Origin of the sequence: Paraburkholderia lebeckiae, assembly GCF_050436325.1 — a bacterium.
In the GTDB taxonomy this organism is placed as follows: Bacteria; Pseudomonadota; Gammaproteobacteria; order Burkholderiales; family Burkholderiaceae; genus Paraburkholderia; species Paraburkholderia tuberum.
Genome location: NZ_JBNDLZ010000003.1, coordinates 2,015,451 through 2,072,688 on the forward strand (window position 1 = coordinate 2,015,451; position 57,238 = coordinate 2,072,688).

At 63.2% G+C, this 57,238-nt stretch carries 50 protein-coding genes, 3 tRNA genes and 3 pseudogenes (1 of these 56 running past the window's edge); 28 read left to right on the plus strand and 28 right to left on the minus strand.

From position 1 onward, the window contains the following. Both OKW44_RS27180 and OKW44_RS27185 read left to right on the plus strand, forming a co-directional pair. Positions 1-293: the end of an ISAs1 family transposase gene (locus OKW44_RS27180; protein WP_280783730.1), read on the plus strand. Its footprint begins 841 nt before the window's first position; 293 of the gene's 1,134 nt are visible here — the last part of the coding sequence; its start codon lies beyond the left edge, outside the window; the stop codon is at positions 291-293. 13 nt (positions 294-306) lie between these two features. Continuing rightward, positions 307-717 (plus strand): annotated as a pseudogene (locus OKW44_RS27185) (Rossmann-fold NAD(P)-binding domain-containing protein); the annotation flags it as partial. Between the two features lie 93 nt (positions 718-810). On the opposite strand, the gene OKW44_RS27190 reads toward OKW44_RS27185, so the two are convergent. Further along, the gene (locus OKW44_RS27190) at positions 811-1,095 is read right to left on the minus strand and encodes a DUF1488 family protein (RefSeq protein WP_013089272.1); all 285 of its coding nucleotides are present in this window, start codon (positions 1,093-1,095) and stop codon (positions 811-813) included. A gap of 198 nt (positions 1,096-1,293) precedes the next feature. Next, positions 1,294-1,581, minus strand: coding sequence for a hypothetical protein (locus OKW44_RS27195; protein ID WP_018418218.1), 288 nt, complete (start codon positions 1,579-1,581; stop codon positions 1,294-1,296). A gap of 273 nt (positions 1,582-1,854) precedes the next feature. On the opposite strand from OKW44_RS27195, the gene OKW44_RS27200 reads away from it, so the two are divergent. Then, positions 1,855-2,046 carry a hypothetical protein gene (locus OKW44_RS27200; RefSeq protein WP_018418219.1) on the plus strand — a complete coding sequence of 64 codons (192 nt, stop codon included), beginning with the start codon at positions 1,855-1,857 and terminating at the stop codon, positions 2,044-2,046. 83 nt (positions 2,047-2,129) lie between these two features. Then, positions 2,130-2,519 carry a hypothetical protein gene (locus tag OKW44_RS27205; protein ID WP_018418220.1) on the plus strand — a complete coding sequence of 130 codons (390 nt, stop codon included), beginning with the start codon at positions 2,130-2,132 and terminating at the stop codon, positions 2,517-2,519. 46 nt (positions 2,520-2,565) lie between these two features. On the opposite strand, the gene OKW44_RS27210 is transcribed toward OKW44_RS27205, so the two are convergent. Continuing rightward, complete coding sequence (locus OKW44_RS27210; RefSeq protein ID WP_018418221.1) at positions 2,566-2,904, minus strand: DMT family transporter; 339 nt, start codon at positions 2,902-2,904, stop codon at positions 2,566-2,568. A 4-nt stretch (positions 2,905-2,908) separates the two neighbouring features. Next, positions 2,909-3,406, minus strand: a complete 498-nt coding sequence (locus OKW44_RS27215) for a heme-degrading domain-containing protein (RefSeq protein ID WP_018418222.1) — start codon at positions 3,404-3,406, stop codon at positions 2,909-2,911. Positions 3,407-3,629: 223 nt separating this feature from the next. On the opposite strand from OKW44_RS27215, the gene OKW44_RS27220 reads away from it, so the two are divergent. From OKW44_RS27220 to OKW44_RS27250, 7 genes are all read left to right on the plus strand, one after another. Beyond that, positions 3,630-3,706, plus strand: a tRNA-Met gene (locus OKW44_RS27220). Positions 3,707-4,064: 358 nt separating this feature from the next. Beyond that, positions 4,065-4,610, plus strand: coding sequence for an NUDIX hydrolase (locus OKW44_RS27225; protein WP_018418223.1), 546 nt, complete (start codon positions 4,065-4,067; stop codon positions 4,608-4,610). Positions 4,611-4,619: 9 nt separating this feature from the next. Then, a complete protein-coding gene (aat, locus tag OKW44_RS27230; protein WP_018418224.1) occupies positions 4,620-5,357 on the plus strand; it encodes a leucyl/phenylalanyl-tRNA--protein transferase in 738 nt (245 codons plus the stop codon). A 101-nt stretch (positions 5,358-5,458) separates the two neighbouring features. Beyond that, positions 5,459-6,316 (plus strand): arginyltransferase, encoded by an 858-nt coding sequence (locus OKW44_RS27235; RefSeq protein ID WP_018418225.1) that lies wholly within the window; start codon positions 5,459-5,461, stop codon positions 6,314-6,316. Positions 6,317-6,442: 126 nt separating this feature from the next. Further along, positions 6,443-7,465 carry a quinone-dependent dihydroorotate dehydrogenase gene (locus tag OKW44_RS27240; protein WP_026225420.1) on the plus strand — a complete coding sequence of 341 codons (1,023 nt, stop codon included), beginning with the start codon at positions 6,443-6,445 and terminating at the stop codon, positions 7,463-7,465. A gap of 108 nt (positions 7,466-7,573) precedes the next feature. Further along, the gene (locus tag OKW44_RS27245; protein ID WP_018418227.1) at positions 7,574-8,368 is read left to right on the plus strand and encodes a cystine ABC transporter substrate-binding protein; all 795 of its coding nucleotides are present in this window, start codon (positions 7,574-7,576) and stop codon (positions 8,366-8,368) included. Between the two features lie 195 nt (positions 8,369-8,563). Further along, positions 8,564-9,223 carry an amino acid ABC transporter permease gene (locus tag OKW44_RS27250; protein WP_018418228.1) on the plus strand — a complete coding sequence of 220 codons (660 nt, stop codon included), beginning with the start codon at positions 8,564-8,566 and terminating at the stop codon, positions 9,221-9,223. A 34-nt stretch (positions 9,224-9,257) separates the two neighbouring features. On the opposite strand, the gene OKW44_RS27255 is transcribed toward OKW44_RS27250, so the two are convergent. The 5 genes and pseudogenes from OKW44_RS27255 to OKW44_RS27275 form a co-directional block, all read right to left on the minus strand. Next, a complete protein-coding gene (locus OKW44_RS27255; protein WP_018418229.1) occupies positions 9,258-10,304 on the minus strand; it encodes a Gfo/Idh/MocA family protein in 1,047 nt (348 codons plus the stop codon). 183 nt (positions 10,305-10,487) lie between these two features. Beyond that, positions 10,488-11,207: a FadR/GntR family transcriptional regulator gene (locus OKW44_RS27260; RefSeq protein WP_018418230.1), complete on the minus strand. Its 720-nt coding sequence runs from the start codon at positions 11,205-11,207 to the stop codon at positions 10,488-10,490. Positions 11,208-11,438: 231 nt separating this feature from the next. After that, positions 11,439-11,705, minus strand: a pseudogene (locus tag OKW44_RS27265) (flavin reductase); the annotation flags it as partial. Positions 11,706-11,754: 49 nt separating this feature from the next. Continuing rightward, positions 11,755-12,951, minus strand: coding sequence for a mannose-1-phosphate guanylyltransferase (locus tag OKW44_RS27270; protein ID WP_018418232.1), 1,197 nt, complete (start codon positions 12,949-12,951; stop codon positions 11,755-11,757). Between the two features lie 138 nt (positions 12,952-13,089). Beyond that, positions 13,090-14,952 (minus strand): alpha/beta hydrolase family protein, encoded by a 1,863-nt coding sequence (locus OKW44_RS27275; protein WP_018418233.1) that lies wholly within the window; start codon positions 14,950-14,952, stop codon positions 13,090-13,092. A gap of 470 nt (positions 14,953-15,422) precedes the next feature. On the opposite strand from OKW44_RS27275, the gene OKW44_RS27280 reads away from it, so the two are divergent. Further along, positions 15,423-16,892 carry an oligosaccharide flippase family protein gene (locus OKW44_RS27280; protein WP_018418234.1) on the plus strand — a complete coding sequence of 490 codons (1,470 nt, stop codon included), beginning with the start codon at positions 15,423-15,425 and terminating at the stop codon, positions 16,890-16,892. A gap of 98 nt (positions 16,893-16,990) precedes the next feature. On the opposite strand, the gene OKW44_RS27285 is transcribed toward OKW44_RS27280, so the two are convergent. Further along, complete coding sequence (locus OKW44_RS27285) at positions 16,991-17,524, minus strand: GNAT family N-acetyltransferase (protein WP_018418235.1); 534 nt, start codon at positions 17,522-17,524, stop codon at positions 16,991-16,993. Between the two features lie 369 nt (positions 17,525-17,893). On the opposite strand from OKW44_RS27285, the gene OKW44_RS27290 reads away from it, so the two are divergent. Genes OKW44_RS27290 through OKW44_RS27310 form a run of 5 tightly spaced genes read left to right on the plus strand, consistent with a single transcriptional unit; the run spans position 17,894 to position 24,293 of the window. After that, positions 17,894-18,145, plus strand: coding sequence for an acyl carrier protein (locus OKW44_RS27290; protein ID WP_026225422.1), 252 nt, complete (start codon positions 17,894-17,896; stop codon positions 18,143-18,145). Next, positions 18,142-19,449, plus strand: a complete 1,308-nt coding sequence (locus OKW44_RS27295) for an acyl-CoA dehydrogenase family protein (RefSeq protein WP_018418237.1) — start codon at positions 18,142-18,144, stop codon at positions 19,447-19,449. The genes OKW44_RS27290 and OKW44_RS27295 overlap by 4 nt, the downstream gene beginning before the upstream one ends. Then, entirely contained in the window at positions 19,450-20,517 is a 1,068-nt protein-coding gene (locus tag OKW44_RS27300; RefSeq protein ID WP_018418238.1) for an amino acid--[acyl-carrier-protein] ligase, read from the plus strand. After that, complete coding sequence (locus OKW44_RS27305; RefSeq protein ID WP_018418239.1) at positions 20,514-21,587, plus strand: DUF1839 family protein; 1,074 nt, start codon at positions 20,514-20,516, stop codon at positions 21,585-21,587. Before OKW44_RS27300 ends, OKW44_RS27305 begins: the two co-directional genes overlap by 4 nt. A gap of 57 nt (positions 21,588-21,644) precedes the next feature. Further along, entirely contained in the window at positions 21,645-24,293 is a 2,649-nt protein-coding gene (locus tag OKW44_RS27310; RefSeq protein ID WP_429411927.1) for a glycosyl hydrolase 2 galactose-binding domain-containing protein, read from the plus strand. A 164-nt stretch (positions 24,294-24,457) separates the two neighbouring features. On the opposite strand, the gene OKW44_RS27315 is transcribed toward OKW44_RS27310, so the two are convergent. Then, entirely contained in the window at positions 24,458-24,598 is a 141-nt protein-coding gene (locus OKW44_RS27315; RefSeq protein ID WP_162633895.1) for a hypothetical protein, read from the minus strand. Between the two features lie 324 nt (positions 24,599-24,922). Between OKW44_RS27315 and OKW44_RS27320 the strand changes: the two genes are divergently transcribed. Then, the gene (locus OKW44_RS27320) at positions 24,923-25,657 is read left to right on the plus strand and encodes a Crp/Fnr family transcriptional regulator (RefSeq protein ID WP_026225424.1); all 735 of its coding nucleotides are present in this window, start codon (positions 24,923-24,925) and stop codon (positions 25,655-25,657) included. 36 nt (positions 25,658-25,693) lie between these two features. Beyond that, the gene (locus tag OKW44_RS27325; protein ID WP_018418242.1) at positions 25,694-27,079 is read left to right on the plus strand and encodes an undecaprenyl-phosphate glucose phosphotransferase; all 1,386 of its coding nucleotides are present in this window, start codon (positions 25,694-25,696) and stop codon (positions 27,077-27,079) included. A gap of 272 nt (positions 27,080-27,351) precedes the next feature. Here OKW44_RS27325 and OKW44_RS27330 read toward each other — a convergent pair whose 3' ends face one another. Then, the gene (locus OKW44_RS27330; RefSeq protein ID WP_026225425.1) at positions 27,352-27,774 is read right to left on the minus strand and encodes a helix-turn-helix domain-containing protein; all 423 of its coding nucleotides are present in this window, start codon (positions 27,772-27,774) and stop codon (positions 27,352-27,354) included. 493 nt (positions 27,775-28,267) lie between these two features. Then, a complete protein-coding gene (locus OKW44_RS27335) occupies positions 28,268-29,497 on the minus strand; it encodes a glycosyltransferase family 4 protein (RefSeq protein ID WP_018418244.1) in 1,230 nt (409 codons plus the stop codon). A 388-nt stretch (positions 29,498-29,885) separates the two neighbouring features. On the opposite strand from OKW44_RS27335, the gene OKW44_RS27340 reads away from it, so the two are divergent. Continuing rightward, positions 29,886-30,104, plus strand: a complete 219-nt coding sequence (locus OKW44_RS27340; protein ID WP_018418245.1) for a hypothetical protein — start codon at positions 29,886-29,888, stop codon at positions 30,102-30,104. Between the two features lie 49 nt (positions 30,105-30,153). Here OKW44_RS27340 and rpiA read toward each other — a convergent pair whose 3' ends face one another. The 3 genes from rpiA to rnr form a co-directional block, all read right to left on the minus strand. After that, entirely contained in the window at positions 30,154-30,849 is a 696-nt protein-coding gene (rpiA, locus tag OKW44_RS27345; RefSeq protein WP_018418246.1) for a ribose-5-phosphate isomerase RpiA, read from the minus strand. Between the two features lie 251 nt (positions 30,850-31,100). Then, positions 31,101-31,844: a 23S rRNA (guanosine(2251)-2'-O)-methyltransferase RlmB gene (rlmB, locus tag OKW44_RS27350; RefSeq protein WP_026225426.1), complete on the minus strand. Its 744-nt coding sequence runs from the start codon at positions 31,842-31,844 to the stop codon at positions 31,101-31,103. Between the two features lie 132 nt (positions 31,845-31,976). Then, a complete protein-coding gene (rnr, locus tag OKW44_RS27355; RefSeq protein WP_018418249.1) occupies positions 31,977-34,460 on the minus strand; it encodes a ribonuclease R in 2,484 nt (827 codons plus the stop codon). Positions 34,461-34,874: 414 nt separating this feature from the next. Between rnr and OKW44_RS27360 the strand changes: the two genes are divergently transcribed. From OKW44_RS27360 to OKW44_RS27370, 3 genes and pseudogenes are all read left to right on the plus strand, one after another. Continuing rightward, positions 34,875-34,961 (plus strand) — tRNA-Leu (locus tag OKW44_RS27360). A 223-nt stretch (positions 34,962-35,184) separates the two neighbouring features. Beyond that, positions 35,185-35,271 (plus strand) — tRNA-Leu (locus OKW44_RS27365). A gap of 96 nt (positions 35,272-35,367) precedes the next feature. Continuing rightward, positions 35,368-35,745 (plus strand): annotated as a pseudogene (locus tag OKW44_RS27370) (transposase); the annotation flags it as partial. A gap of 87 nt (positions 35,746-35,832) precedes the next feature. Here the strand turns inward: OKW44_RS27370 and OKW44_RS27375 are convergent. The 11 genes from OKW44_RS27375 to OKW44_RS27425 form a co-directional block, all read right to left on the minus strand. Continuing rightward, positions 35,833-36,288 carry a hypothetical protein gene (locus OKW44_RS27375; RefSeq protein WP_018418251.1) on the minus strand — a complete coding sequence of 152 codons (456 nt, stop codon included), beginning with the start codon at positions 36,286-36,288 and terminating at the stop codon, positions 35,833-35,835. Between the two features lie 6 nt (positions 36,289-36,294). After that, the gene (locus OKW44_RS27380) at positions 36,295-36,735 is read right to left on the minus strand and encodes an OmpA family protein (protein WP_239498993.1); all 441 of its coding nucleotides are present in this window, start codon (positions 36,733-36,735) and stop codon (positions 36,295-36,297) included. A 59-nt stretch (positions 36,736-36,794) separates the two neighbouring features. After that, entirely contained in the window at positions 36,795-37,418 is a 624-nt protein-coding gene (gene tssJ, locus OKW44_RS27385) for a type VI secretion system lipoprotein TssJ (protein WP_113061875.1), read from the minus strand. Positions 37,419-37,461: 43 nt separating this feature from the next. Then, positions 37,462-38,571 carry a type VI secretion system baseplate subunit TssG gene (tssG, locus tag OKW44_RS27390; RefSeq protein ID WP_018418254.1) on the minus strand — a complete coding sequence of 370 codons (1,110 nt, stop codon included), beginning with the start codon at positions 38,569-38,571 and terminating at the stop codon, positions 37,462-37,464. 11 nt (positions 38,572-38,582) lie between these two features. Beyond that, positions 38,583-40,382: a type VI secretion system baseplate subunit TssF gene (gene tssF / locus OKW44_RS27395; protein ID WP_018418255.1), complete on the minus strand. Its 1,800-nt coding sequence runs from the start codon at positions 40,380-40,382 to the stop codon at positions 38,583-38,585. A 68-nt stretch (positions 40,383-40,450) separates the two neighbouring features. Continuing rightward, positions 40,451-44,047, minus strand: a complete 3,597-nt coding sequence (locus OKW44_RS27400; RefSeq protein ID WP_018418256.1) for an ImcF-related family protein — start codon at positions 44,045-44,047, stop codon at positions 40,451-40,453. Next, complete coding sequence (locus tag OKW44_RS27405; RefSeq protein ID WP_018418257.1) at positions 44,044-45,201, minus strand: KPHS_23130 family T6SS system protein; 1,158 nt, start codon at positions 45,199-45,201, stop codon at positions 44,044-44,046. The genes OKW44_RS27400 and OKW44_RS27405 overlap by 4 nt, the downstream gene beginning before the upstream one ends. A gap of 187 nt (positions 45,202-45,388) precedes the next feature. Then, entirely contained in the window at positions 45,389-45,928 is a 540-nt protein-coding gene (locus tag OKW44_RS27410; RefSeq protein ID WP_035470095.1) for a hypothetical protein, read from the minus strand. A gap of 66 nt (positions 45,929-45,994) precedes the next feature. Further along, the gene (locus OKW44_RS27415) at positions 45,995-46,525 is read right to left on the minus strand and encodes a hypothetical protein (RefSeq protein WP_018418259.1); all 531 of its coding nucleotides are present in this window, start codon (positions 46,523-46,525) and stop codon (positions 45,995-45,997) included. 6 nt (positions 46,526-46,531) lie between these two features. Then, positions 46,532-49,435 carry a hypothetical protein gene (locus OKW44_RS27420; protein WP_026225428.1) on the minus strand — a complete coding sequence of 968 codons (2,904 nt, stop codon included), beginning with the start codon at positions 49,433-49,435 and terminating at the stop codon, positions 46,532-46,534. 16 nt (positions 49,436-49,451) lie between these two features. Continuing rightward, positions 49,452-51,776 (minus strand): type VI secretion system Vgr family protein, encoded by a 2,325-nt coding sequence (locus tag OKW44_RS27425; RefSeq protein ID WP_280783753.1) that lies wholly within the window; start codon positions 51,774-51,776, stop codon positions 49,452-49,454. Between the two features lie 255 nt (positions 51,777-52,031). Here OKW44_RS27425 and tssC point away from each other — a divergent pair, with 255 nt between their 5' ends. The 5 genes from tssC to OKW44_RS27450 are packed head-to-tail and all read left to right on the plus strand — an operon-like array spanning position 52,032 to position 56,268. Further along, entirely contained in the window at positions 52,032-53,435 is a 1,404-nt protein-coding gene (tssC, locus tag OKW44_RS27430; RefSeq protein WP_018418262.1) for a type VI secretion system contractile sheath large subunit, read from the plus strand. A gap of 43 nt (positions 53,436-53,478) precedes the next feature. Continuing rightward, the gene (tssK, locus tag OKW44_RS27435) at positions 53,479-54,825 is read left to right on the plus strand and encodes a type VI secretion system baseplate subunit TssK (RefSeq protein WP_084753969.1); all 1,347 of its coding nucleotides are present in this window, start codon (positions 53,479-53,481) and stop codon (positions 54,823-54,825) included. Beyond that, entirely contained in the window at positions 54,822-55,511 is a 690-nt protein-coding gene (locus OKW44_RS27440) for a DotU/TssL family secretion system protein (protein WP_018418264.1), read from the plus strand. The genes tssK and OKW44_RS27440 overlap by 4 nt, the downstream gene beginning before the upstream one ends. 8 nt (positions 55,512-55,519) lie before the next feature. Continuing rightward, positions 55,520-55,951, plus strand: a complete 432-nt coding sequence (gene tssE, locus OKW44_RS27445; protein WP_026225430.1) for a type VI secretion system baseplate subunit TssE — start codon at positions 55,520-55,522, stop codon at positions 55,949-55,951. A gap of 38 nt (positions 55,952-55,989) precedes the next feature. Further along, positions 55,990-56,268: a PAAR domain-containing protein gene (locus OKW44_RS27450; RefSeq protein WP_018418266.1), complete on the plus strand. Its 279-nt coding sequence runs from the start codon at positions 55,990-55,992 to the stop codon at positions 56,266-56,268. A 130-nt stretch (positions 56,269-56,398) separates the two neighbouring features. Here OKW44_RS27450 and OKW44_RS27455 read toward each other — a convergent pair whose 3' ends face one another. Then, positions 56,399-57,061: a zinc-ribbon domain-containing protein gene (locus OKW44_RS27455; RefSeq protein WP_018418267.1), complete on the minus strand. Its 663-nt coding sequence runs from the start codon at positions 57,059-57,061 to the stop codon at positions 56,399-56,401. Between the last annotated feature and the right edge of the window lie 177 nt (positions 57,062-57,238).

A 57,238-nucleotide genomic window follows, 5' to 3' on the forward strand; every position in this document is an offset into this window, starting at 1 on the left:
GGCGGTACTACGTGAACAGCCTGCCTGCTGACCTGAAACGGATCAACGAGGCGGTGCGCGCCCACTGGGCCATCGAAAACAGCATGCATTGGGTGTTCGATGTTGCCTTTGGCGAGGATCAATGTCGTGCCCGGGTGGACAATGCGGCGCAAAACTTCGCGATCTTGCGCCGCATCGTGTCGAATCTACTGCGCGCTGACAAAGCCACCAAGGTCGGCATAAAGAACAAGCGGCTCAAGGCCGGATTCGATGAACACTATCGGGCTCGAGTGCTTGGAATGCAGGTCTTTTGATGCAATTGCCCTGGCGCAGGTGCTCGGTCCCGTTGACGTACCGCACGAATTCATCTATCTGCCGGATGTCGGTCCCGTGGTCGAACGACTCACGCGCACGCACGAAGCTTACGGCCGCTGGTGGCATCTCGCGGGCGCCGGCACGATCACGCAGCGCGAGGTGGCTCGCGAGGCCTACGCGCTCGCGGGCTCCGGGCCGAAGCTGATGGTGGCCGGCAAGGGCATGCTGCGTGTGCTCGGGCTATTCAATCCGCTGATGCGCGAGTTGGTCGAGATGAACTATCTGATGACCGAGCCGGTCGTGCTCGATGATTCGGCGCTGGCGACGTTGATCGGGACGCTCAGGAAGACGCCATATCAGGAAGGGATCAGGCGGTGTTTCGAAGCGGCGCGCGAGGTAATGCCGGCACGCGACGTGAATTAGCGGCAAGGCGTTGGCGATGCGTAGGTGAAGTGAAAACCACAGAGATGGACCTGCACCCGGCCTCTGGCGCCGACGGTCCGTCGGCAGGTCCGCTTAGCCTGCCATCTGCCCCGGCGGAAAGTGGCCACTCTTGAGCAGCACGGGTGTGCCGTTACTGATCTGCAGATGCTCACGCGCAACGGCCTCGATGCGCGGCCGGCCCGCATCGAACGCGCGCAGCCAGCCGTCGAGGTCCTCGCTGTAAGCGCCGAAATGATCCTCGAGCGCTTCCACCGAGATCGCGCACGGCACCGGCTCACCGTCCACCAGCGCGGAAAACACGACGGTCAGGTTGGAGTCGCGGTAAGCAGGCGCGTCTTCGGGAAAACGGATCTCCATGGTCGCCTCGTCAGAAGTTGGCGGCGGGAACGTAGCTCGCGCGGAAGGCCGCTGCGCGCCGCCGATCCTCGCAAGTCCCGCTATGGTAACCGCGCCGCCGGATCACGGTCCAGCGCGCGCGGGCGCCTGATTCAGGGCATCGCGCGCTGCCTTGGCGAGCCCATCGGCGGGCTCTTTGCACGGAAATCGCCGACACGCTCACTGCCCATCCAGCAATCGGTCGACATACTCGCGGGCCGCCCGTTCGACGAACGCGAGCGCCTCTTCTTCACTGTCGAAGCGTTGCCGGTCGCCGAGCTCGAGCAGCGTTTCCATCCGGTGCGGATCGTCCGGGCCGAGCTCGGCGAGGCTGACCGTGCCGACGTAAGTACCGTCCGCTTTGGTGTGCGCGTCGCCCGACGTGCTCGACGTGCTGCCCCCTGGCACGAGGCGCGCGGCGGCGCTGATGTAATAGCCGCGATAAGGGCCACTGACCCGTTCAGCCATCTTCGTCCTCCTGTTGCGGTTGCAGAGCTGGCGCCAGTCGCAACGGCGCCGCCCTGATGCTTCAGCATGCGGCGCGCCGCTGCACTGGGTGTGTGCGGGCGGCCCGTCTCATAACGATAAGGCGCGTTGCAGCGCGATAAGTTCTGCTCGCGAGACGCGCCCCCGCGCCGCCGCACTTCAGCCGCGCGCGCTGGTCGAACGGTCCATATCGGCATGCTCCATGCTGTCGCACGGTACCTGTTACGACGCCATTTCGAGGCCAGCGAGCGCAATATGGGAAAATATTTTCTGCAGGATCAAGAACTGCCCGAGCCGGATGCGGCGAACCGCTGGTTCGAGTACGCCGAAAGTCACGGCATCGACATCCCGAAAGCGATCGGCATCTGGGAAGACGCAGCCACTGAAGAAGGCGTGGAAGCCCGTCGGCTCGTCAACGCGGCGGGCATCACCGTCGAAACAACCTGAGCCGTGGCGCACGCCCTCGCGCTCCACAGCGGCCGACCCCGGCCCGGCAGACCCCCTCTATCTGAATGAAAGGACACAATACGATGCAATTCACGACGCAACCGCGACGCGCCGGCCGATTCCACCGCCTCCGATCCAGCGCCGCGCTTGCCCTCGTGCGTCGCGCCTCGCTGTCGGCCGCCTTGCCCGCCGCGCTGCTGCTCGCCGCGGGACTGGGTGGCTGCGCGTCGTCGAACACGACCACGCTGATCAATCTGCCGAACGGCCAGAGCGGCTTCGCGGTCAACTGCAGCGGCGCCGACGCCGGCTCGAGCTGGGCCTCGTGCTACGTGCAAGCCGGTAAGGCCTGCGGCGCGACCGGCTACGACATCGTGTCGAAGGATAACGACGAAGGCGGCACCGCCGGCGGCAGCGTCACGAACGTCGCGTCGGCGAACGTGAAGGGCCGCTCGATGATCGTGCGCTGCAAGTAAGCCGATTTACGTGCCTGGCGGCAATCGCGGCGGCTGGCGCGGGCGCTCAATGCGCCTGCATCTTCGAGAAGAGATTCAACACCGCGACGCCAGCGACGATCAATCCCAGCCCGATGATCGCCGGCACGTCGGGTATCTGCCGGTACAGCACTAGCGCGACCAGCGTGATCAGCGCGATGCCCGCGCCGGACCAGATCGCGTAGACGATGCCAACGGGAATGCTTCGGAGCGTCAACGACAGGCAATAGAACGCGATGCCGTAGCCGAGCACGACGACCATCGACGGCAGCAGCCGTGAAAAGCCGTCCGAGGCCCGCATCGCGGAAGTCGCGATCACTTCGGCGACGATCGCGATCGCGAGCAGCGCATACGAGGGTACGCGCATCGCGTCAGCTTTTCGCGAGCGCGAGCTTGCCGTAGTCGTGACCGAGATGCGCGCACAGCGCTTCGACCACGAGTTCATGATCGGCGCGCTGCGGCAGACCGGACACCGTGATCGAACCGATCACGCCCGCCCCTTCCACCGCCAGCGGAAACGCGCCGCCGTGCGATGCGTACTCGGTGGCCGGCAGTCCGTGCTTGTCGGCGAGCGTCGCGCCCGCGAGCTGCATCTTCAGACCGATCGCGTACGAGCTACGACGAAATTGCGCGACGGTGTTGCCCTTGCGGCGCGCCCAGTCGACGTTGTCGGGCGTCGCGCCGTCGAGCAGGCTGAAGAACAGCGGCTGGCCGAACGTGCGCACGTCGATCGCAGCGGCAATGCCGCGCGCTTTCGCGACTTCGTGCAGATACGCGCCGACTTGCCACGCGCGGTCGGCATCGAAGCGGGGAAACACGAGTGTTTTTTCCTGAATGGCGATGACCTGCAGGTCGTGAGCGATATCCATGGGGTTCAGAACGGGTCGGAGGATCAGAGTCAAAGGGGCCGCCGTCGTGAAGATCCGGCGAGCCGCGTGGAGAATCTGAATTCTAGCGCAGCGTCCGCACACGGCTTTCCAGAGCCTTTCCGATAGGCGACGTCGCGCGGGCAGAGCGAAGCGCAGTGAAGCCAATTCTTACATGGCTATTGCGCTGGCCATCTGGCTGGTCTATAATCTTTTCTTCGACGGACGCGGGGTGGAGCAGTCTGGCAGCTCGTCGGGCTCATAACCCGAAGGTCGTAGGTTCAAATCCTACCCCCGCAACCAACCGAAATCATTGAAGGGTTACAACGCATTGGCGTGTAACCCTTTTTTGTTTTTGTGGCCTTGGTCTTACGATCCCCTTGACCGCTCCACCCTCAGGCGAAAAAAAGCGCGTCAACTGAATGACGCGCCAAGCTACGAGGCAATGTACAAGAGAGAAAAGATGACTGCGGTGGACGCGGGACTCCATCGCAACCATCAGGACCGATGCTATCAGCGCATCCAAAAATCGACTGTCAATCAATGTCAGACGCGACGGCGCTCGCCGCCTTGGACGTCGTCTCGCGCAGGCCCTGTCGGCGCCTCAGTAATCGCCCGCCCCGGTGATAAACTCCTATCACCCTTTCTCGTCCCCTTTCCAATGAAATTCTGTTCTGTCTGCGGCCACGGCGTCAGTCTGAGCATTCCGCCGGGCGACAATCGCGAGCGCTTCGTATGCGGCAGCTGCGGCACCGTGCATTATCAGAATCCGCGTAACGTGGTCGGCACCGTTCCCGTGTGGGACGATAAGGTGCTGCTGTGCCGTCGCGCGATCGAACCGCGCTACGGTTACTGGACGCTGCCCGCCGGCTTCATGGAAATGGGAGAAACGACGGCCGAAGCCGCCTCGCGCGAAACGCTCGAGGAAGCCGGCGCCCGCGTCGAGGTGCAGAATCTGTTTTCGCTGCTGAATGTGCCGCACGTGCATCAGGTGCATCTGTTCTACATGGCGCGGCTGCTCGATCTCGACGTCGTCGCCGGCGAGGAAAGCCTCGAAGTGAAGCTGTTTGACGAGCACGAGATTCCGTGGGACGAGATCGCGTTTCCGACCGTCGGCCAGACGCTGCGCTTTTTTTTCGCCGACCGCGCGGCCGGCAGTTTCGGCCTGCATACCGGCGACATCTTCCGCTCCCTGCGCGAAGGCTGAGCGGCGCGCATGGTTCCCTGGCTCGGAGCTGACGACCCGTTTCCGCCCGTCGAGCGCGCGCTCGGCGCCGCGAGCGGCGCGCCCGGTCTGCTGGCGGCAAGCGGCGATCTGCTGCCGTCGCGCCTCATCGACGCGTATCGGCGCGGCATCTTCCCGTGGTATTCGGACGGCCAGCCGGTGTTGTGGTGGAGCCCCGATCCGCGCATGATCCTGCGCCCCGCCGAGTTCAAGGTGTCGCCATCGCTGCGCAAGACGCTCAAGCGCGTGTTGCGCGACGACGCGTGGGAAATCCGCGTCGATCACGATTTCTCCGCCGTGATGCGCGCCTGCGCGCAGGCGCCGCGCCACGGTCAGCGCGGCACGTGGATCACCGCCGACGTCGTCGAAGCCTATTCGTCGCTGCACCGCCTGGGCGACGCGCACAGCATCGAAACCTGGCTCGAGGGCAAGCGTGTAGCGGGGTTGTATGGCGTGTCGCTCGGGCGGATGTTCTTCGGCGAATCGATGTATACCGACGTCACCGACGGCTCGAAAATGGCGCTGGCCGCGCTGGTCGGCCACTTGCGACGTCACGAAATAGAAATGATAGACTGCCAGCAGAATACGTCGCATCTGGCGTCGCTCGGCGGCCGCGAGATAGCGCGCAAGGCGTTCGTCGCGCATGTTCGCGCGTCTGTCGGCGCACCGGCCATCCCGTGGCGATTCGACAAGACCGCCCTGCTCGATATCCTTGCGCGCACGGTGTAGGAAAATCAGGCCGAATCCGGGTCCGGCGCCCATCGAATAGCGGCATCAACCGCCATGCGCGCCGGGTTTGCATTACCAGAGACGCTTCGAGAGCTGCCAACGTGACTCATCCCAACGAGCTGCCTCTTTCCCCACTTTCCGCGCTGCAATTTTATGCAACGGCGCCCTATCCCTGCAGTTACCTGGACGGCCGCATCGCGCGCTCGCAGGTCGCCACACCCAGTCACCTGATCAATTCGGACGTCTACACCGACCTCGTCAAGGCGGGCTTCCGGCGCTCGGGCGTGTTCACGTATCGCCCGTATTGCGACGGCTGCCGCGCGTGCGTGCCGGTGCGCGTGCCGGTCGAGCGTTTTCAACCGAACCGCACGCAGCGGCGTGTATGGAGAAAGCACGGCAACCTGATCGCGACCGTCGCGCCGCTGCACTACGACGAGGAGCATTACGCGCTGTATATGCGCTACCAGTCGGCGCGCCACGCGGGCGGCGGCATGGATCGCGACAGCCGCGACCAGTACGAGCAGTTCCTGCTGCAAAGCCGGATCAACTCGCGGCTCGTCGAGTTCCGCGAGCCGGCGCCGCTATGGCCTGATGGGCGGCCTGACGCGCTACCTGACGGGCGACCTAACGCGCGGGGCACGCTGCGCATGATCAGCATGATCGATATCCTCGGCGACGGGTTGTCGTCGGTGTACACGTTCTTCGAGCCGAGCCTGCCGCACGCGAGCTTCGGCACATACAACATCTTCTGGCAGATCGAGCAGGCGCGCAGCCTGAACCTGCCGTACGTGTATCTCGGCTACTGGATTCGCGAAAGCCCGAAAATGGCGTACAAGGCGAATTTCCGGCCGCTCGAAGGCTTGATCGACGGCGCGTGGCGCGTGCTCGATCCGGCCAGCATCGACCTGCCGCCGGTCGATTTCGCGATGCATGGACGACGCGGGCCGCTCAGGCCGTAGTCGAGGCGCCGTCCGCCGAGTCGTTGCCGGGTCCTGCTCGTCGCCGGCAACGCCCCACCAGTCTCATCAAAGCCCAAAGCCGGTAAAATAGCGGGTTCCCATTTTCCGGCCGTCCGGCTTCATCCCGTGCTCAGTTTCCTTTATCCGCTCGTTCGCGCCCAACTCTTTCGCATGGACGCGGAAGACGCTCACCATCTGACTTTGCGCATGCTCGGCGCCGCCGGTCGCACCGGTCTCGCCGGCGCGCTCGCGGCGCGCGTGCCGGATTCGCCGCGCACCGTGATGGGCCTGACGTTCCGAAACCCGGTCGGACTCGCGGCGGGTCTCGACAAAGACGGCGCGTGCATCGACGGTCTGGCGGCGCTCGGCTTCGGCTTCATCGAAGTGGGCACCGTGACGCCGCGCGCGCAGCCGGGCAATCCGCGTCCGCGCATGTTCCGGCTGCCGCAGGCGAACGCGGTAATCAACCGGATGGGCTTTAACAACGCCGGCGTCGACCAGTTCGTGAAGAACGTCCAGGCCGCGCGCTATCGCGGCATCCTCGGTCTTAATATCGGCAAGAACGCCGACACGCCGATCGAGCGCGCCGCTGAAGACTATCTGTACTGCCTCGAGCGCGTGTACCCGTTCGCGAGCTACGTGACGGTCAATATCTCGTCGCCGAATACGAAGAACCTGCGCCAGCTGCAGGGCGCCGACGAACTCGACGCGCTGCTCGCCGCGCTGAAGGACAAGCAGCAAAGACTCGCCGACCTGCACGGCAAGCTCGTGCCGCTCGCGCTGAAGATCGCGCCCGACCTCGACGACGAGCAGGTCAAGTCGATCGCCGACACCTTGCTGCGCCACAAATTCGAAGGCGTCATCGCGACCAACACCACGCTGTCGCGCACCGCCGTCGCCGGCATGCAGCATGCTGACGAAGCCGGCGGCCTGTCGGGCAAGCCGGTGTTCGACGCGTCGAACCAGGTGATCCGCAAGCTGCGCGCCGAAGTCGGCGAGGCGGTGCCGATCATCGGCGTCGGCGGCATTTTCTCGGGCGACGATGCGCGCGCGAAGCTCGCGGCCGGCGCGTCGTTGGTGCAGCTTTATACTGGTTTCATCTACCGAGGTCCGGCGCTCGTCGCCGAATGCGCGCAGGCGTTGCGCTAGGCATCCGCGCCGCCGCATATAGACATAAACAAACGGTATTTAGGTTGCGATAGGCTCGTTTGCTATGCTCTCGACCGTCAAAACGTCAGACGTACAAAAAGGAACACGATGAAATTTGGCCTGCTGAAAAAGCTCCTCGCCACCGCGCTGATCGGCGCGTCGCTGACCGCCATTACCGCGCACGCGGAAGACCTGCTCGACCAGGTCAAGCAGCGCGGCACGCTGCGCATCGGTCTCGAAGGGACCTTCCCGCCGTTCAACTCGAAAGCGCCGTCGGGCGAGCTGGTCGGCTATGACGTCGACATCGCCAAGGCGGTCGCGGCCAAACTCGGCGTGAAGCCCGAGTTCGTCACGACCGAGTGGAGCGGCATCATCGCCGGTCTGCAGGCGGGCAAGTTCGATGTGATCGTCAACCAGGTCGGCATCACCGACGCGCGCAAGCAGACGCTCGACTTCTCGCCGGCGTACACGTACTCGGCGGCGCAACTGATCCAGCGCAAGAACGACACGCGCCAGTTCACCTCGCTCGAAGACCTGAAGGGCAAGAAGCTCGGCGTCGGTCTCGGCACGAACTACATGGACATGGCGAAGGCAGTGCCGGGCATCGACGTGAAGACCTACCCGGGCGCACCCGAATACCTGCGTGATCTGGCCGCCGGCCGGCTCGACGCGGCGTTGAACGACCGTCTGATGCTCGCGTACCTGCTGAAGAACTCGAACCTGCCGCTGCGCACCGGCGCGAACGTCGGCCCGGGCAACCCGTCGGGCATTCCGTTCAGAAAGGGCAACCCGAAGTTCGCGCAGGCGATCGACGACGCGATGACCCAGCTCGAAGCGGACGGCACCTTCACAAAGATCTCGGACAAGTGGTTCGGCATCGACGTCAGCAAGCCGATCAAGTAACACGCGTGGAGTCGAACGAAGGGCGGCATCGATCACGATGCCGCCCTTCGCGCTTTTTGCGGCCCATGCGAGCTGCGGGAGCCGCGGGAGCCGAACCGCGCGCCGCGTATACCCCAAGCCGCATCGCGCGGCCCGCGCCTGAACGCGCGCCAAAGTTTATGATGTGCGCTTTGTGCGTCAATAAGAACACTGCCCATGTCCATCACATCCCTGCTGCTCCAATCGCTGCCGGTGCTCGCACAAGGCGCGCTGCTGACGATCAAGTTCGCGGTCCTGTCGATGATCTTCGGCCTGATCGGCGGCGCCGTGCTCGCGCTGATGGGCATCAGCCACAGCCGTCCGCTGAACTGGATCGCGCGCGTCTATGTGAGCGTGATGCGCGGCACGCCGCTGCTCGTGCAGATCTTCGTGATTTATTACGGTCTGCCGAGCTTCGGCATTTCGCTCGATCCGACGCCGGCCGGCGTGATCGCGCTGTCGGCGAACGTCGCCGCGTATCTGTCCGAGAGCATGCGCGGCGCGATTCTGGGCATCCACCAGGGCCAGTGGCTCGCCTCGTACAGCCTCGGGCTGTCGCGGCGTCAGACGCTGCGCTACGTGATCGCGCCGCAGGCGCTGCGCATCGCAGTCCCGAGTCTGTCGAACAGCCTGATCAGCCTGATCAAGGACACCTCGCTCGTGTCCGTCATCACGGTGACCGAGTTGCTGCGCAGCGCGCAGGAAATCATCGCGTCGACTTACCAGCCGCTGCCGCTTTATCTTGCGGCCGCGGCCGTGTACTGGGTGCTGTGTCAGGTGCTCGAGTGGGCGCAGCGCTGGTACGAGCGGCGGCTGTCGCTGCCGACGCGGCACTGAGCGCCGCCCACTCCCTTTCGTTGCCCCCAGCGGCTCATTCCCCGGCGAACTTGAGCCCCAACGCCGCGCGCGCCGCGTCGGCCATCGCGATCATCTGTCGCGACGTGTCGTGCGGCATCAGCGGACTCTCCAGCACACCCGCGCGAATCAGCTCGCAAAAGTGCGCGGTCTCGTAGTTCAAGCCGCCGCCTTCGAACGGTTCGTCGAGTTCGACGACGCGGCCATCCGCATAACGGATCGTCGCGCGCGACGGGTTCCACCACGGCTCGTGCAGCGTCACGTGACCGCCTTGGGCCATCAGCAGCGCATCGCCCTTGCCATGCAGATCGAGCCCGCAGAATAGTTGCGCGATGCCGCCGCGCTCGTGCTGGCTGTTCAGACTCGCGAACGTATCGACGCCGGTCGCGCCAAGCCGGCCGAAGGTCTGCACGTCGCGTGGCGCGCCGAGCCAGTCGACCGCGAGAAACATCTCGTAGATGCCGATATCGAGCAGCGCGCCGCCCGCATGCTCGAACGACAGCGACGGATGATCGGCCGGCACTGCCGGCACCGAGCAGCCCGCGCGCACGAGCCCGACCTCGCCGATCGGCTCGGCCGCGAGGCGCTCGCGCAACCTTCTGTAGAGCGGATAGAACGGCGGCTTCATCGCTTCCATGAAGAGCCGTTGCGAAGCGCGCGCGGAGTCGAGCACGCGCTCGAGCTGCGGACGATTGATACACGCGGGTTTCTCGCACAGCACGTGCAACCCGGCTTGCAACGCGGCGACCGCATAGTCGGCGTGACTGTCCTGCAGCGTCGCGATATAGAGCGCGTCGATGCCGCTCGCGAGCAGAGTGTCGAAACTGTCGCAGACGGCGCCGCCGAATTCATCGGCGAACGCCTGGGCCGGTTCCACGCGACGCGACCACAGCGCCGCGAGCCGCGTCCGCGGCACGAAAGCGAGCCCTTGCGCGAAGCGGCGCGCAATCCGGCCGGTGCCGACGATCGCCCAGCGGATCTCGCGCGATGAAGTGGTGTCCTGCGCGGCCCGATCGGTCGGTTGGGCGGTGGCTGCGTGCGGTGCCGCTGTCGTATCTGTCATCGTGTGTGCAAAGGTCCATGCGGTTCGGAGCAGCCGCTATTGTCACCGATGCCGCTTGCGAACGCGGCGAACCCGGCCAATCGAACCATGCGGAATCACTGCCGCGCACCGACCTTCGACACCCCACCCCGCCGCTCCCGCCGGACGTTCACAGATACGCTCAGCCCGCGCTCGCAATCACGCTCAAACCCGCGCTGGCGGCTCCGATGAAAACCGCCCGCCGATCTCCTCGGCCGCGTAATCGATCATCGCGAGCGCAGCGATCTCGGCCTCCTTCGGATCGCGCCGCTCGATCGCTTCGATGACGCGCTGATGCGATGCGATCGCACTCTCCCACAGCCCTTCCCGGTCGTGCACGATCGGATTGAGGGTCGACAGCGCGCCGCGAATGATCGCCGCCATCTGCTTAAAGAACTGGTTGCCGCTCGCGATCACGATGCGCGTATGGAACAGCTCGTCGGCTTCCTGATAGCCGGCCTCGCCCGGACGGATCATGCGAAACGCCTCGAACGCCTCGCGAATCGCCGCGACGTCCGCGGCACTGCCGCGCGCGGCCGCCTGCGCCGACGCGCGCGGTTCGATCAGGATGCGAAACTCGATCACGTCACGCAGAAACATCGGATCGGGCTTCGCGCGGAAACGCCAATTGACGACGTCCTCGTCGATCATGCGCCAGTCGCTCATCGGCCGGATGCGCGTGCCGATCTTCGGCCGCACGTCGAGCATGTCGCGCGCGAGCAGCATCGATAGCGCCTCGCGCATCACGGTGCGGCTCACATCGAATTCCTTCGACAGCACATCCTGCGGCGGCAGAATCGCGCCGTATTTCTCCTCGACGATGCCGCTGACGAGCCCGTCCATGACTTTGCTCACCAACGAGCGATCCTTGTTTGCGTGTTCCATGACATATCCCCGAAGCGGTGTTGACCCCGCGTGGCCTGTTGATGAAGGGCCCGTACGTATCTGTTATGCAAATAGGATCGTTTTTCGATACGTTGCAAGCTTCGAAACGGATGCGCCAGTGGGACACTTCCTGACAGGGTTATCCCTCTGAAGATTTGTTTCGTTCGTGTAACGCCGTCTGTTTCGCCAGGCACAAAGCTCGCTCGTCAAAGCGTGCCTGCGTTGTGGGGTTTAAATTGTGCGCATTCGCACGTTGGCGTGATGAAATTGTCTGATTTGCACGGACGTGGTCGGACGCCTGCGTATTCCGGCGAACATAGATGTCGTGCGAAGCGCAAGCGGCGCAGGTGGGTCCGCGGCGCGCGGACGCCGCATCACGCCGAGTCTTCGTTCGACGCGCTCGTCGAGCGAGAACACCAGCACCTCGCCGACGAACAGCGTATGGTCGCCGCACGGATGGCGGTCCACCACGCGCGCGGCGAAGCGCCCGAGCGCATGACGAAAGCGCCGCTCGTCGAATGACGGCGACGGCGCTTTATCGGCGGGCTTATCCGTCTGAGCTGCCGTGGCGCGCATGGGCGCTCCCGTGCTCGCGGCCATACCGATCGTCGAAGCGCACGATGTCGTCTTCGCCGGGATCGCCGCCCGAATGCCCCTCGATGATTTCCAGCGGCGTCTTGCCAGCATTTTCGAGCCGATGCCCGACGCCCGGCGGAATCAACGTCGACTGATTCTCCGACAGCAGGAAGCGCTCGTCGCCGTCCTTGCTCGACGCGTCCCACACCGAGTCCCTGGCGCCGGTGTCCGACCAGCCCGCGTCGAGCGGCACCGTCACGCCGACGAGACGCGCGTCGGTGCCCATGCGCTCCATCACCGCATAGTCGACTGAGTCGGACGGACAGGCGGCAAACGCGTCGCGCGCGAGATGCAGCACGCCGGCATCGTCGACGCTCGCGCCTGCGAATGCCTCCTTGCAGGCCGCCGCGATCAGCGGACGGCACAGGCCGATCGCGTCGAGCCACACCGACGCGCGCACCACGTACATACCACTGTTCCACCAGTACTCGCCCGACGCGAAGTAGCGCTCGGCCAGTTCGGCATCGGGCTTCTCGACGAAGCGCTCGATCGTCCGCGCGCCCCGGTTTCCCAAGGCCGCGGCGGTGCGGATATAGCTGTAGCCGGTCGCCGCGCGCTGCGGCGGCACGCCGAGCGTGACGATCGCGCCCCGCGAAGCATGCGCGAGCGCTTCATTGAGCGCCGCGCCGAACGCCGCTCGATCGGCGATCGGATGATCGGCGGGCAGCGCGACCAGGATCGGATCGTCGCCGGCCGCGGCCGACGCGCGCGCGGCGAGCGCCGCGACAGTCAGCGCCGGAGCGGTGTTGCGCGCCATCGGTTCGAGCAGTATGCGCACCGGCTTGCGGTACTGCTCGACACGCTCGAGCGTCGGCAGCCGCAGTTCCTCGCAGCAGACCACCAGCGGCACGGCGGGCGGCGTGGTGCGGGTCGCGTCGGGCGCGGCCGGGTCGAACGCGTCGTCGAGCCGGCGCAGCGTCGCTTCGAGCAGCGACTGGTCGCCCATCAGCCCGCTCCGCTGCTTCGGATTGCGTTCGCGCGACAGCGGCCACAGCCTCGTACCGGAGCCGCTCGCGAGAATCACCGGTTGCACGGTCAGTTCGCGCAGCGCGGCGGCGGTCCCAGCCTGAGGCGCGAGCGGATAACCTGGCTCTACTATTCGATTCATTTGCGATCCTGTCGAATCCAGATTCTGTTCACGGGCCGGCATGACGCCAGCAAGTGCCTCGTGGCCGCAAGCGCGTTCAGTCGTATGCGCGCGACACACACTGCGGCCTCGGCGGCCCTGTCTGTCCGCGCGTGCTCCCTATGCTTCTCCGAACGGACGCAACGCCCCCGCGGCGCGATGTTCATCGTGCTCCGGGTGCTGCCTGTGCAGCTCGCTGTCGAGCGCCGCGCTGTCGGGCTGACGCAGCTTCGTGAAGCCGCCGCGATAGACGTCCTCGACGTACGACATGATGTTTTCCTGCGCCACCGACGACAGGATCGCGTGATCGGTGTGCTTGCAGAAGGCCACGTGAATGCGCGTGAAGCGCGCGAGCCGCGCGCCGCGCACACCGAAGTAGCGCTCGAGCTCCTCGACGCCTTCGTCCAGCACACCGAACACCAGGTGCGTGTCGACGCCCCGTGCTTCGAGGTTCGCGAACAGATGCCGCTCGTCGCGCGCGCCGAATTCGAGGCCGCACAGTTGCTCGATCCGGTCGGCCAGCGTTTCGCCGGTCCGCGCGAGCTGGCGTACCACCAGCTCGCGCACGAGGCCCCAGCCGCCCGTCTCGCCCTTGAGCACACGCAGCCATTTGCCCGGCTGCTTCATCGAGCGCATGTAGTTGCGCGTCGAACCGAACGCGGACACCGGGATCATCGGCTTGCCGTGTTCGTCGCAGACGTTATGCCATCTGAACTTCTGCACGTTGACGATCACCGCGCCCACCACCGCCGCTTCGCGCGTCGCCGCATGCAGGCCGGTGTAGGCGCCCGAGCAGATGCCGAGCAGCATCGCGCCAGCATGACCGCGCGCGGCAAGCCAGCGCGATGCGCACGCGGCGTCGCCGATACTCGACTGAGAGTACAGCGCGTCGAGGCTCAACGTGTCGCACGACGGCATGCTGTCGCCGACACCACCCACGTCGATGCGCAGCGACGCGATCCCCTGGCGTGCGAGACGCCGCGCGAAATGCACGCCGAAACGCCCATTGCCGATCCGCGAGACCGCGCCGGTATTGAGCAGCAGCACCGCCGGCGCGCGCGCCGCCGCGGCGCCGTCGGGCCGGCAGTAGATGCCGAACACCTTGCCGTCGTTCAGCCACACCGGCGTCTCGTGCAGCCTCGGCGCGACATAGTGGCCGCCCGCTGGCTCCTCGCCTCGCTCGGGAACGCGCGCCACCGTTTGAGCCGTTCGCGCGCTCCCCGCCAGCAGCCAGTTCTCGATGGTCTCGAACGCGGCGTGCGGTATTTCGCTTTCGAGCGGTTCCATCATGAAGCGGCTGTATTCGTCGAACGGATGACGCTCGAGCTCGACGCCATGTTCGCTGTAATGCGCGGCGAGCGCACCGGCGCGCACCGGGTTGAGTGAATCGAGCAGCAGCACGCGCGCGGCCGGCCGCCTCGTCGCGCGATACAGATCCGCCGCGTGCAGGCTTTGCAGCGTGTCGCGATACATGCGGAAGCCATACGCTTCGACGAACTCGTCGGTATCGGGTTCGACCACGCAATCCATCGCGGCTGGATCGTTCAACCACTGCCGGTAATGCGCGCGCAATTCGCGCTGGTAAGTCTTGCCCGACAGCACCGGCGACATCAGCACGAGACCGTGCACATCGCCAAGTTCCTGCGCGGCAAGCGCGGCCAGCATGCCGCCGAGACGCAGACCGCACACGCTGACACGCTCGACGCCGGTCGCCTCGCGCAGCTGCGCGACCGCCTGCTTGACGCTGTCGATCCATGCGCGCCACAGGCCGCCGTCGGTCGGATCGCCGGCTGAATCGCCGGTCGCCGGGTAGTCGAAGCGCAGCACCGGCATGCCGCGCGCGGCGAGGTGCTCAGCGAGCCGGCGCATGCCGCGATACGTGCACAGCGTGTCGTAGCCAAACGGGGAACACATCACAACGCCATCCGGGCCGTTGGCTGGATGCAACCAGCCGAATTTGCCGTCGAAGACGATGGGTCTCACAGTCCGCTCCTTACTCTTCCTTTTCAAGTGATTACAACAAAGGTGCTCTCGCGCATATGTGCGTCGCGCCACATTGGTTTGGGCTCCGAATCGCGCTGCGCTGGCGTGTGTATCGATGAGCATGCTGTGCAGTGCAGCAGGCCCCGCGCATGGACCGACGTGCGGCGGATCGCGTCGGTCATGCGCTGTAGTCGATGCCCGCGACTGCGTGCAGCGTGCCGCGAGCATGACGTGATGGAGACGGCGCGGGCACGCTCAGGCGTGCTCCGCAGTGCGGTGCGCGCGGCCGGCTCGTGGCTAACCACCCCGCTACCCTATGACCTTTGCCATTTAACCCCTCCCGATCGCGGCTATCTGTACGGCCACCCACACAGTCACGCGGCGCCCGGGGGCAAGATGCAAGACCTGCGACGCGTTGATGCCGCCGCGTATGTCCGCGCGGCCCCTTCTCACCGGCCCGGCAATGGAACATGGAACGAAGCATCGTCAGGAACATCTTCATCAACTTTGTCGGCGCCGTCGCGCCGACCTTCGTTTCCCTCGTGACGGTGCCCATCTACATTCATCTGCTGGGCGCCGAGCGTTACGGGGTAGTCAATCTGGTATGGGCGCTGATCGGCTACTTCAGCGTCCTCGATCTGGGCACCAGTCTGGCGACCGAAAACCAGATCGCCAAGGCTCGCGCGGCCAGCGACGATTCGATCGAACCGATCTTCTGGAGTGCGTGGTTCATGAATCTCGGTACCGGCATCATCGGCGGCGCGCTGATCTATGCCGGAGCCATTGTCTACATCACCTACGGCGTGAAAATCGAGCCGACGTTCCAGCATGAAGTGTTGGCGAGCCTGCCGTGGATCGCGGTCGCCGTGCCGATCGCGAACGTGACCTGGGTGTTCGCGGGCGCGATTACCGGCGTCGAGTGCTTCACGAGCTACAACATCAACCAGACGCTCGGCACCGCGCTGTTCCAGCTGCTGCCGATCGCGGCGGTCCTCTGCTTTTCGCCGTCACTGGCGATCGCGATTCCAGCCGCCGTGATCGCGCGTTTCGTCGGCGGCCTGATGCTGGGCGTGGCCGCCATTCGCGCGCTCGGCATTCGCCGTATGCGGATGCCGCAATGGCGCTTGATGATCGGGCTGTTCCGCAACGGCCGCTGGCTGCTGATGTTTTCCGGCGCCAACATGATCGCGTCGACGCTCGACCGCGTGTTCATCGGCGGACTGCTCGGCGCGCGCTTCGTCACTTACTACGCGACGCCGCAAAACCTGATCAATCGATTGAACCTGCTGCCGCTCGCGATCGTGCGCACCCTGTTTCCGCGACTGTCGGCGGCGTCGCGCGAGGATGCGGATGCGCTCGCGCACAACGCGCTCGCCTTTCTCAATGGAGCATTTACGCCATGCATGATCATCGCGCTGTTCGCCCTGAAGCCGTTTTTGCTGCTGTGGCTCGGACCGCAGCTCGCCGCCGCGGCGCCGGTCGCGAGCGTGCTGATCCTCGGCGTGTGGCTGAGCGGCCAGTCGAGCATCCTCGGCAGCCTGTTGCAGGCGCAGACCCATCCCGGGGCAGTGGCGAGCGTCAGCTGGCTTCAGTTGCCGTTCTTTACCGGCGCGTTATGGTGCGGCATCCACTGGTTCGGCATCATGGGCGCGGCGGTCGTCGTCGTGCTGAAGGCGCTGCTCGATTACTCGGTGTTGCTCGCGTTCTCACGGCTGCATGCATGGACGATCGTGCGCAACTTGCTCGCGCATCTCGCGTTTCTGCTCGTCGCGCTCGCGCTCGCGGATTCGATCAGCGCGTTGCTGCTGGCGATGGTCGTCGCGCTCGCGTTGAGCGCGGCGAACTTCGGCATGTCGCTGCGCGGGTCGAGCGAGTTGCGCGACGTGCTTTACAGGCTCTGGCTGCGTTACGCGCCGTCATCCGGACGGGCACAAGGCTGAGCCCCGGCGCGCGCAATCAATGACGCCGGTCCACCGCTCGTTCACGGTCGGTGGACCTGGATGCCAAGGCTGAAAACACGTACCCAGCCAACGCGGCATCACAACAGTTCGAACGTATTGACGAACGATGCGCCGTCGCGCTCGCGGCGCCTCGGACCGAAGCGCGCCTGAGCGCCGCGCACCTGACGCGTGAGACCGATGAACGGCATACCGTGTTCGAGGTACGGTCCTGCCGTCTTGCGAAAGCCGAACTGCTCGTAGAACCCGCGCAAGCCAAGCGGTGCGCTCACGCGCGTGGCGCGGCCCGGCCAGCGTTGGGCGACCGCTTCGAGCACACGCTCGATCAGCATCTCGGCGGTGCCGTCGCTGCGCCGCAGCGGACTCGTCAGCACCTTGTCGATCGTCACTTCCGGATCTTCGGAATCGCCGGGCTGCACCCGCGCATAGGCGAGCACCGGCATCGGCCGCGCCATGTCTTCGACCGCGAACACATGCAAGGCCTGCTCGTCGCGACCGTCCGCGTCGAGGCACACATGCGACTGCTCGACGACGAATACCGCACTGCGCGCACGCAGCACGACATACAACTCACGTGCAGATAGCTGATCGAACTCCAGCGTTTTCCAGTTCATCACGCCCCCGGCTGTCAAAATTTTCGGCGGGTCCGGCGATGCCTGCCGGTGCGCGACGGCAGGCCGATCCATGACGGTCCCTCATCATCGACTACACGGTAACGTGCGCGAAAGATGTGCTTCCGTACGCCATCGCACTGACGCTCGGGGTTGACGAATCTTTAATACGAGGCAACGAAGCGCAGCCTTGCCACGTTCGCCCGGTATCGCAGATGGCTTCACGCAGGCCCGCCTGCAACACCGCACTGCACCATCGCGAACGCACGCCGCGGTCTTCGCTCCGCACGTAACTACACACGACAATCAGGTGCCGACGTCATTCGACCTCGGCACCCACCGGCAGACCTTTGACCATAAGGGGAGCACTGCATGAAGACTGCATTGAGACGCATCCTTTCTGAATCCGCACGCCTGGATGTCCCGGTGGAAAGCCTCGCCGACGACGCCGACCTCTATGCTGCCGGACTCTCATCGCTCGCGACCGTGCATCTGATGCTTGCCATGGAAGACGAATTCAACGTCGAAATTCCTGACCGTATGCTGACGCGCCGCCTGTTCTCGAGCATCGACTCGATGGCCGCCGCGATGACGGAGTTGCAGCGGGCCAAGGCGGCAGCATGAGTGCGCCGCTGCTGGGTCAGGCCGCCGCAGCGGCCTCCGGGGCGGCCTCGAACTCGACTACTGACGCACGGACCGGCGATGGCCAGGGCGCTGCCACCGGGGCGCTGACCGCGCTCGATACCGGTCCCGAATGGCGTGCTGCAGCGCATCGTTGCGCGGCGATCGCCTCGCAGTACGCGGACGCCGTGGACCGCGAGGCGCGCTTTCCGGTCGAGGCGTTCGACGCGCTCAAGGCCGAGCGTTTGCTGTCGGCGATGGTGCCGACCGCTTTCGGCGGCGCGGGCCTGTCGCTTGCCGATATCGGTGCGATCTGCGAAACGCTCGCGCAGGGCTGCGCATCGACCGCGATGATCTATGCGATGCATCAGATCCAGGTCGCGTGCATCGACTCTCATCGCGGCGCCTCCGCCTGGCAAGCGAGCCTGCTTGCACAACTGGCCGAGCAGCAATGGCTGCTCGCGTCGGCGACGTCGGAAGAGACGATCGGCGGCAACATGCGCACGAGCGCGTGCTCGGTGGAGCTCGATGGCGCGCGTTTTCGGATCGAAAAACTCGCACCGACGATCTCGTACGGCGCGCATGCCGACGGCATCCTCGTGACCGCGCGGCGCACCGCCGACGCGGCCGCGTCCGACCAGGTGCTGATCGTCGCGCTGCGCGCCGATACGCAGCTCGAGCGGCGCGGCGACTGGGACGCGATGGGCATGCGCGGCACCTGCAGCGAGGGCTTCCGGCTCGTCGCGACGGGACTGGCCGACCAGATCCTCGCGACGCCGTTCGCCGACATCGCCGATCAGACCATGCTGCCCGTGTCGCACACGCTGTGGGCGTCGGTATGGACCGGCATCGCCGTCGACGCGGTCAATCGCGCGAAAGCGTTCTTCCGCGCGCAGGCGCGCGCGAAGCCCGGCACGATGCCGCCGGCGGGCCTGCGGCTCGCCGAAGCGGTCGGGCTACTGCAGATGATGCAGGCGCGTCTAGCGGTCGCGCTGGAGGCCGCGCGCGCCGCGCATCAGGCACGCGAGGGCGCGACCCAGGCGGACGCCCCGCTCGCGGCGATGCTCGGTTTCGCGTCGGACATGAATACGCTGAAGACCAGCATTTCGACCACCGCGCTGCAGGTCGTACAGGAAGTGCTGATGATCTGCGGCATGGCGGGCTACAAGAACGGCACGCCCTATAGCGTCGGCCGCCATCTGCGCGACCTGCACTCGGCGCCCTTGATGATCAATAACGACCGTATCGCGCAGAACACCGCGAGTCTGCTGCTCGCGCAACGTCCTGCCGCGCCGGGGAGACCGTGAATGAAGCTGATGACCGATACCGCCGCTGTCGCCGCGGCCGCCGCCGCCGCGGACGTGGGGCCTTCGCTCACGCTGCGCGACGAGATGCTGGCCGCCGGCCTGCTGATCGATACAGGTGAAAACGGACTGTATGGCCGCAGCCAGGTTTTCGAGGACGTGATCGAGCGGCTGAACCTCGCGATTACGCAGCTGGGTAAAGATCAGCAAGCCGAAGTATTGCGTTTTCCGCCCGCGATGCGCCGCACCGACTTCGAGGATAGCGAATACCTGAAGAGCTTTCCGAATCTCGCGGGCACCATCCATTCGTTTTGCGGCGACGACATGGACCACCACCGTCTGCTGCGCGCGCTCGACGATGCGATGGCCGACCGCGACGACGACCGCGGCGACGCGTGGCTCGCGCAACAGAAACCGACGCGCGTCGTGCTGACGCCGGCCGCCTGCTATCCGATCTATCCGGTGATGGCGCGGCGCGGCGCGCTGCCCGCCGACGGCCGCACCGTCGACGTGCTGTCGTACTGCTTCCGTCATGAGCCGTCGCTCGATCCGGGCCGCATGCAGATGTTCCGTCAACGGGAATACGTGCGTCTCGGCAGCCCCGAGCAGGTGATGGCGTTCCGGCAGATGTGGATCGAGCGCGGCTCGCTGCTTGTGAAGCTGCTAGGCTTGCCGGTCGAAGTCGATCTCGCGAACGATCCGTTCTTCGGCCGCGGCGGCAAGATCGTCGCCGATAGTCAGCGCGCGCAAGCGCTCAAGTTCGAGTTGCTGATCGCGGTCGCCGATCCGCGCGGCAAGACGGCCTGCCTGTCGTTCAACTATCACATGGACCACTTCGGCGCGATCTGGAAGATCGCCTGCGAAGACGGCACGACCGCGCATACAGGTTGTGTGGGCTTCGGCATGGAACGCATCACGCTCGCGCTGTTCCGTCATCATGGGCTCGACGTCGACGCGTGGCCCGACGAGGTGCGCGCGCTGCTGTGGGGCGATACCGAGACGCGCGTCGCGGATGCGCTGCAGGCGGCGCTATCTACGCAAACCGCGACCGTCGCCGGGGAGCGCGCATGAATCCATCGCCGACTTCGGCGCTTGCCGGCGCGCTCGCCAACTCGTCGCTGCCGCGACGCGCAGGCGATCTGCCGACGCATCAGCAGACCCACGCGGTGCCCGGTGCCGGCACGCAGTTGCGCGAGCACGTAGCGCACGCGCTGCATCAGGGCGAACGCGTGTGGCAGGAGACCAACTGCTATGTCGATCTGTGGATCGAGCTGCTGCACGGCTTCGGGCTCGATCCGCGCGCGGCGCTCGCGTTCACGGTCACGCAGGATTTCGAAGGCGATCAGTTCACGTTCTTCAAGTTTCCGCTCGATGATCTCGAACGTCTGTATGGCACCCAGGTGCAGGAGCTCGCGATCTACGACTCGCTCGAAGAGCGCGTGCTCGCGCAGACGCTGCGCGGCCATACCGTGCTCGTCGAGGTCGACGGCTACTACCTCCCCGATACGCGCGCGACCTCGTATCGCCGCGAGCATCCGAAGACCACGATCGGCATCGACTTCGTCGACACCGCCGCGCGCCACCTCGGCTATTTCCACAACACCGGCTACCACCGGCTCGAGGGCGACGACTACGACGGCGTGTTTCGCAAGCTGCCGCACTTCACCGCGCAGCCCGATCTGCTGTTTCCATACGTCGAGTTCGCCAAGCAGGCGCGGCCCGCGCTCGAAGGCACCGCGCTCGCGGAGGCGTCGGCGGAACTGCTGTGCGCGCATCTGGAGCGGCGTCCGCTGATCAATCCGATATCGCAATGGCGTGCCGCGTTTCCCGCGCATCTCGATACGCTGTTCGAGCGCGACGAGGCGTACTTCCATCTGTACTCGTTCAATCTGATGCGGCAGCTCGGCGCGAACTTCGAGTTCCTGTCGAAGTATCTGCAGTGGCTGTTCGCACAAGGCTTCGAGATCCCGCCGACGATACCGGCCGCCGCGCAACGCATCGCGTCGGAGTCGATGGTGATGCAGTTCCGGCTCATTCGCGCGATCGCGCGCGGCCGTCGCGATACCTGCGAAGACTGCTTCGACGTGCTTGAAAGCGCTTACGAAAAAACGCTGCCACCGCTGGCCGCTCTGGTGCGCTAGTACGGCGATGCGTTGTTGCGCGCACTTCGTGCCGCGCGGTTTTTCCGGGAATTGACCGTGGATGTATCGACACTCGATCCGCCCGCTGGCGAGAGCGATGCTGGCCGTGCGCGCGCGGCCGGCGCGATCGCGCAAGCGCATGATGCGGGCACTGCCCGCGCCGCGCCCTCGCTATGGCCGCAACGGCTCGACACCGGCTGGGCCTGTCTGAGCACCCCGCCGCACGCCTATGAGTCGCCGGCCGATCTGCCCGCGCAAGGCTGGCTCGCCGCGCAGGTGCCCGGCACCGTCGCGAGCGTGCGGCTCGCCGCCGGTCTGCTCGATGTCGATCACCCGCCACCGCTCGCTTTCGACGATCACTGGTATCGCGTCACGCTGATCGGTACGGGGCGGCGCCGCTTGCGTTTTCATGGACTCGCGACGCTCGCGCAAGTGTGGCTCGACGATGTGAAGCGGCTCGATTCCGCATCGATGTTCATCGCCCATGATCTGGATATCGAACTGGATGGCCGCGCGACGCTCGTGCTGTGCTTTCGCTCACTGACGCCAGCGTTGGCGGCCAAACGCTCGCGTGCGCGCTGGCGGCCGCGACTCGTGTCGCCGCCGACGCTTCGCAGCGTGCGCACCACGCTGCTCGGCCATATGCCCGGCTGGTGTCCGTCGATTCAGACGGTCGGCCCGTGGCGTCCGATCGAAATGCTCGGCGACGCGCCGCACGCATTCGACACGATTGATCTGACCAGCCGGCTCGAGCAAGAGGATGGGGTTGTTTCGTTGACGTTACGTTTCGTACGTCCCCACGACGTCGCGGCCTGCCGCGCGACACTTTTTTGCGGCGACCATGTTTCGTCCTTGCAATGGCACGATGCATATACACTCACCGGCGACGTGCGCGTGCCCCACGCGAAACGCTGGTGGCCGCATACGCATGGAGAGCCCACTTTATATCCTCTGACGTTGCAGCTCGTCGACGGCAGCGTGATCTCTCAGTCTCTGGGCTCGATCGGCTTTCGTCGTATCGAAGTGGACCGCGGCGCCGATGCTGCGGGATTCGCCTTGCGCGTGAATGAAGTGCCCGTATTCTGTCGCGGCGCGTGCTGGACCAGCGCCGACCTCGTCACGCTAGCAGGCACCGATACGCAATTGCGCCATACGTTCGAGCTCGCGCGCGCCGCTGGCATGAACATGCTGCGCGTCGGCGGCACGATGCTCTATGAGTCCGATCTGTTTTATGCACTCGCCGACGAGTACGGCCTGCTGATCTGGCAGGACTTCGCGCTGGCGAACTTCGACTACCCGAACGATGCAGCGTTCAGCGCACTGATCGAGCGCGAAGCGAGCCAGTTCCTGAGCCGCACGCGTCGCTTTGCCTCGCTCGCGGTGCTGTGCGGCGGCAGCGAGGTCGACCAGCAGGCGGCGATGTTCGGACTGCCCGCGGCGCGGCGCGCGCAAGCGTTGTTTACCGAGCTGCTGCCCGCGCTCGTCGCGCGCGAACGCGAGGACGTGCCCTATGTCAGCAATTCGCCATCGGGCGGCGCGTGGCCGTTTTCGACCAACGAGGGCGTCACGCACTACTACGGCGTCGGCGCGTATCAGCGCCCGCTCGCCGACGTGCGCCGCGCGCAGGTGCGCTTCGCGGCCGAATGCCTGGCATTCGCCAACGTGCCTGACGAGGCGACGCTGCATGACGCGCTCGGCACGATCCACACGCACGATCCGCGCTGGAAAGCCGCCGTGCCGCGCGATCCTGGCGCAGGCTGGGATTTCGACGACGTGCGCGATCATTATCTGCAGGCGCTTTACGGCGTCGAGCCGGCGCGCTTGCGCTATGAAGATGCGGCGCGTTATCTGGATCTGTCGCGCGCGGTGGTTGCGGAGCTGATCGGCGATGTGTTCGCCGAGTGGCGGCGCGCGGGCTCGTCGTGCGGCGGCGGCCTCGTTTGGCAATTGCAGGATCTGCGCGCAGGCGCGGGCTGGGGCGTGATCGACGCAACAGGGCGGCCGAAAAGCGCGCTGCACGGCTTCGCGCAGACACTGCAGCCGTTGCAGATCACGCTCACCGACGAAGGCCTGAACGGCCTCGATATCCATCTGATCAACGAGCGCGCGCAAACGTTTTGCGGCGAACTCGAACTGGTCTGTCTGCGCGATGGCAGCGTGAAGGTCACGACCGCGCGACGCGCGCTGACGCTTGCCCCGCGCAGCCTGCAACGCATCAGTGCGGCCGCGCTTCTGGGCCAGTTCTTCGATTTCACGCATGCGTACCGCTTCGGCCCACGCGCGCACGATGTCACGATTGCAACGCTCTACGATGCCGCTAGTGGCGAGATCGTGTCCGAAGCGTTTCATCTGCCCGAGCGTAGCGTGCACGCGCATGATGACCTCGGTATGACCGTCGAGGTCGAACGTCGAGGCGACGGCAGCGGCTGGCAGCTTGCGATCGAAACGAAGCGCTTTGCGCGCTTCGTTCATATCATTGACCCGCGTTATCGCGCGGCGCGCGACTGGTTCCATCTCGCGCCGAACCGGCGCTGTATCGTGCCGCTCCATGCGCTCGAACCGCTGCTGCCGACCGCCTTCGCGGCATCGCCGCAAGAACTCGTTGCTCCCGCATCAAACGCCGCTTTTAAAGCGGATGAAACATGCGGGGCACCCCAGGGGGAAGTCCGCGCGATCAATGCGCTATCCGCCATCTTCTACGGCTAGTGGTCATTCCGAACTAGTCGCACACACGCGAAGCGCCACCAAGCTCGCTTCGCAGGTCTCGAACTGTCTGCCCGGCGCGCTCACTGTTGGCTCGAACGCGACTGTTGCCTGCTTTGAAAGGCCTTTTGTGCGACAGCGTACGCACTCCATTTAACACTTCTGAATCATTTCCGGCACTTCACGAAGAGCGCTTCAAAACGTGCATGCGACGCCAGGTTCAAATCTGAGACAGCTTCGACAGCATCCCTGTTTTTGGCCGTGAAGCCTTTGATATCAAGGGATTCGCCCAAACCAAAAGCTTTCATACGATGCATTCCCCATCCGGCGAGGGTGTGCAGAACTGAAACAAAAAGCCGCTTTTACTCTCCCGACGTGCTTCGGAATTCTTCGCTGCGCCGCATCAGCAGGCGTTTTCCCTAACGTTGGCACGGTCCTCGCTACTACTTTGACGCAACAGAGTGCCACCGCACACGAGCGCAACAACAGAGGCGGTGGCAGACAGGCCTAAAACGGGGCCGATGCTGTTCATCCTAGCTGCTCGCCGGGCAGCCCACTTCCGAGGATGCGGCCATCGGATCAAATAAACGGAGAGAGTCGCGCGAGGCGTGACTTTCATGCGAGGACCGATCATGTTGACACTTCAATCCGATTTGCACGGTAACCATTTGCTGGGCGCATTGCCGTCGCCCGAATGGCAGGCACTGGCTCCCCACCTCGAACTGGTTCATCTGCGCACCGAGCAACTGCTATGCGACTCGGGTCAACGGATCCATCATGTGTACTTCCCCACCACCGCGATCATCTCGATGCTCTCGACGATGGAAGACGGCAGCTCCGTCGAGATCGCCGCGGTCGGCCGCGAAGGCATGACCGGCGTGCCGGTCCTCACGGGCGGCGAAACCATGCCCAACCGCGTACAGGTGCAATGCGCGGGCTTCGCCTACCGGATGAGCGCGCAGGCGCTCAAGCAGCAGTTCGCGCGGTCCGACTTCCTGCGCCGCCTGATGCTGCTGTATATGCACGCACTTCTGACCCAGGTCGCGCAGACCGCCGCGTGCAATCGCCATCACGCGCTCAACAAGCAACTGTGCCGCTGGCTGCTGATCGAGGTGGACCGCGTGGCGTCGAACGATCTGACCGTCACGCAGCAGCTGATTGCCGACATGCTCGGCGTGCGCCGCGAAGGCATCACCGAAGCGGCCGGCAAGCTGCACGACGAAGGCCTGATTCATCATAGCCGCGGTCATATCAAGGTGCTCGACCGCAAGGGCCTCGAAGCCCGCGCGTGCGAATGCTACGGCCTCGTGAAACGCGAATTCGATCGTCTGCTGCCGCGACTGCGCCAGGCCGAGACCGTCGAATAAGCGGCACGCGGCTCGATGACCGGGGTCGATTTGCCTATGTTCAGGATTACTGCTCGATGTCTCGACGCACTGTTCGTGATTGCGGGCGGTCTACTCGCCCACTGGATGCGCTTTTCCGCGCCGATCGCGTTCGCCGATACCGAGCGTCTTCTGACCGCGTTCAAGTGTGTGCTGGTTCTGTTGCTGTTTCCGTACTTCGGGGTCTATGAGACGTGGCGCGGCAAGGCGCTCGCGCCGGTGCTCGCGCGAATCGCCGCCGCGTGGCTCATGGTGGTCGCGACCGCGCTCCTGCTCGCGTTCACGCTGCATCGGACGGATGCGGTGTCGCGCCTGTGGATCGGCTACTCGACGCTGATCTCCGGCGGGTTGATCATCGCGACACGCTGCATCATGCACGTGGTGCTGCGCTTCGTACGTCGCCGCGGCATGAACGCGCGCACCGTCGCGCTCGTCGGCGCACCGGGGTTTGCGCGCACGCTGCTCGCGCATCTCGAGCATGCGCCGCAAGCGGGCTTCAAACCGGTGTGCGTGTTCGACACCAGCGTGCAAGGCCACGACGCGTATGGCGCGCGTCTGACCCGCCTACCCGTGCTGACGGATCTGGAAGCGTTCGCGACGAAGGTACGCAATGACCGCGTGAACGAAGTGTGGCTCGCGTTGCCGCTTTCCGAGGAACACACGATCTACCGCTTCACGCGCACCTTCAGACACGACTTCGTCAATCTGCGCTTCATTCCCGACGTGCGCAGTCTGTCGCTGTTCAATCATGCGATCGTCGATGTCGTCGGTTTGCCGACGCTGAATCTGAGCGCGACGCCATTCTCGTCGCCGCAGATTTGGCCCAAGCTGATGTTCGACCGCCTGTTCGCCGTGCTCGCGCTCATCGTGCTCGCGCCGGTGTTCGCCGTGCTCGCGATCGGCATCAAGCTCACGTCACCGGGACCGGTGTTTTTCCGGCAGATCCGCAAGGGCGTCGACGGCCAGCCGTTCGGCATCTACAAGTTCCGCTCGATGACCGTGCACCAGGAAGAGCACGGCCAGATCACGCAGGCGACCCGCAACGACTTGCGCGTGACGAAGCTCGGCAGCTTCATGCGCCGCACGAGTCTCGACGAGCTGCCGCAGTTTCTGAACGTGCTGCTCGGTCAGATGTCGGTGGTGGGTCCGCGTCCGCATGCGGTCGAACACGATGATCTGTACAAGGACCAGGTATACGGCTACATGCACCGTTACCGCATCAAGCCCGGCATCACCGGCTGGGCCCAGGTCAACGGCTATCGCGGCGCGACCGCCAAGGTCGAGAAGATGGAAGCGCGCGTGAAGTTCGATCTCTTCTATATCCAGAACTGGTCGTTCTGGTTCGACATGAAAATCGTCTTCATCACGATTTTCAAGGGCTTTGTCGGCCGCAACGCGTTCTGACCATGCCATCGAGGGGAATCGCATCCGGGAGTGTCGGTCATCGTGCCGGCACTGCGGCGCATGCGAAGTGCGGGTACTGAAGGCGGTGCGCCGAAGGATCGCCGGAATGCGCCTGCGTTCCATTCGAGAAAAACACCCAACCGGGCAACAACGCGTACGCGCCGCTGCGAATAGAAGCGCCAACGCCGGCGGCCCGATCGACAGCCGCCGTGGTTGACGCAAGATGAGCAGCCGCGACGGACCACGTCACGGACGGGTCCGCGACACCGCCTCTACAGGAACGCGCTGACATCGGTCTGAAACCGTACCGCGAGCGCCTTGGCGACTTTCTTGCTGATCGCGCGGCGCCCCGCGAGAATATCGCTGACCACCGTCGGCGACGCGATGCCGGCCAGATCCTTCTGCTTGAGACCATGCGTGATCAGCAGATGGCGCAGGACCTCGCGCGGCTCCGCTTTTGGAATCGTCAGGTTGCGCGCTTGCCAGTGACCGACCAGTTCCGTCACGATCGCGTGCAGATCGGCGAGCGGATCGTTGTCGTTGCCGCTTAGATGATCGGACAACGAATTGGCGACTCGCACCATCTGGTGATAATCCTCTTCGGTGCGAATCGGCGTGATCGGCAACTGGCTCTTCAGCGCAGCCCACGTTGCGGAGATGTCGGGAAAGGGTCCCGGAAGGCGATCGGCATTCATGAGTTTAAATTCGTCCTCGTCCAAAAGCCGTCGGCGCGTTAATCGGTGACGCGCGAATGACGACTGCCTGTTGTAGTGAATCGCCGTGACACGCCGAATTGCCGGCACGGCGAACTTCGCAGTGAGGAAATTCAGCGATCACGATAGCGAACGTCTGCTTCAGGTCGTTATGGCCACGCGAGGCATGCCACGCCAGCGAATATCTCGCCCATAGCGCGTGGTGCGCACCCCGATGTCGTTTTTGAAATCCAATACTGCTTGCTTGACAATGACCCGCCGCGGCTGGCCTTGCACGCGCGGCGCGTATCGCGCGATACGCGATATGCGCTGCCCACACAAAGCGCGAAGCGGACGCGCCCACACCAATAGCCGCCCGGACGCGTTGGTCAGAACGGCTCGTTACTGCCCGTTGCGAAATCACTGCATGACGACGAAAACCTCTTTCTCTCCTATCGAAAACTCCACGAGGCGAGAACAGCGAAAGACTCTCACCTCATTGCCTCCACCCGCTTTTCGGCGCCGTGTCTCTGGCGATGCCGAGTTGCCGGGGCGCGAGATCGGGCTCCGCCCACCTCACCTGCTCCCCCAGCTCCATCGCCGGCAGACCCTGAGCGACCGCCGCAATCGTGCGCGTGACCTCGGCCATGAATGCCCGTCGGAACACCGGAGCCGAAAACCGCTCGGCATTCGCGCGACAGGCCGCCGGCGTGATGTACGCGCTCAGCCGCTCGAAGCGGTCGATCGCGTCGAGCACTGACACTGCCGTCTGACGCGCGAAGAAAACGCCGGTCGGGTGCGGGTCGCCGACCGGCACTACCGTTTCGAGCGCCCCGCCCCTGGCGAACGCAATGACCGGCGTGCCGCAGGCCTGCGCTTCGAGCGGCACGATGCCGAAATCCTCCTCGGCGGCGCACACGAAGGCTCGCGCGCGCGCCAGATAATCCTTCAGTATGCCGAATGGCTGATAGCCGAGGACCGTCACGTTCGGTCCGGCCTTCGCGCGGATCGACGCCATCTGCGGCCCGTCGCCGATCGCGACCAGCTTGCGCTGCGGCGTGGCGTTGAACGTCTCGACGATCAGATCGATGCGTTGGTGCGGCACCATCCGCGACACGGTCAGATAGAAATCGTCTTTTTCGGTGCGCAGTTCGAATTCGTTGACGTCGACGGGCGGCGGAATCACCGCGGCATCGCGCCGATAGGTTTTCATCATGCGCCGCGCGACCGACTGCGAATTCGCGATCAGACGATCGACACCATTCGTCGACTGCGCGTCCCAGCCGCGCAGGTAATGCAGCAATAGCCGCGCGGCCCACGACTTCGGCCCGCGCAGCAGATTCGCTTCGCGCAGATACTGATGCTGCAGATCCCACGCATAGCGCATCAGCGAGTGCACGTAACTGATGTGCGTCTGATGAGGGCCGACCAATACGCCCTTCGCGACCGCGCAAGAACTGGTGATGATCAGGTCATAGCTCGACAGATCGAACCGTTCGACGGCGAGCGGCATCAAGGGCAAATAGGCGCGATAACGGCTGCGCGCAAACGGCAGGCATTGAATGAACGACGTGGCGACCGGCTTACCGGCAAGCGGCGTGCGATCTTCGAGAAAATCGACGACGCTGAAAACGTCGGCGTCGGGAAAGCACTCGATGATCTGCCCGAGCACTTTCTCGGCGCCGCCGGGAGCGACCAGCCAATCGTGCACGATCGCCACTTTCATATTCCGTCCTATCTGTCACGAATCGCCACCTGGCCTCAGAGAAGAGTGTATGTGCCACGTTCCTGACTGTGCGTGCGCGTGCCCACATTCGACGTGCGACAGTACGCGAGTAATTCGGAGAGTCCGTTCGCGCCTGCAAAATCACGGCTTCATTCCCGTGCTTTCGTATGTGCACTACGCCTGACGTATCGCCCCACGCCTGCTCGCCCAGTCCAGCCCACACCTTTACGATCGGAGCGCTGCGCGAGCGACAGGCGTGCGGCGTCGATGGCAGCCGTGCCGCCGTGCCTCGCGTGCCTCGCGTGCCGTTTGGCGATCGGAGCAGTCAGTCGGGAGGGCCGGGTTCGCCCTGGGGGAATTCGCCGGGCGCTGCACGGCGCGCGACGCAGTGGTGCTGCTGTCGGACGGTCCGTTGCGCATGCGCTTCGAAGCGCTTGGCGCGCGGGTGGTTGGCGACGCGCGCGTGTCGGGCATCGCGCGGCTGGCGTCGGCGGCTAATTGTGTGCGCACGGTGCCAGTCATTTTCCGCCAGGTGCGCGCGATTGCCGCCGCGGCGGGCGGTATAACCGGAATCGTACGGCACGACCGCAACAAAAAACGCGTGTGAACCGTTGGAACGGCTCACACGCGTCAGAGCGAACAGAAACGCAATTCGCTTAATTCTGGCCGTAAGTGATCGTTTGCACGCCGGTGTCCGTGCCGAGCAGGCACAGATTCGCGCCGCGGCCCGCGAACAGGCCGACCGTGACGACGCCGGGCCATGCGTTGATATGCGCCTCTAGCGTGCGCGGGTCGCTGATGCTCAAGCCCTTCACGTCGATGATCTCGTTGCCGTTGTCGGTGATGAACGGCACACCCTCTTTCGTCACACGCACGACGGGCACGCCGCCCAGCGCCGTCACGCGCCGGCCGATCGCGGTGCGCGCCATCGGCACGACTTCGATCGGCAGCGGGAAATGGCCCAACGTTTCGACGACCTTGCTCGCATCCGCGATGCAGACGAATACTTCCGACACCGACGCGACGATCTTCTCGCGCGTGAGCGCGCCGCCGCCGCCCTTGATCATCGCGCCGCTGTGATCGATTTCGTCGGCGCCGTCGACGTACACCGGCAGCGAGTCGATCTCATTCAGGTCGAGTACCTTGAAGCCGTGCGATTGCAGACGCGCGGTGGTGGCGAGCGAACTCGACACCGCACCGCGATAGCGGGATTTGGTGGCGGCCAGCGCGTCGATGAAGCAGTTCGCGGTGGAGCCCGTGCCGACGCCGATCACCGAGCCTTGCGGCACGTTGGCATTCACGTAATCGGCGGCGGCCTGGCCGACCAGTTGCTTGAGTTCGTCTTGAGTCATGGGAGAGGCGGGAGAAGCGTGAAAAACACGTAGTTTACCGGAGTGGCGCGGAGAAGGCCGGGTTTGGGTGGCTTTGTGCCCCGGATCAGTCAGACGGAGATGCTGAGCAATCGGCTATGGGCGGGGCTACGCTAAAGCGCCTCCTCCTGCGCGAATAGCTGTATTTTCCGCACTCAAAACAAAACGCCCGGAACCACCACCGCGCTCCGGGCGCAAACAATCGGCCAACAATAAGAACGACGACACCAAAACTACTTCTTCACCGCCCGCTGCCGGACAGCCTCGAACAGACACACTCCGCTAGCCACGGATACATTCAAACTCTCCACCGTCCCCGCCATCGGAATGTTCATGACGACATCGCAGGTTTCACGCGTCAGACGTCGCATGCCCTCGCCTTCGGCCCCCATCACGAGCGCCACCGGCCCGTCGAGTTCCGTTTCGTAGACACTCTTCTGCGCGTCGTCGGCCGTGCCGACCACCCAGACACCCGCGTCCTTCAGTTCGCGCAGCGCGCGCGCAAGATTCGTGACCGTGATGTACGGGACCGTGTCGGCCGCGCCGCTCGCGACTTTCGCGGCGGTCGCGTTCAGTCCCACCGCGCGATCGCGCGGCGCGATCACCGCGTGGGCGCCGGCCGCATCGGCGACGCGCAAGCAGGCGCCGAGATTGTGCGGATCGGTCACGCCGTCGAGCACGAGGATCAGCGGCGAGCCGCTGATGCCGTCGAGCAGTTCGGCGAGATTCTGCGCGAGCGGCAGATCGCCCGCGCGCGCGACCACGCCCTGATGACGTTCCGTGCGCGCGAGGCCCCACAGACGCGTTTCGTCGGCGGCGATCAGACGCACGCCCGCGTCCTTCGCGGCCTGCAGGAATTCGGTCATACGACGGTCCTTGCGCGTCGCGTCGTAATAGACATCCTCGACGGTCGACGCATCGTGCCGGATACGCGCGGTCACTGCGTGGAAACCGTATAAAACCTTATGACGTGCCATGACTGAACAACCTTTGATGGGGCGCGCATTCAACGCGCGCCACTGTGATGAATATGAAACCAAAAGGCAGACCGCGCGCAGCGGGCACGTGCTCACGTGCCCGCTGCGCGCGGTCCCGGCGCTGTGAAAGCCTCAGCGCTTCTTGCGTGCCTGCTTCGACGCCGCCTTGGTCGCGACACCGTGCTTCCTCGCCACGCGCGCTTCCTTGACCGCCGCGCTCTGTGCGGGCGCGGCCTTCTTGCGCCGCGGACCCGGCACCGACGCGCCACTTTCCACCGGCGGCATCACGCGCACGCGCGGGCCAGCGCCTTCTCCCTTGTCCGCCGCGATGCCACGTGCCGCAGGCGGCTTGATCGGCGTATCGCGCACAAGGCGGAAGTCGATCTTGCGCGCGTCGAGATCGACGCGGCTCACCTGCACGCGCACGCGGTCCGACAGCCGGTAGCGAATGCCGGTGCGCTCGCCGCGCAGTTCGTTCTTGATCTCGTCGTACTGGAAGTAGTCGGAGCCGAGTTCGGTCACATGCACGAGGCCTTCGATGAACAGCGAATCGAGCTGCACGAAAATGCCAAACGACGTGACGCCGTTGACCATGCCGCCATACTCTTCGCCGAGCTTGTCGCGCATGAAATAGCACTTGAGCCACGCTTCGACATCGCGCGATGCTTCGTCCGCGCGGCGCTCGTTCGCCGAGCAGTGCAGCCCAAGTTCTTCCCAGATCGCCACGTTGTTCGCGCGCCCGCGGGCGCCGCGCCTTTCCTCGTCGGCCTGCTGCATCGCGCGGGCGCGCGGCGACAGTGCGGTATTGAGTTCGACGCCGTGCGGCGGCTGCGGCTGATACTTACGGCCCTGCAGGATCGCGTAGATCGCGCGATGCGTGAGCAGGTCGGGATAACGGCGGATCGGGCTCGTGAAGTGCGCGTAGGCCTCGTAGGCGAGGCCAAAGTGGCCGATGTTGTCGGGGCTGTAGACCGCCTGCTGCATCGAGCGCAGCAGCATCGTCTGCAGCATCGAGGCGTCGGGCCGGTCGCGGATCTGCGCCATCAGTGCGGCGTAGTCGCTCGCGTGCGGCGTGTCGCCGCCGCCGAGCGTCAGGCCCATGCCGCGCAGGAAGGTACGCAGGTTCTCGAGCTTTTCCGCGCTCGGTCCCGCATGCACGCGGAACAGGCCCGGATGCTTGTTGCGCTTGAGGAAGTCCGCCGCGCACACGTTCGCGGCCAGCATGCATTCCTCGATCAGCTTGTGCGCGTCGTTGCGCGTGCGCGGCACGATCTGCTCGATCTTGCCCTGCGCGTTGCAGACGATGTACGTCTCCGTCGTATCGAAGTCGATCGCGCCGCGCTTCTGACGCGCCGCGAACAGCGACTTGTAGACGCCATACAGATTCTGCAGTTGCGGCAGCAACGCGGCGCGGCGGGTCGCTTCCGGGCCTTTGGTGTTTTTCAGCACCGCGGCGACCTCCGTGTAGGTGAGCCGCGCGGCCGAATGCATGACGCCCGGATAGAACTGATACCCCTTCACGTCGCCACGCGCGGTGACGATCATGTCGCACACGAGCACGCAGCGGTCGACTTGCGGATTCAGCGAGCACAGTCCGTTCGACAGCTTCTCCGGCAGCATCGGGATCACGCGGCGCGGGAAATACACCGACGTGCTGCGCTCGATTGCGTCGGTATCGAGTCCGCTTTGCGGAAGCACGTAATGCGACACGTCCGCGATCGCGACGATCAGGCGGAAGCCATCGCCGCGGCCCACTTTCACCGGCTCGCAATAGACGGCGTCGTCGAAGTCTCGCGCGTCCTCGCCGTCGATCGTGACGAGCGGCACGTCGCGCAGATCGACGCGATGGCGGATGTCGGCCGGGCGCACTTCGTCGGGCAGCTTCGCCGCTTCCGCCAGCGCGGCCTCGCCGAACTCGTGCGGCACGCCGTACTTGCGCACCGCGATTTCGATTTCCATGCCGGGGTCGTCGATATCGCCCAGCACTTCGACCACGCGGCCGAGCGGCTGCGAATGACGGCTCGGAAAATCGGTCAGTTCGACCACCACGACCTGCCCGACCTTCGCCTTGCGGGTGTTCTGCGTGATCAGGATGTCGTGGCCGATGCGCTTGTCTTCGGGCGCGACGATCAGCGCGCCGTTCTCGTTGAGCAGACGGCCGATCACGCGCTTGTTCGCGCGGTCGGTGACCTCGACGATGTGCCCTTCGGGCCGCCCACGCCGGTCATAACCGACGATGCGTGCGAGCACGCGGTCGTTATGCATGACCTTCTGCATCTCGCCGTTGGGCAGGAACAGGTCGTCCTGGCCGTCGTCGCGAATCAGGAAACCGTAGCCGTCGCGATGGCCCTGGACGCGGCCCGCGACGAAGTTCGACGGATGGGTCAGTTGATAGAGATTGCGCTGATCGAGCCGGATCTGGCCGTCGCGCTCCATTGCGCCGAGACGCTTGAAAAATCCTTCGCGCTCCTGGCGCTTGATCGACAGGGCTTCGGCGATGTCGTTCGCGGCAAGCGGCATTTCACTCGTGCGCAGCACGCCGAGGATTTCTTCGCGGCTTGGAATCGGATACGGAAATTTGCTCAAGGGCTTGTCGATGATTTTTTCTCGTTGCATGGACGTCGGTCGGCGATGTGATCCGGCCTGGAAGGCGTTTGCGTAATGCGCGCAGTCGCGCTCGGCTGCATCTGCACGGCGGCTGCGCTGCCTCGGTCATTGCACCTGCTGCTTTCTGCTCTTCTGCTCCATTGCGATTTGCACTGGAAACTGCCTGGCTCCGGCTCGTTCGACGCCAGCCGACGCGCGTCTGCCTGATGGCATGTCGACACTCGCGTCGGGACGCCGGATGCGCATCGTGCCAACGAACTACTGCGAGGCATTCTAACACCCGTGTCGGGCGCCACGCGGGCCTGCGGCGGTGGTTGGGACGCATAGTTCGCCGGGGCCGCCGCGAGGTTGAATCGCGTTCGGCAAATCGCTTGACAGGTCGGAATCTGTCGCTATAATGGCGGTCTTTGCTGTTCATCACCTGCCCAGGTGGCGAAATTGGTAGACGCACTAGGTTCAGGTCCTAGCGGTGGCAACACTGTGGAGGTTCGAGTCCTCTCTTGGGCACCAGATTCAAAAGTAGAGCCGCCTTTTGGCGGCTCTACTTTTTTGTGCCTGGTAGTCGAAGTCGCTGTTTGTGTTTCGATTGCCGGATCAGCAGGACGGTGGTTCAGTAGCGATTGCATTACTTCGCTGCGCATTCAACCGAGCGGATGAGAAAAGCAAGTTTGTTTGAAGCAGAAATTGACAAACTTAATCATCTTGCTAAAATAGCTGTCTAGCTTGAAGACGTGCCCAGGTGGCGGAATTGGTAGACGCACTAGGTTCAGGTCCTAGCGGTGGCAACACCGTGGAGGTTCGAGTCCTCTCCTGGGCACCATAAAGCTGATTAAGGTAGTACAACGCAGTCCAGCAAGACCCCGCAAAGCCTTATCGTAGCGGGGTTTTTTGCTATTTGCGGTCCATCGTCATCCCGCATCTCGCCGCCTACGCCGGCCTCGCCCCGGTCACCCGACGCTCAGGCTCGTCTATCCGTGGCGAATACCCCTCCAGACGCGGCAACAAGGTGCTCAAGAGAGCACTCTTCCTCTCCGCCTTTGCTGCCCTGCGAGACCCGAGGGACTATTACGCCCGCAAGGTCCAGCAGGGCAAGCGCCACAATCAGGCGCTCATCGCTCTTGCCAGACTGCGCTGCGACGTGCTGTTCGTGAAGGCGCGCGCATGCAATCCGGCCCGCTGGTCGTGTCACACGCGCAACTGGACACCGGTTGGTGCCGTGACGCTTAACCCCGAACGTGACCCAGTCGTTGAGATGGCGTCGATCGGCGCAAATAAACAGCCTCTGGCTGCATGAGTGAGGCGACAACCTGCTTGACGCGCGCCGGAGTCCGCCGGTACGACACAATCTGGACGATTGGATAGCATGCCCGGTTTTACTGATTCAACAGTCACTCGCAGTTGCAAGCCCTGGATAACCAGGTTGCCGGGAGTCAATCACATTCACGCAATCTCCGGGTCGCAGATCAAGTGGACTATCAACGTCGCGTGTCGAGCCATCCGGCAGCTTGACACCGTATCGATAGATCTTGACTGGTGAGTCAGCCGGCTTTTCAAACAGACGGGAGATGTCGAAGCTCAGGCCTGCGCCGAGCCCTACTCCATCGATGCCGCCGCCAAAGCCACCCGCGCCAACACTGGCCGACGGCGCGCCCGACGCCTGATGCATGACCGTCGTCAGATACTGCTGGCCGGTAATCTGCCCTGTACTCACGTGAGCGTCGTCTGGCATCGGACCGGCCATCCCGCCCGTCGTGCTGCAGCCCGACTGCGCCGCCAGCACTATCATGAACAGGGCAGCGCGGGCCCATCGATGCATCGTCGATTTTTTCTGATCCATGCCTGTTCATGCCTTGTTTATTTGCCGAGGATCCTTTGTCCCGAGGCGTGAAGGCGCAATGCCGCGTTCCTCGAGTGCGTCGGCAACAGTCGTTGCGCGTGCTTCGGACAATTGCATGTTGTACTCGTGCGTACCGACGTTGTCCGTATGCCCTTCGACGATCACGGGTTTGTCGCTGCGCTTGAGCAGCACAGCCGCGCGGGCCAGCGCAGGTGCGGCGTCCGCGCGAAGCGTCGACTGGTTGAAATCGAACAGCACCTTCTCGGGCAGGCGCATCTGCACGCCGTTTTCGCCTTGCGTCACCTCAATGCCGGTGGCCTGGTTGAGCGCAATCTCGTGGCTGCGATCGAGGCCCGAACAGGCCGAAAGCAGCGCGACTGCACCGATGCAGGTCCCCACTGAAAGCAGTTTTTTCAAGTCATTCCCTTTCAGGAAATGGACGCCCACCGCACTTCACGAAGTGCAGCGCGGTCCGGTTGCAGAAACCGCGCGTTCCGTGTGGTCGCTCAGCCCTGCCTGAGGGCTCCCGATTGCAGAACCGGCGCCACCGCCGACGCGGGGCTTGCCGGTATGGCCTGCGTGGGCGCTTCGTGTTTGACCGGCTGGGAATCTGCACCCACCAGCACCAGTTCGTTGCGATTGACCTCGATCTTGACGGGGTCCGTCTTCTTCCACTGTTTCTTCTGGATGGCGAGCTTCCACGTCCTGTCCTGTACCGGTTCCCGAAAGAACGCAACCACACCCACGACCTGTGCATCCGGGCTCATCGGCTCGGCGAGACTTGCGCTCGCGCCCGGCCGCAGCACGACGTCCTTCGTGGCCAGCAGGTCCGCCTTGAGCAGGTTCAGGTCGTCAGACTGGAGTTGAGAATAATTCAGCTGTGCGAATGTCTTCGCATCCTTGAGCTGGTAAAAACGCACGACCGTCGAGAGCGATTGTCCCTGGACGTCAGCATTGAGCGACGCACGACCGGAGAGATCGACATTCATCGTCTTGACCTGAGTCGTGAAGGCCCATTTCGCGGCATCCACGGTTCCGTCACCGACGGCCTGCGCAACACCGCATCCGGCGAGAGTGACAGTCGACAGGATGACGATTGCGAGACCGGCGTGATGTGCCGCGCGGTTCATCTTTTTGTCCATTTCGAGGAGCCCCCGTTCATTGTGCTGTTCTTCATGCGTTTGCTTCCCCTGCTCCGTTCCAGCGGCCGAGCTGCACGCGCGTGATGCGCGTCGGCGCGCCCGGTGCGGGTGCGGCCGGCGCTTCCAGTTGTGCGGTAAAACCCAGATTCGCCTGACGTGGCTCGAGCGCGGGCCTAGGCATCAGGTCCGCGCGCACGTGCATCTCCAGATCTGCTTCGCTCTCGTAGCCGAGATAGAACCGCAGCAGCGTCATGATTTCTCGATGGGTGTTCTGCCCCGGCACGAGCGACAGTACGGTTTCACGCGAAGCCGGCGTGATTACCACCCGGACCACGTTCGCACGGTCGTAGAAGCCGCGGCCCAGCAGGCACTGTTCACCGAGCGCAGCAGGCTCAAAGTCAGTCACTTCCCGCCAGACCGGATGGAATTCCTCAACCGTGATCGTGGCGTCCGGCACGGCGTGCCGCAACACGCCGGCGAGCCCTTCCGCCGTGCGCGTTTTCTGCATCGCGAGCCCGAGCATCGAGAGCAGCCGGCGCTTGTCGGCTACCTCTGCAAGACGCTGGCGCGCACCGGCGGTTTTCTGTTCTTCACCGCTTGTGGCTGTAGACAGGTTGGGAATGGAGATGGTGCGGCGCGTAGGCGCACTGAACCCGAAGCCGGCGAAGCTGAGCAGATAGCGCGACACCGGGTCCGTGCCGTCACGCCTGAAGCCGACCGGGTACCGGTATTTGCGCGCGACGCGGTAGAACTGCGTGATGATGCGGTGGTGGAAGATGTCGAGAAAGGCCGACAGGGGCTCAGCTCCGTCGCGATGCTGCGCAACCTCGTCGATGAAATACGCGGGCATGCGTGCGTCGACGCCATAGAGCCCGAGGAAGGTCGTGACCACCGATGGCGGGCCTGCGGGATTGTCAATGTCGGATCTGACCGCGTCGATTTCCCGGCCCGGGAAACCGAGTTGCGCGCGAGAGCGGAACCGGATGGGGTCCGTAGCGGGCGAATCCGTTGTCCCCAGGGACGGCATATCAGGTGCAGCCAGTTCGAGCAGTTCGCAGAAGCGGATGAAGTTCATCCGCGTCGCCTGATCGAGTAGCGCGGGCAGCAGCGGCGCGGTGTGTCCTGGCGCGGCCGCGGGCATCGTTCGTGCGTTCAAAACGGCGCCCCTTCGCCCTTCGTTTCAGGCCATTCGATACGGCGTCCCGTCGGCTGGGCGACGATCACGAGCTTCGTGTAGAGGTTCAGCGTCGCATAGAGGCCAATGAAGCGGTTGAGCATGCTGCCGAAGAGTTCGAGGTCTCCGTCGCCGGCGAAGCGCGTGCCATCGAGCGTGACGGTGATTTCCACGCCGCGCATCAGTCCACCCTTGACGAGCTTGCTAAGCGGGCGGTGCCGCACGTCGGTGATGGCGTTGATGCGACGGCTGTTGAGCTCGCCATCCGTCCAGTCGTAGAGCGCGAGCGAGCCGCGCAGGATCTCCGCGTCGAGCAGCGACAGGTAGTTCGGCGCAAGATGGGAAAGCACACGCCAGTGGTAGCGCTCGCCCGTGGGCGGATAGACCGGCAGCGTGGGCGCCGTGAGATTGCGCACCGCGCCGATGTTGGTGAAGCCGCCGCGCATGCGCGTAATGCCTGCTTCTCGCAGGGCCTTGCGCGGCAGCATGCCGTTGGTGCCCGTCACCGACAGCGTCAGCGTTTCAGTGGGCAGCGTGTTCGCCTGGTCCCACGCGTGGCCGCCGAGCACGATCCACGTATCGAACCGGCCGGACGGGCCACGCCGCATGCGGGTATGGTAGTAACGCTCAGGCATGTCATGGCGCAGCATGCCGCCACGATGTTTGAATGCGGCAAAAGGCACGTACTCGAAGCGCCGGCCGCGCTCGAAATATTCGACACCATCGACGGAATAGATGTCGATGAGTGAACCGTGCTCGGCCCGCGCACGCACGCGGTATTCGGTCTCGTTCTGTGTGACCGTTACGGGATCAGCCCCTACCGTAAAGAGGTTGATGACCGGCGTGCAATAGAGGCGGACATTGTCCGCAGTGAAGCGCATGTGGTCCGGATAGGGGCGCTCGAGCACGACCTCGACGTCGACCGATGTGGCCGACGCGGGAATCGCCTGCAGGTCGAGTCCGAACAGGTCGACGAACATGAACTTCTCGGGGAAGGTGAAGTACTCGAGCAGCAGCTGGTAGCCCCCGAACGCGTTATCGGCCTTGGGCCAGAGGCGTTCTTCGGCAGCGAACCCGGCGGGCGCGAGACGCAGGCCCGGCATCGCAACCGGCGCACCTGGCCTGTCTTCGGGCCAGCCCGGCACACGCACCTGCATCGCCACCGGCTTTGCTGTGAGGGCGGCATAGAGGGAGAGCGCGACGGGCCGGTCCGCATCGAGGTACAGGCGCAGGCGTGGCACCTGAAGCCGGGTGCGTTCGGTCTGCGTCTGGATGTCCAGACGCAGGCGGATGACGGAGCGCCCATCCTCGCGTGCGTAGACTCCGGCTTCGCTGAGGGCCAGCGGATACATGTCGACTGCCTGGGTGGTGCGGTATACGCACTCGGTCGTAACGGTGCCCTCGCCGAACGGGTCGGAGGTGGCCTCCAGACCTGCCTCGAGCGTCTCGTGCTTTTGTAGCGCACCCTTTTCCGGGATGAGTTCAAGGATCGCGAGCGAGGGAATCATGCGCAGGTAATGCGGCCACAGCATGCTGACGAGCCCCTCGGTGAGCTCGGGCAGCTCGTCATCAAGCTTGTGGCGCAGGCGCCCCATCAGGAAGGCAAAGCCTTCGAAAAGCCGCTCGATATGCGGGTCACGCTCGCCCACGCGGTCAAGATCCAGCTCGCGGGCGCGATCGGGAAACGCCTGCGCGAACTCCTTGCCGGCTTCGCGCAGGTAGCGCATTTCTGCCTCGTAATAGCGCAGGATTTCGTTATCGCGGGTGGGGTCTGTCATGGTACGGATTCTCTGTCTGGCTATGGATCACGCTTCAGGACGACCGCTTTGCGGATCACGTGGATGGATCATTCCGGCACCTGTCCCTGGGGAATAGGCACGGACGCGTGCTTCGCAGCGGACAGCGCTGCCTTGGGCAACGGCGGCGGTCCGCCCGGTTTGGGCGCTTTCGCGCCAGGCGTCGCGGGCTCGGCGAAGATGCGGGTGGGCAGCGAAAAGCCCCTGAGCGCCAGCAGCTCCAGCGGCCCCTTGCCCACGTCTGTACGGATGAGGTAGCGCAACGGATGCGTCATGCCCGGCGGTGCAGGTGCGAGTGCCTCCTGCGCGGTCAACGCCGCAGGATCGGCACCCTCCTCCACCTTCTTTACGATGGCATTCGGGTCGGGGTTTTCGGGGCGGGTCTGCCACGTCAGCTGGTACGTCGCGCTGTCGACCGGTTCGACACTGGCGTGCTCGAGCATGCGCACGAGCGCCCACCGGCCGCTATATTCGAAAGTGCGGTTCGTGCCAGCCGTATCCGTCTGCCATTCGAGCCGTGTGCCGGCGCTTTGCGGATCGTGCGATGGCCATGTCATCGTGCGCCACGTCTGCACCTGGTTGTAGTAGTGCAGCGTCTGGGTATCGAGCGTGAGCAGCGTATCCGTGATGCCGGGTGTGGGCACGGGCTGGAGCGCAAACGTGTACTGCGGCTCGCCCTGCGCGAGAAGGTGACCGGCGATCTGCTGCAGCGTATTGATGGCCTTGAGGAAGGCGGGATCAAAGGCCCGGGTCGTGCCAGCCACCCCGCTGCCCGCGCCCGTTCCCCCCGACGCTGCCACCCACTGATCGCCCTGCAGTTGCAGGGCGCCGGCAAGCTGGGTGGAGAGGAAGGTGTTGATCAGGCCGCCCTGGGGACGCACGAACCGCGCAAATTCGGGCAGCGACGCATCGTTGGCGGTGTTCGCAAACGGATAGCGCCCGGCAAACGAGTGGTTCCATGCGGCAACGATCGTCTGGCGCCACGCGTCGTTCAGGCTCGCCTGTGCCGGCCGCAGCACAGTCTGCGTGGCCCGTTCGATGGGCTGCACGAAAAGCGCGCTGCCCATGCCCGCCCATTGTTCGCCCAGGCTTGCCGCAACGAGCTGGGCATAGGCCAGCGTATCGGAAAGCTCGGAGCCCTTGCCCTGGAAGAGCCCCTGTGCGACCTGGCGCGCCTGGTCGTCCGGGTCGACGCTGTCGCTGATCTGCTGCAGCTTCAGTCGTAGCGTCGTCACGCGTTCCGTGAACCGTTCCATGCTCAGGTCGCTGGCCGCGGCAGGCGCCGCGTTGCCGTTGCCCGCGAGGCCAACCAGCTTGAGCACAGGTCCGAAAGAGGCGTCAAGCGGTCCGGCCGGCGTGGCCTGCGCAGCCTGGGGCGAGTCGTCCTTCCTGCCGAACAGGTTCTGTGCCTTCGTGACCAGCGCATCGGAAAGCGAGGCCTGCTGCGCGCCCGCTCCACCCTGCCAGGCAAGCGTCTTCATCAGCGCAATGAGCGGCGACTGCCGCGCATCGGCGATAAGCGTCAGTTGACCAACGGCAGCCGGCAGCGTCGGCGCGGCTTCGCACCGGATGCTGTTCATGAAATCCAGCCAGTGCTCGACATAGTCGGAGAAGTAGTGCGCGCGCAGGGCGGTGCGCAGCGCATCAGGTGCCATTGCTGTGCCGGCCTGTGATTCTCCGGTGTTGCCGAGCACCCAGTTACCCTCGACGCCATTGTGTTTTGCGGCATCGTCTATCGCGGCCTCGATGGAGCTCTCCCAGGCCTGGCGCGTGAAGACGCCAGGAACCGTTGCCGAGGTCGAGAAAAGGCCTCGCGTGTCCGTGCCCGCGGTGAGCGAAGCAAGGGTCTGGTCGGGGTACTTGTGGCCCACCGAATCGAGGATGCCCTGGTAGATCGTGTCCTCGGAGTTTCTGACGCCGATGATTGCCAGCAGGGTCTGGCGCGCGTTGCCCACGAGATCCTCGCGCGGCTGGATGTGCCAGTCGGGATGGGCGGGGAGGTGCTGTGTCCAGAAGCCCATCAGCTGCGTGGACAGGTCGAGTTTCTCGCCGGGGCGCAGACCCGTGTCGATGTTCCAGTGATGCGCAAGCTGCGGTGTCATGAAGGCGGGATCGGCGCGCTGCGGGTCCGCCATCATCAGGTAGGTCTTGAGCGCCTGCTCACCGCTCTGCGCCATCTGGCTGCTCTGGGTGTCGACCTGGGCGGTCGACATCTGCCCGAGGTCGACGAGCTGGCCTTCGATGTCCTGCTGGACTGGCGCAATGAGGAGCGGCTTTGCGGCGCGCGCGTACGGCGTCCACAGCGCATTGAGCACAGCCCGGTCGTGGTTCAGACCAAAGCGGGTAAGCAGCGGCGTGTGTTCCTGCACGCGTGCCTCGTGCAGACCAATGCGCTGCTGGAGTCCGTGCAGTGCGCGCAGACGACCGGGGGTGTCGCTCGCGCGGTCAAGCGCCTGCAGGGACTCTTTCGTAAGCATGACCTCGTGTGCGTTGTTCATGCCCGAGATGAGCATGCCGGCGCTCCACAGGCCGATGAGGGCAAGCGCAATCACCGAGATGATCGTCACCGGATTGGAAAACGTACGGCGGCCCGGCGTATGGTTCGCTGTGACAGCGAGATGACGCCACAGCGGCAGACGGGAGCTGTCCGGGGAGCCCGACGTTGTTGCGCCCGCGAGGGCCAGCGGCGCGAAGAAAACACCTGCGACCGGCAACGCCCGCCGGTGCCAGTCCGAGAGGCCCGTGATCCAGCGCGCGAGCGGCGTCGCGCGGGTATCGAGCCGTCGCGACAGTTCTGACGCGTAGTCGTCGTTGCCGTTACCGGCAAGCTGATGCACGCTGCGGTCAGCCATCCGGTCGCGCAGTTCGAACAGCGCTGTCTCAACGGCGGAGAAACTGAGCGGGCGGGTGAATTCGCAGCCGGTCACGGGTGCGTCGATCCGGCGCACGGAATCGGTGCCAGCGACGTCAACAACAAACACCGGAGCCGACCAGCGTAAAACCTCCCTGATGCGAGCGAGGTGAAGACCCCAGAGATTCTTCTCTTGCGGGTGGTTAAGCAGCAGCGTTCCGTCATCCAGCACGAGTGCAATCGCATCGAGCGGGCGGCTCCATCGGAGCCGCCGGATCTGGCGCAGCCACAATTCATCCGGACGACCGTCGGCGCCCAGGCCGCCCCATAGCAGCACGGCGTCGTCCGTCACCAGCGAGCCGTTCGTGGCCAGTTCCGGCATCAGCGCGGTTACAGTCGCGGCGTCGCCTGCAACCAGCACCCACGGCTGGACGTGAGCCCAGCGAAACCACCGCTTCTGCTTCAGGTGCAGTTTCAGGTCCTTCGCCCAGGCTACGACCTGCTCTGCCCGATTCTTTGCCGCGTTAGCTGCGGGATCAGTCTTCTGGGCCGGTTCGGCGCCCTGATCCTTCGATGCCTGCTGGATCGTGTCCCGCTTCTGCTTGCGTCGCTGAAGAAGAACGCCGATTCCGACGACGGCAAGGAGTGCAAGAGGGACAAGAATGGCCCGATACCGGGTGAACCAGGCGACCAGATCCTTTGCGTCCACGGTAAAGAAAAGTACCCACACTACAATTGCAATAAGCGCGGCAGCAATCAGAACCCGGCCCAGGATATGTTTTTTTTCGCTCTTCAAACCGTTGTTTCCTTGTGAGGCAGGGGCGAGATGGTGCACAGATGCAGCGCTTCAGAGTCGGGCTCGCCCCAGACAACCAGTTGAGGTCCGGCTCCTCGCATTGCATCCATCGCAATCGCGAGTGCGATCCATCCGCTTGCCGGTCCAGGCAAGCCCAGGGATTTGTCGAGCAGGCGTTCGACCGTAGAATCCTTCGGATCCTCTGTCAGTGCTGAACGGATCGTCGTCGACTCGCCCTCTTCGCAGCGGGTGAACCAAGCAAGTGCCAGACGTTCAGGAGGCACCTGGTACTCCTTGATTTGAGAAAGCCCGGTTTCCAGCGTATCGCGTGTGCTCGTCATCGGGCGGAATATCGAACCTGCCTGCGACGCAGCCGGCTCGATGAGAAAGGCTGCGGCCCCCTCGCTGAACTCATGCTCTTCTTCCTCACCTGCCCAGAACTGTGCAGCGATCACAAGCCGCGTGGCCATATCGACCCGATCCACCAAGTCGGTAGTCCATTGCACTCCGCTGGTTGCCAATTGCGTTTCGACGCGGAACGTGACACCGGGGATCAAGCGGCCAAAGATATGCCGGGCGCGCTGGGTCCACGACGCGGCCTGCTCAAGCGACGCTTCATCGAGCATCAGTGTGACGACGACCTCTCGCCGGGCCCGCAACCCGTCAGCAAAGTGCATTGCGACGAGGTGCAGCAACCTTGTACGCCGGAACTCGGCGGAGCGACCCTTCGCCCGCTCAAATTCAATGGTTCGATCCTTCTGTGATGGCAGGTCGACCTTTGGTTCGGCGAATTTTGCAACTTCTCTCGTGGCTGCGGGAAATACCACAGCATCCACGACGCACAAGCGGCGACGGGTCCAGTCGCGCCATAGCCTTTTGAGACGTTGCTGCTCCTTTTCGGCTTCCTCCGCGTCGGTCTGTTCGTCTTCCCAATGGTCGAGGTTAAAACCGAACGTCAAAGCACAGGCAACCAGTGGCGCTCCAACCAGCGTGGCCCAAAACAAGATCGTGTTTGTTGGTTTGCCGTGCGGCCACAGCATCAGCACAGCTCCCGCCGCACCTACTGCTGTGACTGCGAGCGCCGGCAGCCAAAGGCGCCAGGAGATCGGCGTTGGATACTCGATTTGTGAGAATACCGGAATAGGCCAGGACATCTATAAGCTTCGACTAAGAAGACTGCTTGGGTTTCGATAATTATTTATTTCTCGTCGACCGTAGCCGTGCAATGAGCGTTAGCTATTCCATGCGGCTCTTCCTCGCTTAGGTACGTCCAAATTCTCATTTCTGGATGGAAATTGAAAACAGGCAAGTATGATTTTTTTAAGAATAATCATTATTCTGTCAGAACTCGATTTCTTCGCAGGACCTAGTAGTTTCAGTTATTGGTTTAATACTTTTGCCGTCGTCGCTCAAAACGAAAATCCGTTCTCTACACTCCTCGGAGGACTTAGCGCTCTGCGCGATGTGGTACTGGGCAACCAGCATCTTGCTGTCAGAGTGACTAACGAGGCTACTTATATATTCGCGACCATCAGAGATTCTCTGGGGGCGTCTGTTTGCATTTGAAAACACGTCGAGTGCGTTTGAATCGGAACCGTTGGTCAAATCGGAAAGCGTGTAATATCTGCATCCCGCCCCACAACTGTGAAGGCCAATGTAATATTTTCCGGCGAAATTAACCTGCAGCGGCGCCACCAGTTTCCCCATATCGTCTCGCCATTCGTCGCCTGTTTTTTGATAATAATCTGGAACCTTAAGGTGGCCATGATAAATTTCGATGGAGTACTTCGAAAATTTCGGCAACATGCTTCTATCGGCAGCGTTCGCGACACAAAAACTACAGGCGAAAAATAGTGCCAACGCACGAGGTATGAGTTTCATTGTGCTATCACCTAACCAAATTTGTATACAATTTTAATACTCATCCCAAGCGTTTTGCACTAATTCCTAGCGCATATATTCGGTTTGATATCCTGTAAATTTTTCGCCGTCGAATTCGAAGCAGAAATTTCCATTAGTCATCGCGCGATAAACAAGGATGGATCCATCAATGCATATTTTGTTACTTTTCAGAGAAAAATTTAAATTAGGCTTTTTCAGCATGTGCGAATTTTTCATATTGATCTGACCGGAATAGTAGTCAAACGGCAACGGATAGACGATCCCCGTTAGCGTGTCAATTACGACCAAGCTGTCCCCATAGTGTGCAGAAGGTTTCCATTCGTTAATGCTTAAAAGAATATAATGCCCGTTAAAATTGGCCGCTTCAGTGGCGATTGCTTTTTTTATCTCAAAAACATGCCTATCATCGCAAAAATCAACAGGCGAGAATTTAAAAGAACACTGATCGTGGGCGTAAGCAATTTTGACCTGATCGAATGCGTGATTAGGTGTGGCAGCCAAATCTTTGGCATACGATGTCACCATTCCTAAAAGGAATACGGCGATAAGAGAAGCTAGGCGGATGATGTATATCATTGTATTTCAACGTGATTGTGAAATTTCCAAGAGAATATCCCTGAGCATATTAGTTGAATGCATATTTGCACTATTAGCTGCACTCTGGTAATACGAAAGGGTTCCATCGGAGATGGTTCCGTTCTTTATGCGACGAGTCGCCGGTGCGGCAATGGACGCCCACTCTTTAGAAGCGGCGTATTGCGCATCATCTACAGTTCCAATTCCTTGCTTGATAAATTTAGCAAGAACGCCACCACCGGCATGATAGATAAGGAAATCGGCGAACATTTTCTCTTGCATGTCTTCGTCATATTTTTCCTCGCCGGTCAAGCCTAACTTTATTTTCCCTTCGCGCAATGTCGGAACGATGGTCTGGTACTTGCCGGTTGTATAAAAGCGGGCAGGGTCCGTGAAAGAAAGGTGCTCCGTCGCAAGTATTTCATTGACTGTTTTCCCAGTGACCGTCCCCTTTGGCCTCGTGATGTAAGAATGTCCAACCGGGCCATGGAGGCCATCGGTTCCAGTATTGTAAGATTCGTATCCCCCTTCGCCGTGGGAGATAATATCTCCGATCTCTCGAATCAATTTATCAAGACTACTTCCAGATTTAAAGAAATTCCCTACCAATCCGATCGGATGGATATGCCATACATCAGGATCGGCCGGAAAACCCTTCACGGCCTTTACCTGATTCCACCACTGTAACTTCTTGATCCGCTCCATCTCGGTTTTCCAGATGGGCTTTCCAAAGTCACCCATGATGGGTAGAAATTTTTCCCACTTGCTCATGTCGCCGCCCCACTCACTCTCGTAGCGAACGATCAGGTGTGAGACTGCCTCTGCCAGCCAGGGGACAGTCAATGCCTTCTTCAAATCGGCAGGGACCACATTCCCTTCGACGCTACCTTGGCGCTTGGCAGCCTTTTCCAGTTTTGTGATAAGTGGTCCTGCGTTGACGGTCGCCGCTGCTCTGCTGAACTCCTTCTCTTCGCCGTCGATCAACTGCTTCATTTCGTAAACGGTGCGTCGGTAGATGTCGAATAGCGGGACATCAGTTGTATCAACCGTATCGAAGCCGGGCCATGACCACGGACTTTGCCACTGCGTATGGGGATGATTTTTTTCACAGACCCAGCCGGAGATAGTCTTGCCGTCGGCGTCACCGGCCGTGATTGACCACCACTGCGTACCCTGATCGTCCACCGCCTTGCCCGTATCGAGAACCTGATCAAGCTGGGCGCGCGAGAATACCTGCTGATATCCAGTGACCGGGGCCTTCGCATTGGCCAGTAGCAGAGGAAAGTCTGTCCAGGTCTGTACCATTGCCGTTGCCGGCTTCCCCGCAAACTTGCGCTCGACCCATACCGGGTTGCCTATGGGCGTTCCGCCAGGCTGGCTGGGATGGTGGGAGTGACCATGTCCATGGCCATGTGAGGCGGACTGCGCCGGGAGCTGGGTCGGCTGCACTTTTGCCCAGTTGCCCTTCCCCGGGTCGCCCTTCGCGAGCGTCAACGTCAGGCCGGCAACCTGCGGGTTATCTTGCGGATCGGCAGGCTTGACAAGTTGTGCTCCCTGCTGAAACACCAGCATCGTTTTCCCACTGGCAGGGAGCGTCTTCGCGCGATCCTGACTCTTGCTGATGAAGTCCTTGATCTTCGCGCCGGTGAAGACCTCGACATGAAGTAGCGCACGAGTGGGTTGAGGCGGCAGCAGATGCGACTGGCTGGAGTTTTGGTACTCGCCGAGATAGCCCACCATATCGCCCGCCTTGACCGGATATGGCTTGTCGAACACGACTACCGTATCCAGCGGCTTAGGATCAACAACCGCATCAAGTTCATCGAGATTCACCCATCCCGTCGTAGCACGTGGATCGGGAGTACCACCAGCAACGGCAGCGACCGGTGTGCCCGAGGTGACCGTTGCGATCTGCGCCCAGCCGGAAGTTGCGTTGCCCGTTATGCTGAGTTCACCGCCCCGCGGCAGCAATCCGATCACTGTCCCGTTGACCCGGTCCAGAATGCGAACGCCTTGAGCGCTCTCAGGCGCACTTTCCATGTTTGCAGCATCGCCAGATGGCAGGGCATAGCGAAGCTTTTGATCGCCTTGCGACGTGAGCGCGCCCAGGCTGTCCGGCGACGGACCGGCTGCAATGCTGCCGAGTTGCGCGCCGTTGCCAGGCGTCGGGGAACCCGAGCCTGCCGAATCCAGATCGAACCGGAAGGGCGTGTTGAGCTGCGGAGGTTGCTTCTGGCGATCGTTGGCCTTGCCACCGACGCGGTAGTGCTTGTCGCCCTGCCAGAAAGGCAGCGAATGGACTGGCGACGCGGACTGGCCACTGCCGGCTTCTGCTGCCTTGTAGCCTGCCCGATCGAGCTGGTGCATGTAGAGGCTGTAGAACTCCAGCACTTCATCGGCAGGTGGCTGGTAGGCCTGCGGGCTGCCGGTCCCTGCGGCGGAGGCACCTGGAGCGGGAGTAGCCGGCGTGGTCTGTGACGTACCCGGCGTGGTCGACTTGTCAGGCGCAGGCGGCAACACGAGCTTGTGACGCACCAGCACGAACGACGTCGAGTACAGAGCGTAGCGCGGGGGTGTTGTCGGATAGGTCAGCTCGGGATAGGTGGCATCCAGGCGATAGGCCACCACTTCTCCATCCGCGATGACCTTGACGCCGTCGCCCTGTTTGAGCACGCCGCCCGTGCCGGCATCGAAATGGATGCCACCGTGAAACATGCCATTTGCGCCGAGCGGGTAGAACCCACCGTCCGTGCTCGCCAATGCCTTGAGCCAGGTCTGCGGATCCGCCGCGTTGCCGCTCGTGGGTGCAAACGGAAAACTCCAGTTCAGAGGCTGCCATTGCGGCGAAGCCGGAGTGGCGGGCGTGGCCGGTGCTGCCGGATGCTGTGGGTGGCCGTGATGATTTGTCATGGTCGGTCGGCCTTTGTCAGTTCGAGTAATGGTCCGCGCGATTCTGCGCAATCACGCCGGTAGCCTTAGGCAGCGTGGGATTGTTGTTCATCGACGCCGCTCCCTTCTTCTGGATCGTGATGACCTTGAAGAACAGATCGGCAGGACCGCCAAGCGTGACATTGCCGTCCTTGAGCTGAATGAACGCACCGCCGCATTCGAGAACGAGTTCGTTCTTCGCGCTGATGCGTACCGTACCGTTGACACTCGACACCGACACGTCCTGATCGGCAAGCAGTGACATTGCATCGCTCTGGGCCTGAATCTCGACCGGGCCTTTCGCTGCAAAGATCTTGATACCGAGCTTCTGGGCGAATAGCGAGATCTTCTCGCCCGCCGCAACCGTAAAGCGCTTGAGAACGCTCCAGTCGGCGTTCTTTCCGGCAACAGCCGAGATGTTGTCCTTTGCTGCGAACTGCAGACCCTGCCCCGTCACGAGTGCCGCAGAGGCCGGCGTGCTCATGAGCAGCCCGGGTTTCTTCAAGCCGTCAAGATCAGCCCTCATCTGCTGCTGCGCGTCGGTGTCGGCAGGTTCGGCCTTCGCACTGCTGGCGGACGCTGCCAGCGCCTTTGCGGTCGCCAGCGCGCTCTCGAGTTGAGCGATGGTCTCCTGCATGTCGAGCTGCTGACCGGTCGCAGCAGGGCGGTCGTAGGCCGTGAGCATCACGCCCTTACCCGCGCGACTCACCCCGTAACCCGCTGTCCGGAGCTCATAGCCTTCACCGCGGTATTCGAGTTTCTGGTTCACCAGATAGCCGAGATTGAGCTGTGACTTGCCCGAGTGCTCCGTGCTCAGCTTGATGCCTTCCTGGCCCTCCCAGTCCTCCATGCGCAGCTTGTTGTTTTTCTGCGTGCGGATCATGTTGCGCGAGAGCCAGCGACGATCATTCGTCACCAGGTCGCGGGCCTGGATGTGGTGGTGGAAGGCCGTAATTTCTGGCTTGTCCGGATCCCCATCCCTGAAGGAAATCACGGCTTCGTCATTATCCAGCGCGACGAAGTGCATGCCTGTCTGCAGCTTCCCGGCGAAGGGTTTTGCCATGCGCAGTGGCACACTCTCACCGCCCTTCGGCCAGTCCGCAAAATCCACGTCGAAACGCACCACGTAATAGCCGACGGAATTCAGGTAGCCGTATGTGTACTTGTCCGGGCTGCAAATTCGCGCTGAAAGTGTGCCGGCGATTTTGGGCCAGGTCTCCGGTTTCAGTTCAAGACGGAAACGTCGGTCGGCCGGGATGGCCTTGTAGCTGTTGGTATAGGGCTTGTCGCGCGCTCCGCTGTGCGTGATCTCGATGACCACCTGGCCTTTTGGCGCATCGGGAAATGCGACATCTGTTTCCAGGACCCGTGCACACTGCAGTGCGGGCACGGTGCTGTCGCCTTCATACACGACCTGGCGGGCGAGCGCCGCTTCGTGGCGCAACTGTGCTTCCCACTTTGCGCCCTGCTGGTCGAGGTGGTTCGTACCGTAAATGTACGGTTGGCCGTAGGTGGTGGGATCGTCTGGCGCAACGTTCGCTTCATCCCGAAAACGCTCCCAGGCGCTCTCAGGGTTATAGTCCGCGACGACGAACGACTGCGGCACCGTCTCCGTATGCGTCCTGATCGATGTGACGGCCTCTACTCCACCCGCTTCGAGACCCGCCGCTTCACGGTACGGCACGATGAGTCGCGGGTCGTAGAGGTAATGGTCGATGTCGTCACCAAACACCACCTGATCGCCGTACTCGGTCTCAACAATATAGAAGTAGATGCCGGACTTCTGCATCAGCATCTGCAGCCAGGCCAGATCATTGATCCTGTACTGGAAACGGAAAAGTTGCTTGAGGTACTGTTTCCGCAGGCGGAAAGAGAACTGGTGTTCGCGCAGACCATGACGTCGCAGGATCGCCGCCATGATTTCCGGTATCGTCTGATGCTGGTAGATCTGCGTGTTGTCGACTGCGGCAAGCCGTCCGATGTGGGATTTCAGGTAAAACTCATATTTCCTGAAATCCTTTGTCGTCTGTATTGTCGAGAAGCGCTCGATGTATCCCGAAAAGATCTTCGGCACGCCATCGTCTGGCACGATCCTGAAGACCGCATCCCGGCCCAGGTAGTCGGTGCGTGCAAGCTGGCCCGGATGGGTCACCACGATGCGCACAAGGTTGGGTTCGCCCATTTTTTCGGACGCGTCAAATGACACGACCGAGAGCTGCGCCGCACTGTCAGTCCCCGGCACATCCAGGAAATACGCCTGACGTCCTGGTGTCGCCGTCAGATCCGATACAACCTTCCTCGCTTCGTCATACAGGCTTGCCATTTTTGCTCATTCCTCACCTGATCAGCAGTACGTCGGAACTGCTACGCATGAAATACGATCGCGTAACCAACGGGTATTTGGGGTGAGTACATTACGCGCCTTCGATCTGCCAGTGAAGCATTGCTTGTGTCGACATGAAACGTTTGTTGTTTTCAATCAGCTACTGACAATTGTTGACCTTTAAGGCTGGTTTTGAGATGTATCGCGTGCTAAATATCACCAGTTAAGCGAAGCCGGGATATCAGTTACTGAACGATGAGCGCAAGCTTCCAGAACAGCACGCAGCGAGACCAGAAGACCACGACACCCGACTCGTTCACGCGGAACGGTGCGCGTGATGAGCGTGCGCGCGTGGATGCCACAGATGCATTACGCATTGACCACGATCTCGCCACCATCGACCTGTTACTCGGCAGGCAGATCGACACCATCCTCCACCACCCCGCTTTCCAGACGCTTGAGTCTGCGTGGCGTGGCCTGCAATTCCTGGTTGACCGGACAGACCTTCGTCGCAACGTGCGTATCGAGGTGCTCGATGTCTCGAAAGAGACCTTGCGCCAGGACTTCGAGGATGCGCCCGAACTGATCCAGAGCGGCCTCTTCCTCCAGACATACACCCAGGAATACGATACGCCGGGTGCGTACCCCTTCGCCGCGGTCATCGCGAATTACGAGTTTGATGCCAGCGCACCCGACGTTGCGTTGCTGCGTAATCTGTCGAAGGTAGCGGCCGCGGCGCACATGCCTTTTATTGGCGCGGTTTCGCCGGAGTTCTTCGGTAGGACGTCGATGGAGGAAGTCGCGGGCATACGCGATCTGTCTGGCCACTTCGAGCGCGCGATCTATCTCAAATGGAAGGCGTTTCGCGATACCGGGGACGCCCGCTATGTCGGACTCACGCTGCCCCGGTTTCTTGCACGCCTGCCATACGGGCCCGACATCAATCCCGTGCGAGCTTTCAACTACACCGAGGATGTCCGTAGTGGAGGGAGCAGTGCCTTCGTGTGGGCGAACGCGGCGTTTGCCTTCGCCGTGAACCTCGTGAGAAGTTTCGTGCGCAATGGCTGGTGTCTTCAGATACGGGGCCCCCAGGCCGGTGGCGTGATCCCCGATCTGCCGGTCCATCTTTACGATCTGGATACCGGCCATCTGGGGAAGATTGCTACTGACGCGCTGATTCCTGAAACCCGTGAGTTTGAATTCGCCGAGCTGGGTCTTGTTGCGCTTTCGTACACGAGCAATCACGACTACGCGTGCTTCTATTCCGCGCACTCGACCCAGAAGCCCGCCGTCTTCGACACACGCGGCGCCGCAGCCAACAGCCGCATCAACGCGCGCCTGCCGTACATCTTCCTGCTCTCGCGTATCGCGCACTATCTCAAGCTGATCCAGCGCGAGAATATCGGCACCACCAAGGACCGCCGAGTGCTTGAACTGGAACTGAACACATGGATCCGTTCGCTCGTGACGGTCATGACGACACCGGGTGACGACCTGCAGGCTTCACATCCGCTGCGTGAAGCCCGCGTCGTGGTGGAAGACATTGAAGATAACCCGGGCTTCTTTCGCATCGCACTCTTCATTGTTCCGCATTTCCAGATCGAGGGCATGGATGTGAGCCTGTCGCTCATGTCCCAGATGCCGAAGGCAAAGCGTTGAACCCCGACCACTCTCCCTACCTGAATTACGACGACTTTCAACGATGAAGATAACGAAACCCCTGTGGGCGCGTGGCATTTTCATGACGCCGCAGCACTTCCAGCAGCAGGCGCTGTGGGAGCAGTTCGCCAACGAGCAGGTCGCCCGTATCGCAAGTCCCGACGCCTGGGGGGTGATTGGTGTCGCGCTGGATACGCAGGCGCTGACCGTCGACCGGCTGCAGCTCGCAAAACTGACGGCGCGTCTGCGCGATGGCACGTTCATCGACAGCGAAACCGCTGACTGGCTACCCGGTGCGCGCAGCCTGTCAGACGTGCCGGCCAATGTCGAAGCGGTGACGGTGCTCGTCGGCGTGGCACTGGTCGATGCGCAGGGCAACAACTGTGTCGAGCCTGGAGAGAAGCCGGCGCGGCCCCGACGCGTGACCCGCGAATTCGTCCATGTCGTCGACCTCAACGGACAGGAAAAGGAAGAGATCAGCGTCGAGCGCCAGGTCGTGGCACTGCTGTTCGACTTCGAGAAGCCGGACGACTACGTCACGTGTCCCGTTGCCCGTCTCGCGCGCACACCGCAGGGTCGCTTCGAGGTAGATGAGACGTTTGTGCCGCCGTGCCTCTTCCTGTCGGCGAGCACGCGGCTCACGCAACGCATGCGGCGCCTCTCGGAGATTCTGACGGCCAAGAGCGCGAGCCTCGCAGTGCGACGCAAGGAGCGTTCGGACCAGATCGCGGATTTCGCGGTGTCCGATGTTTCGCTCTTCTGGCTGCTGCATTCGGTGAACAGCACGTGGCCCGAACTGGCGCGGCTCGCCCAGGCGCCCGACCAGCACCCCGAACGCCTGTACGCTGTGCTCGCGCGCCTGGCCGGATCACTTCTCACGTTCTCGACCACGGAAACGCTGCAGGCCATCCCCGCCTATGACCATCGTGCGCCGGAACCCGTGTTTGCAGAACTGGAAGAGCTGATCCGCGCGCTGCTGGATGCCGTGATTCCCTCGCGCGTCGTACCGATTGAGCTCGAGCGGCTGCGGACCTCGATGTGGCGCGGCCAGATCAAGGAGGAGCGGCTGACCGTTGAAGTCGACTATTACCTGTCGGTCCGCGCGGCGATGCCCGCCCATGCCCTTCTCGAACAGATTCCCGCCTTGTGCAAGATGGGCGCGCCCGACGAAGTCGAGCAGGTCGTCAATTCCGCACTGGCCGGTATTGCGCTGCGTCCGGTGTCGCGTCTTCCTGCCGCGATTCCCGTACGTATTGAGAACCAGTACTTTGCGGTGGACAGTACGGATCCGGCCTTCGCCCGCATGATTGCGGCGCGTGCCTGCCAGATCTACGTGCCCGGGTCGATTCCCGAGGCCGAGCTTGAGCTTTACGCGGTGCTGCCATCATGAAATTCGCGACAGCACAACCGGCCCATGACCTGCTGCCCGCCTTGCTACCCCTCGCCCTGCGCGACACGGCGCGCACCGTCGTTTCACTTCGCAGTGGCAATCCGCCATCGCTGGAAGTCCTGCGCCGGGACTCCGATGCCCAGATTGCCGGCCTGCGCGAGGAACTGCAGCGGCGCGGACATCCGCGCGATGTGATTGATGACGCGCTCTATGCGCAATGCGCGCTGCTCGATGAAGCAGCCCTCAATGGACTCGGTGGAACGGCGCGTGATACGTGGGAACGCGAACCGCTGCAGGTACGCGTCTTCGGCCGCAATGATGCGGGCGAAGAGTTGCTCAGGCGGATCGGTCAGCGCCTGCGCGAGACGAAGCCCGTGCTGCCCCTGCTGGGGATCTTTGCGGCCGTCCTTGGACTCGGGTTCAAGGGCCGTTATGCCCTGAACGAGGCCGAAGCGCGCGAGAAGCTCATCAGTTCGATTGACGAACGTCTTGCGCGTGCCGCTGGCGGTAGCAATGACAGAAGCGCGCCAGATCAGTCAGGCCCGGTGGTGGTAAATCCGTCCCGCAGGCGCCGACGCCCGCTGTCCCCGCTCGCGTGGGTTCTCCTCGCCTGTATTGCAGCGGGACTTGTCTGGTTCGCCATCGACCAGTGGCTGCTGTCGTCGATCGACAGCATGGCGCACTGAGGGCAGTCATGCGTACAGGACCAGGACTTTTCGAGCGGATCACGGGGCATTTTGCCGACGGGTCTACCGTGAAAGACTTCACGCCAGAGGAGCAGACGTTCCTTTCGGTGCGGGACAACATCGAGCGCATCCTGAACAGCCGGCGTCGTTCGCTTGCACATCTGCCGGACTTCGGACTTGACGATCTGTCGGAGATTTACCGGCACCTGCCGTCATCGACCCATAAGCTGCGCAATGCCATCGAGTCGACATTGCTCAGGTACGAGCCGCGGCTGAGGGCGGTCGAGATCGAGGTGCATGCGCCGGAGCCCGGCATGATGGTCAGCTTCACGATGGCCTGCCACCTTCATCAGGAAGGGCTCGTGCGTTTTGACACGGTGTTCACGCCAGATGGCAAGACCCGTCTGAAAATGCTGCAGGCCGCGCTCGATCGGTATTGATGCGGTCCGGACGACTTCAACGCGAAAAGGAGCATGGCATGGCAACGATGCTGGCAATCAAGGGGAACAGGACGACAACCGGCGGCGAGGTGCTGGACGGCGACGAGGATTTCGCCGACGAGAACGGATCGCTCGCGAAAGATCAGGGACTCGCGTCGTGCGGGCGTTGTGGGCATATCGGTCCCATGCTGGGCACGGCGAAAGGCTGGGGGCTGACGGGTGCCACGGCCGCTGTGAAGGACAACGATATCGTGGCGTGCCAGTGCCCGCGAGGTACGAACCGCGTGATTGCCCGTTCGGAGTACTACGACGAGTAGTCCTGGTGATCAGGAACCGAACGGGGTACCCGGCCAATGTCCGCGTGACCGTTGTTCCGGGCGCATCGCAAGGCTGATTCCAGGTTTCCCAAGCCGTGAACGCGCTTGATACTCGCCCGCCCCCGCGCAATCACACAAGGATCGGCACCCTGCTTTTGCGCTTGCCCTGCGCGCGCGCAATGCGACGGCTGTCATGCGCGCATTGGGGGCACCAGCTGCCGCGCCAGACGCTGTTGACCGAGGCATGCCACGCATGCCCTTTCGCACACATCCATTCGAGCTTGCCGTGGGCGCCGGGATAGACCGTCGAAAGACACTGGCCACCACGCGACTGTGCCAGATCCTGCATCTGTTCGACCGTGCGCGAGCGGGCCTTCGCCGCGCACAGATTGCACCATTGGCTCCTGCTCACGCGAGACCACGGAGCAGACCACGTGTGTCCTTCGGCACATTGCCATTCGAGAGGCGTTTCCTTGTCGACATAGGCCGACAGACACCGGCCGCCGCGCGCGGCTGCGACCTGTTTGATATCGTCCGGACGCGGCTTGATGCGCTCGAAATGGCACGTCTGACACCAGTCTCCACGAAGCACGGCTTCAAGAGAGGCAGACCAGGTATGGCCTGCCTTGCAGCGCCAGCGCATCCTTTCGCGCGTGTTGACGTAGCGACGCGACAGGCAGACACCTCCGCGGTCAATGGCAGTCGCGCGAGCTTCCTCCAGCGAGTGGATGATCGCGCGATCGTAGGCGCAATCCACGCACCAGTGTCCCATGCGCACGGCCTTTGTCAGCATCGCAAAGCGATGGTCAGCCGCACACGCAAATTCAAGGGGGATCAGGTGGCCCTCGTAGGCTGGGGACAGGCAGGCCCCGCCCCATACCGTGGCAACCTTGCGCATTCCAGCCAGCACCGCTTCGCGATACTGTTCTGTGCCGGACTCTCCCGGACCTGGCAAACTGGCAAGGGCATG

Bases quoted from the DNA above. Each gene is read 5' to 3' on its own strand.
- OKW44_RS27190 (WP_013089272.1), bottom strand. From the start codon at position 1,095: ATGGAGATCCGTTTTCCCGAAGACGCGCCTGCTTACCGCGACTCCAAC.
- OKW44_RS27195 (WP_018418218.1), bottom strand. From the start codon at position 1,581: ATGGCTGAACGGGTCAGTGGCCCTTATCGCGGCTATTACATCAGCGCC.
- OKW44_RS27200 (WP_018418219.1), top strand. From the start codon at position 1,855: ATGGGAAAATATTTTCTGCAGGATCAAGAACTGCCCGAGCCGGATGCG.
- OKW44_RS27205 (WP_018418220.1), top strand. From the start codon at position 2,130: ATGCAATTCACGACGCAACCGCGACGCGCCGGCCGATTCCACCGCCTC.
- OKW44_RS27210 (WP_018418221.1), bottom strand. From the start codon at position 2,904: ATGCGCGTACCCTCGTATGCGCTGCTCGCGATCGCGATCGTCGCCGAA.
- OKW44_RS27215 (WP_018418222.1), bottom strand. From the start codon at position 3,406: ATGGATATCGCTCACGACCTGCAGGTCATCGCCATTCAGGAAAAAACA.
- OKW44_RS27225 (WP_018418223.1), top strand. From the start codon at position 4,065: ATGAAATTCTGTTCTGTCTGCGGCCACGGCGTCAGTCTGAGCATTCCG.
- aat (WP_018418224.1), top strand. From the start codon at position 4,620: ATGGTTCCCTGGCTCGGAGCTGACGACCCGTTTCCGCCCGTCGAGCGC.
- OKW44_RS27245 (WP_018418227.1), top strand. From the start codon at position 7,574: ATGAAATTTGGCCTGCTGAAAAAGCTCCTCGCCACCGCGCTGATCGGC.
- OKW44_RS27250 (WP_018418228.1), top strand. From the start codon at position 8,564: ATGTCCATCACATCCCTGCTGCTCCAATCGCTGCCGGTGCTCGCACAA.
- OKW44_RS27255 (WP_018418229.1), bottom strand. From the start codon at position 10,304: ATGACAGATACGACAGCGGCACCGCACGCAGCCACCGCCCAACCGACC.
- OKW44_RS27260 (WP_018418230.1), bottom strand. From the start codon at position 11,207: ATGGAACACGCAAACAAGGATCGCTCGTTGGTGAGCAAAGTCATGGAC.
- OKW44_RS27270 (WP_018418232.1), bottom strand. From the start codon at position 12,951: ATGAATCGAATAGTAGAGCCAGGTTATCCGCTCGCGCCTCAGGCTGGG.
- OKW44_RS27280 (WP_018418234.1), top strand. From the start codon at position 15,423: ATGGAACGAAGCATCGTCAGGAACATCTTCATCAACTTTGTCGGCGCC.
- OKW44_RS27285 (WP_018418235.1), bottom strand. From the start codon at position 17,524: ATGAACTGGAAAACGCTGGAGTTCGATCAGCTATCTGCACGTGAGTTG.
- OKW44_RS27290 (WP_026225422.1), top strand. From the start codon at position 17,894: ATGAAGACTGCATTGAGACGCATCCTTTCTGAATCCGCACGCCTGGAT.
- OKW44_RS27295 (WP_018418237.1), top strand. From the start codon at position 18,142: ATGAGTGCGCCGCTGCTGGGTCAGGCCGCCGCAGCGGCCTCCGGGGCG.
- OKW44_RS27300 (WP_018418238.1), top strand. From the start codon at position 19,450: ATGAAGCTGATGACCGATACCGCCGCTGTCGCCGCGGCCGCCGCCGCC.
- OKW44_RS27305 (WP_018418239.1), top strand. From the start codon at position 20,514: ATGAATCCATCGCCGACTTCGGCGCTTGCCGGCGCGCTCGCCAACTCG.
- OKW44_RS27315 (WP_162633895.1), bottom strand. From the start codon at position 24,598: ATGAAAGCTTTTGGTTTGGGCGAATCCCTTGATATCAAAGGCTTCACG.
- OKW44_RS27320 (WP_026225424.1), top strand. From the start codon at position 24,923: ATGTTGACACTTCAATCCGATTTGCACGGTAACCATTTGCTGGGCGCA.
- OKW44_RS27325 (WP_018418242.1), top strand. From the start codon at position 25,694: ATGTTCAGGATTACTGCTCGATGTCTCGACGCACTGTTCGTGATTGCG.
- OKW44_RS27330 (WP_026225425.1), bottom strand. From the start codon at position 27,774: ATGAATGCCGATCGCCTTCCGGGACCCTTTCCCGACATCTCCGCAACG.
- OKW44_RS27335 (WP_018418244.1), bottom strand. From the start codon at position 29,497: ATGAAAGTGGCGATCGTGCACGATTGGCTGGTCGCTCCCGGCGGCGCC.
- rpiA (WP_018418246.1), bottom strand. From the start codon at position 30,849: ATGACTCAAGACGAACTCAAGCAACTGGTCGGCCAGGCCGCCGCCGAT.
- rlmB (WP_026225426.1), bottom strand. From the start codon at position 31,844: ATGGCACGTCATAAGGTTTTATACGGTTTCCACGCAGTGACCGCGCGT.
- rnr (WP_018418249.1), bottom strand. From the start codon at position 34,460: ATGCAACGAGAAAAAATCATCGACAAGCCCTTGAGCAAATTTCCGTAT.
- OKW44_RS27375 (WP_018418251.1), bottom strand. From the start codon at position 36,288: ATGGATCAGAAAAAATCGACGATGCATCGATGGGCCCGCGCTGCCCTG.
- tssJ (WP_113061875.1), bottom strand. From the start codon at position 37,418: ATGAACCGCGCGGCACATCACGCCGGTCTCGCAATCGTCATCCTGTCG.
- tssG (WP_018418254.1), bottom strand. From the start codon at position 38,571: ATGCCCGCGGCCGCGCCAGGACACACCGCGCCGCTGCTGCCCGCGCTA.
- tssF (WP_018418255.1), bottom strand. From the start codon at position 40,382: ATGACAGACCCCACCCGCGATAACGAAATCCTGCGCTATTACGAGGCA.
- OKW44_RS27405 (WP_018418257.1), bottom strand. From the start codon at position 45,201: ATGTCCTGGCCTATTCCGGTATTCTCACAAATCGAGTATCCAACGCCG.
- OKW44_RS27410 (WP_035470095.1), bottom strand. From the start codon at position 45,928: ATGAAACTCATACCTCGTGCGTTGGCACTATTTTTCGCCTGTAGTTTT.
- OKW44_RS27415 (WP_018418259.1), bottom strand. From the start codon at position 46,525: ATGATATACATCATCCGCCTAGCTTCTCTTATCGCCGTATTCCTTTTA.
- OKW44_RS27420 (WP_026225428.1), bottom strand. From the start codon at position 49,435: ATGACAAATCATCACGGCCACCCACAGCATCCGGCAGCACCGGCCACG.
- OKW44_RS27425 (WP_280783753.1), bottom strand. From the start codon at position 51,776: ATGGCAAGCCTGTATGACGAAGCGAGGAAGGTTGTATCGGATCTGACG.
- tssC (WP_018418262.1), top strand. From the start codon at position 52,032: ATGAGCGCAAGCTTCCAGAACAGCACGCAGCGAGACCAGAAGACCACG.
- tssK (WP_084753969.1), top strand. From the start codon at position 53,479: ATGAAGATAACGAAACCCCTGTGGGCGCGTGGCATTTTCATGACGCCG.
- OKW44_RS27440 (WP_018418264.1), top strand. From the start codon at position 54,822: ATGAAATTCGCGACAGCACAACCGGCCCATGACCTGCTGCCCGCCTTG.
- tssE (WP_026225430.1), top strand. From the start codon at position 55,520: ATGCGTACAGGACCAGGACTTTTCGAGCGGATCACGGGGCATTTTGCC.
- OKW44_RS27450 (WP_018418266.1), top strand. From the start codon at position 55,990: ATGGCAACGATGCTGGCAATCAAGGGGAACAGGACGACAACCGGCGGC.
- OKW44_RS27455 (WP_018418267.1), bottom strand. From the start codon at position 57,061: ATGCTGACAAAGGCCGTGCGCATGGGACACTGGTGCGTGGATTGCGCC.